This window comes from Catellatospora sp. TT07R-123, assembly GCF_018327705.1.
Taxonomy (GTDB): Bacteria; Actinomycetota; Actinomycetes; order Mycobacteriales; family Micromonosporaceae; genus Catellatospora.
This window is the reverse complement of the sequence record NZ_BNEM01000002.1, coordinates 1,776,000-1,833,670: the sequence shown is the minus strand read 5'-3', so window position 1 is coordinate 1,833,670 and position 57,671 is coordinate 1,776,000. Positions and strand designations below refer to the sequence as shown.

General features: G+C 70.9%; 46 protein-coding genes and 2 pseudogenes (2 of these 48 cut by a window edge). 24 read left to right on the top strand and 24 right to left on the bottom strand.

The features are described from left to right. From Cs7R123_RS28185 to Cs7R123_RS28160, 6 genes are all read left to right on the top strand, one after another. Positions 1-1,475, top strand: partial view of a glycerol-3-phosphate dehydrogenase/oxidase gene (locus Cs7R123_RS28185; protein ID WP_212830837.1) — the 3' portion only. The gene continues 226 nt to the left of window position 1, outside the view; 1,475 of the gene's 1,701 nt are visible here — the last part of the coding sequence; its start codon lies off the left edge, out of view; it ends in the stop codon at positions 1,473-1,475. A 625-nt stretch (positions 1,476-2,100) separates the two neighbouring features. Then, the gene (locus Cs7R123_RS28180; RefSeq protein ID WP_244872194.1) at positions 2,101-5,787 is read left to right on the top strand and encodes a LamG domain-containing protein; all 3,687 of its coding nucleotides are present in this window, start codon (positions 2,101-2,103) and stop codon (positions 5,785-5,787) included. A 187-nt stretch (positions 5,788-5,974) separates the two neighbouring features. Further along, entirely contained in the window at positions 5,975-12,346 is a 6,372-nt protein-coding gene (locus Cs7R123_RS28175) for an RHS repeat-associated core domain-containing protein (RefSeq protein ID WP_212830835.1), read from the top strand. A 42-nt stretch (positions 12,347-12,388) separates the two neighbouring features. Beyond that, positions 12,389-13,024, top strand: a complete 636-nt coding sequence (locus Cs7R123_RS28170; RefSeq protein WP_212830833.1) for a hypothetical protein — start codon at positions 12,389-12,391, stop codon at positions 13,022-13,024. 219 nt (positions 13,025-13,243) lie between these two features. Next, the gene (locus tag Cs7R123_RS28165) at positions 13,244-13,498 is read left to right on the top strand and encodes a hypothetical protein (protein ID WP_212830831.1); all 255 of its coding nucleotides are present in this window, start codon (positions 13,244-13,246) and stop codon (positions 13,496-13,498) included. Further along, entirely contained in the window at positions 13,495-14,010 is a 516-nt protein-coding gene (locus Cs7R123_RS28160) for a flavoprotein (protein WP_212830830.1), read from the top strand. Before Cs7R123_RS28165 ends, Cs7R123_RS28160 begins: the two co-directional genes overlap by 4 nt. A 294-nt stretch (positions 14,011-14,304) precedes the next feature. On the opposite strand, the gene Cs7R123_RS28155 is transcribed toward Cs7R123_RS28160, so the two are convergent. Both Cs7R123_RS28155 and Cs7R123_RS28150 read right to left on the bottom strand, forming a co-directional pair. Beyond that, entirely contained in the window at positions 14,305-14,790 is a 486-nt protein-coding gene (locus tag Cs7R123_RS28155) for a hypothetical protein (RefSeq protein ID WP_212830828.1), read from the bottom strand. A 101-nt stretch (positions 14,791-14,891) separates the two neighbouring features. After that, positions 14,892-15,443: a TIGR03086 family metal-binding protein gene (locus tag Cs7R123_RS28150; protein WP_212830827.1), complete on the bottom strand. Its 552-nt coding sequence runs from the start codon at positions 15,441-15,443 to the stop codon at positions 14,892-14,894. A 70-nt stretch (positions 15,444-15,513) separates the two neighbouring features. On the opposite strand from Cs7R123_RS28150, the gene Cs7R123_RS28145 reads away from it, so the two are divergent. Next, positions 15,514-16,119, top strand: coding sequence for a TetR/AcrR family transcriptional regulator (locus Cs7R123_RS28145; protein WP_212830825.1), 606 nt, complete (start codon positions 15,514-15,516; stop codon positions 16,117-16,119). A 165-nt stretch (positions 16,120-16,284) separates the two neighbouring features. On the opposite strand, the gene Cs7R123_RS28140 is transcribed toward Cs7R123_RS28145, so the two are convergent. The 7 genes and pseudogenes from Cs7R123_RS28140 to Cs7R123_RS28105 form a co-directional block, all read right to left on the bottom strand. Beyond that, on the bottom strand, positions 16,285-17,073 hold the full coding sequence (locus tag Cs7R123_RS28140; RefSeq protein ID WP_212830823.1) for a pentapeptide repeat-containing protein: 789 nt from the start codon (positions 17,071-17,073) through the stop codon (positions 16,285-16,287). Between the two features lie 175 nt (positions 17,074-17,248). Further along, positions 17,249-17,983, bottom strand: a pseudogene (locus Cs7R123_RS28135) (class I SAM-dependent methyltransferase); the annotation flags it as partial. Positions 17,984-18,172: 189 nt separating this feature from the next. Continuing rightward, positions 18,173-20,695 carry a malectin domain-containing carbohydrate-binding protein gene (locus tag Cs7R123_RS28130; RefSeq protein WP_212830819.1) on the bottom strand — a complete coding sequence of 841 codons (2,523 nt, stop codon included), beginning with the start codon at positions 20,693-20,695 and terminating at the stop codon, positions 18,173-18,175. 193 nt (positions 20,696-20,888) lie between these two features. After that, complete coding sequence (locus Cs7R123_RS28125) at positions 20,889-21,737, bottom strand: septum formation family protein (protein WP_212830817.1); 849 nt, start codon at positions 21,735-21,737, stop codon at positions 20,889-20,891. Between the two features lie 96 nt (positions 21,738-21,833). Then, positions 21,834-22,950: pseudogene (locus Cs7R123_RS28120) on the bottom strand (ROK family protein). A 202-nt stretch (positions 22,951-23,152) separates the two neighbouring features. Further along, positions 23,153-23,536: a VOC family protein gene (locus Cs7R123_RS28110; RefSeq protein WP_212830813.1), complete on the bottom strand. Its 384-nt coding sequence runs from the start codon at positions 23,534-23,536 to the stop codon at positions 23,153-23,155. Between the two features lie 23 nt (positions 23,537-23,559). Continuing rightward, positions 23,560-24,531, bottom strand: coding sequence for a YafY family protein (locus Cs7R123_RS28105; protein WP_212830811.1), 972 nt, complete (start codon positions 24,529-24,531; stop codon positions 23,560-23,562). Between the two features lie 131 nt (positions 24,532-24,662). Here Cs7R123_RS28105 and Cs7R123_RS28100 point away from each other — a divergent pair, with 131 nt between their 5' ends. From Cs7R123_RS28100 to Cs7R123_RS28090, 3 genes are all read left to right on the top strand, one after another. Beyond that, positions 24,663-25,346 (top strand): alpha/beta fold hydrolase, encoded by a 684-nt coding sequence (locus tag Cs7R123_RS28100; protein ID WP_212830809.1) that lies wholly within the window; start codon positions 24,663-24,665, stop codon positions 25,344-25,346. 7 nt (positions 25,347-25,353) lie between these two features. Beyond that, a complete protein-coding gene (locus tag Cs7R123_RS28095; RefSeq protein ID WP_212830807.1) occupies positions 25,354-25,920 on the top strand; it encodes a GNAT family N-acetyltransferase in 567 nt (188 codons plus the stop codon). A gap of 78 nt (positions 25,921-25,998) precedes the next feature. Further along, positions 25,999-27,030: a hypothetical protein gene (locus tag Cs7R123_RS28090; RefSeq protein ID WP_212830805.1), complete on the top strand. Its 1,032-nt coding sequence runs from the start codon at positions 25,999-26,001 to the stop codon at positions 27,028-27,030. A 9-nt stretch (positions 27,031-27,039) separates the two neighbouring features. On the opposite strand, the gene Cs7R123_RS28085 is transcribed toward Cs7R123_RS28090, so the two are convergent. Beyond that, complete coding sequence (locus Cs7R123_RS28085) at positions 27,040-27,906, bottom strand: hypothetical protein (protein WP_212830803.1); 867 nt, start codon at positions 27,904-27,906, stop codon at positions 27,040-27,042. 195 nt (positions 27,907-28,101) lie between these two features. Here Cs7R123_RS28085 and Cs7R123_RS28080 point away from each other — a divergent pair, with 195 nt between their 5' ends. Continuing rightward, entirely contained in the window at positions 28,102-29,001 is a 900-nt protein-coding gene (locus Cs7R123_RS28080) for a hypothetical protein (protein ID WP_212830801.1), read from the top strand. Positions 29,002-29,071: 70 nt separating this feature from the next. Here Cs7R123_RS28080 and Cs7R123_RS28075 read toward each other — a convergent pair whose 3' ends face one another. From Cs7R123_RS28075 to Cs7R123_RS28060, 4 genes are all read right to left on the bottom strand, one after another. Next, the gene (locus tag Cs7R123_RS28075) at positions 29,072-29,254 is read right to left on the bottom strand and encodes a hypothetical protein (protein ID WP_212830799.1); all 183 of its coding nucleotides are present in this window, start codon (positions 29,252-29,254) and stop codon (positions 29,072-29,074) included. A gap of 51 nt (positions 29,255-29,305) precedes the next feature. Further along, positions 29,306-31,129 (bottom strand): hypothetical protein, encoded by a 1,824-nt coding sequence (locus Cs7R123_RS28070; RefSeq protein WP_212830793.1) that lies wholly within the window; start codon positions 31,127-31,129, stop codon positions 29,306-29,308. A 113-nt stretch (positions 31,130-31,242) separates the two neighbouring features. Further along, positions 31,243-31,635: an MmcQ/YjbR family DNA-binding protein gene (locus Cs7R123_RS28065; RefSeq protein WP_212830792.1), complete on the bottom strand. Its 393-nt coding sequence runs from the start codon at positions 31,633-31,635 to the stop codon at positions 31,243-31,245. 69 nt (positions 31,636-31,704) lie between these two features. Continuing rightward, positions 31,705-32,331, bottom strand: coding sequence for an aspartate/glutamate racemase family protein (locus Cs7R123_RS28060; RefSeq protein WP_212830790.1), 627 nt, complete (start codon positions 32,329-32,331; stop codon positions 31,705-31,707). Between the two features lie 188 nt (positions 32,332-32,519). Here Cs7R123_RS28060 and Cs7R123_RS28055 point away from each other — a divergent pair, with 188 nt between their 5' ends. The 3 genes from Cs7R123_RS28055 to Cs7R123_RS28045 all read left to right on the top strand — a co-directional run bounded on the left by Cs7R123_RS28055 (position 32,520) and on the right by Cs7R123_RS28045 (position 37,626). Further along, complete coding sequence (locus tag Cs7R123_RS28055) at positions 32,520-34,295, top strand: DUF6541 family protein (protein WP_212830788.1); 1,776 nt, start codon at positions 32,520-32,522, stop codon at positions 34,293-34,295. Between the two features lie 210 nt (positions 34,296-34,505). After that, entirely contained in the window at positions 34,506-37,298 is a 2,793-nt protein-coding gene (locus tag Cs7R123_RS28050) for a BTAD domain-containing putative transcriptional regulator (protein ID WP_212830786.1), read from the top strand. A gap of 46 nt (positions 37,299-37,344) precedes the next feature. Beyond that, positions 37,345-37,626 (top strand): hypothetical protein, encoded by a 282-nt coding sequence (locus Cs7R123_RS28045; RefSeq protein ID WP_212830784.1) that lies wholly within the window; start codon positions 37,345-37,347, stop codon positions 37,624-37,626. 67 nt (positions 37,627-37,693) lie between these two features. Here the strand turns inward: Cs7R123_RS28045 and Cs7R123_RS28040 are convergent, their stop codons facing one another. The 3 genes from Cs7R123_RS28040 to Cs7R123_RS28030 form a co-directional block, all read right to left on the bottom strand. Continuing rightward, positions 37,694-38,278, bottom strand: coding sequence for a hypothetical protein (locus Cs7R123_RS28040; protein ID WP_212830782.1), 585 nt, complete (start codon positions 38,276-38,278; stop codon positions 37,694-37,696). Continuing rightward, positions 38,275-38,775 carry a SigE family RNA polymerase sigma factor gene (locus tag Cs7R123_RS28035; RefSeq protein ID WP_212830781.1) on the bottom strand — a complete coding sequence of 167 codons (501 nt, stop codon included), beginning with the start codon at positions 38,773-38,775 and terminating at the stop codon, positions 38,275-38,277. The genes Cs7R123_RS28040 and Cs7R123_RS28035 overlap by 4 nt, the downstream gene beginning before the upstream one ends. A 96-nt stretch (positions 38,776-38,871) precedes the next feature. Continuing rightward, the gene (locus Cs7R123_RS28030) at positions 38,872-39,474 is read right to left on the bottom strand and encodes a TetR/AcrR family transcriptional regulator (protein WP_212830779.1); all 603 of its coding nucleotides are present in this window, start codon (positions 39,472-39,474) and stop codon (positions 38,872-38,874) included. A gap of 45 nt (positions 39,475-39,519) precedes the next feature. On the opposite strand from Cs7R123_RS28030, the gene Cs7R123_RS28025 reads away from it, so the two are divergent. Beyond that, positions 39,520-39,939 carry an SRPBCC family protein gene (locus tag Cs7R123_RS28025; RefSeq protein ID WP_212830777.1) on the top strand — a complete coding sequence of 140 codons (420 nt, stop codon included), beginning with the start codon at positions 39,520-39,522 and terminating at the stop codon, positions 39,937-39,939. A 166-nt stretch (positions 39,940-40,105) separates the two neighbouring features. Continuing rightward, entirely contained in the window at positions 40,106-40,804 is a 699-nt protein-coding gene (locus Cs7R123_RS28020) for a DUF6348 family protein (RefSeq protein WP_212830775.1), read from the top strand. A gap of 29 nt (positions 40,805-40,833) precedes the next feature. Here Cs7R123_RS28020 and Cs7R123_RS28015 read toward each other — a convergent pair whose 3' ends face one another. Continuing rightward, entirely contained in the window at positions 40,834-41,247 is a 414-nt protein-coding gene (locus Cs7R123_RS28015; protein ID WP_212830773.1) for a YdeI family protein, read from the bottom strand. 183 nt (positions 41,248-41,430) lie between these two features. On the opposite strand from Cs7R123_RS28015, the gene Cs7R123_RS28010 reads away from it, so the two are divergent. The 4 genes from Cs7R123_RS28010 to Cs7R123_RS27995 all read left to right on the top strand — a co-directional run bounded on the left by Cs7R123_RS28010 (position 41,431) and on the right by Cs7R123_RS27995 (position 45,937). Next, the gene (locus tag Cs7R123_RS28010) at positions 41,431-41,835 is read left to right on the top strand and encodes a Fur family transcriptional regulator (RefSeq protein WP_280517361.1); all 405 of its coding nucleotides are present in this window, start codon (positions 41,431-41,433) and stop codon (positions 41,833-41,835) included. Between the two features lie 33 nt (positions 41,836-41,868). Further along, entirely contained in the window at positions 41,869-44,100 is a 2,232-nt protein-coding gene (gene katG / locus Cs7R123_RS28005; RefSeq protein ID WP_212830769.1) for a catalase/peroxidase HPI, read from the top strand. Between the two features lie 152 nt (positions 44,101-44,252). Then, positions 44,253-45,449, top strand: coding sequence for a serpin family protein (locus tag Cs7R123_RS28000; RefSeq protein ID WP_212830767.1), 1,197 nt, complete (start codon positions 44,253-44,255; stop codon positions 45,447-45,449). Between the two features lie 26 nt (positions 45,450-45,475). Further along, positions 45,476-45,937 carry a hypothetical protein gene (locus tag Cs7R123_RS27995; RefSeq protein WP_212830765.1) on the top strand — a complete coding sequence of 154 codons (462 nt, stop codon included), beginning with the start codon at positions 45,476-45,478 and terminating at the stop codon, positions 45,935-45,937. A gap of 73 nt (positions 45,938-46,010) precedes the next feature. On the opposite strand, the gene ligA is transcribed toward Cs7R123_RS27995, so the two are convergent. Further along, complete coding sequence (ligA, locus tag Cs7R123_RS27990) at positions 46,011-48,122, bottom strand: NAD-dependent DNA ligase LigA (RefSeq protein WP_212830763.1); 2,112 nt, start codon at positions 48,120-48,122, stop codon at positions 46,011-46,013. Between the two features lie 455 nt (positions 48,123-48,577). On the opposite strand from ligA, the gene Cs7R123_RS27985 reads away from it, so the two are divergent. Further along, entirely contained in the window at positions 48,578-49,900 is a 1,323-nt protein-coding gene (locus Cs7R123_RS27985) for a DUF1996 domain-containing protein (RefSeq protein ID WP_244872193.1), read from the top strand. 144 nt (positions 49,901-50,044) lie between these two features. Here Cs7R123_RS27985 and Cs7R123_RS27980 read toward each other — a convergent pair whose 3' ends face one another. The 4 genes from Cs7R123_RS27980 to Cs7R123_RS27965 form a co-directional block, all read right to left on the bottom strand. After that, positions 50,045-50,764, bottom strand: coding sequence for an FAD:protein FMN transferase (locus Cs7R123_RS27980; protein WP_212834573.1), 720 nt, complete (start codon positions 50,762-50,764; stop codon positions 50,045-50,047). A gap of 32 nt (positions 50,765-50,796) precedes the next feature. Next, complete coding sequence (locus Cs7R123_RS27975; protein WP_244872192.1) at positions 50,797-51,231, bottom strand: FMN-binding protein; 435 nt, start codon at positions 51,229-51,231, stop codon at positions 50,797-50,799. A 50-nt stretch (positions 51,232-51,281) separates the two neighbouring features. Then, positions 51,282-52,691 carry a ferric reductase-like transmembrane domain-containing protein gene (locus Cs7R123_RS27970; protein WP_244872191.1) on the bottom strand — a complete coding sequence of 470 codons (1,410 nt, stop codon included), beginning with the start codon at positions 52,689-52,691 and terminating at the stop codon, positions 51,282-51,284. A 128-nt stretch (positions 52,692-52,819) separates the two neighbouring features. Next, positions 52,820-54,694: a propionyl-CoA synthetase gene (locus Cs7R123_RS27965; protein WP_212830751.1), complete on the bottom strand. Its 1,875-nt coding sequence runs from the start codon at positions 54,692-54,694 to the stop codon at positions 52,820-52,822. Between the two features lie 186 nt (positions 54,695-54,880). Between Cs7R123_RS27965 and Cs7R123_RS27960 the strand changes: the two genes are divergently transcribed. The 3 genes from Cs7R123_RS27960 to Cs7R123_RS27950 all read left to right on the top strand — a co-directional run bounded on the left by Cs7R123_RS27960 (position 54,881) and on the right by Cs7R123_RS27950 (position 57,223). Continuing rightward, a complete protein-coding gene (locus Cs7R123_RS27960; protein WP_212830749.1) occupies positions 54,881-55,354 on the top strand; it encodes a carbohydrate-binding protein in 474 nt (157 codons plus the stop codon). A gap of 221 nt (positions 55,355-55,575) precedes the next feature. After that, a complete protein-coding gene (locus tag Cs7R123_RS27955) occupies positions 55,576-56,517 on the top strand; it encodes a universal stress protein (protein WP_212830747.1) in 942 nt (313 codons plus the stop codon). A 79-nt stretch (positions 56,518-56,596) separates the two neighbouring features. Further along, on the top strand, positions 56,597-57,223 hold the full coding sequence (locus Cs7R123_RS27950; protein WP_212830745.1) for a helix-turn-helix domain-containing protein: 627 nt from the start codon (positions 56,597-56,599) through the stop codon (positions 57,221-57,223). Positions 57,224-57,235: 12 nt separating this feature from the next. On the opposite strand, the gene Cs7R123_RS27945 is transcribed toward Cs7R123_RS27950, so the two are convergent. Beyond that, a protein-coding gene (locus Cs7R123_RS27945) for a MarR family winged helix-turn-helix transcriptional regulator (protein ID WP_212830743.1) crosses the window boundary here: on the bottom strand, positions 57,236-57,671 show its 3' portion. The gene runs 17 nt beyond the window's last position; 436 of the gene's 453 nt are visible here — the last part of the coding sequence; its start codon lies off the right edge, out of view — the gene reads right to left on this strand; the stop codon is at positions 57,236-57,238.

The following is a 57,671-nucleotide window of genomic DNA, read 5'->3' as shown; positions in this document are numbered from 1 at the left end:
AGATGCTCGACTTCCGGCTGGTCGCCGAGGCGTTGAAAGAGCGGGCGCTGCTGCTCACGCGGATCTGCCCGCACCTGGTCAAGCCGGTCAAGTTCCTGTACCCGCTGACGCACCGGGTGTGGGAGCGGCCGTATGTGGGCGCGGGCGTCACGCTGTACGACACCATGGGTCTGACCACCGGGACCGGGCGCGGCGTGCCGCACCACAAGCACCTGTCGCACCGGCGGGCGCTGCGCGAGGCACCGTGTCTGAAGAAGGCTTCGCTGGTCGGGGCGGTGCAGTACTGGGACGGGCAGGTCGACGACGCCCGGCACACCATGATGGTCGTGCGGACCGCGGCCTCCTATGGGGCGCATGTCGCCAACCGGGCGAAGGTCATCGAGTTCCTGCGCGAGGGCGAGCGCGTGGTGGGGGCGCGGGTGCGCGACCAGCTCACCGATGAGGTTTACGACGTCCGGGCGCAGCAGGTCATCAATGCCACGGGGGTATGGACCGACGAGACGCAGAAGATGGCCGACACCCGGGGGCAGTTCCATGTGCGGGCGTCGAAGGGGATTCATCTGCTCGTGCCGCGGGACCGGATCCAGTCGCGGACGGGGTTGATCCTGCGGACGGAGAAGAGCGTCCTGTTCGTCATACCGTGGGGGAGGCACTGGATCATCGGGACCACCGACACGGACTGGCATCTCGACCTCGCGCACCCGGCGGCCACGGCCGGCGACATCCGGTATCTCCTTGCGCACGTGAACTCCGTGCTGGTCACGAAGCTGACGCAGGAGGACGTGGAGGGGGTGTACGCGGGGCTGCGGCCGCTGCTGGCGGGGGAGTCGGAGGAGACGAGCAAGCTGTCGCGGGAGCATCTGGTGGGGCATCCGGTGCCTGGGCTGGTCGTGGTCGCCGGTGGGAAGTACACGACGTATCGGGTGATGGGGAAGGACGCGGTCGACGAGGCGGTGCGGGGGCTGGATCTGAAGGTGCCGGAGTCGATCACGCATGAGGTGCCGCTGGTGGGGGCGGACGGGTATCGCGGTCTGTGGAACCGGCGGCATCTGCTGGCGCAGGAGTCGGGGCTGCATGTGGTGCGGATCCAGCATCTGCTGAACCGGTACGGGTCGATGATCCATGAGCTGCTGGCGTTGATCGCCGCTGACCCTGAGCTGGCGGAGCCGTTGCCGGGGGCGGATGACTATCTGGGCGCTGAGGCGGTGTATGCGGCGTCGCATGAGGGGGCGCTGCATGTGGACGACGTGCTGGCTCGGCGTACGCGGGCGTCTATCGAGACGTGGTCGCGGGGGGTGCAGGCGTCGGAGACGGTGGCCCGGCTGATGGGCGGGGTGCTGGGGTGGTCGCCGGACGAGATCGCCGAGGAGATCGAGGTGTACGGGCGGCGGGTCCAGGCGGAACGGCAGTCGCAGCAGGAGCCGGATGACGAGTCGGCGGACAAGGTACGGCTCGCGGCGCCAGACCTAGGGTAGGTCGACCGACCTCTTCGTGGGTCGCAGGTGGTGAAACCGCAGGTCGGGAAGGGATAGGCTCCTAACTGCGGCTGGCCCGGCCACCACAGGCCGACCGGCAGCGGAGCTGGACGTGAGTCGTATTCCCGATCTCGATTCGCCCCAACGGCGTACTTCCGGAGACGGGCACGACAGTGCAGAACGCTGCTGTAGTACTAGTGCGGCCAAGGGCGCCGCTTATGATCTATGTGGCATCTTACCGTCAAGTTTCATTGATGGAGTGCGCCTAGGGTCACCCATGCCTGTCTATTTCAAGCGTTGGGGCGCCGTAGTTCTGATTCGCCTCATCGCTCGGCGGCTGACCGAGGGCGTGGAAGGCATGGTCGGCGACACGTGAGTCATGCTGACCAATACTGCCAAGCGAAGTCCTGGTAAAGGGGGAAGTTGCGGTCCCGAGGTTCGGGTGTGATATGGGCGGAGAAATCCGAGCTATTGAAATTATAAACTGTGACTGATGGAAATATTGCCAGTTCGTATTCTCGAATTTGTGTGCAGTCGGACGAGGGCGGCCGTGACTCTACGTGCCTTTACTGCTCCGCGACTGCACGGGTAGCTTGCCGCGTTGGTTCCGCGTTCCGCGGAGTCAATGTCGTGGCACCACCATTATTCGGGGATTTTTGTGAGATCTATGTTGCGGGCCCGGTTGGCCGCTCTGGTGGCGGCGGCGCTAGTCACGCCTGCCGCGTTGCTTACTTCTACGACGGCGGCAGCAGCCGCAGGCGCCTGTGTGTCATCAGCCCTTTCCCAAGCGGAGGCGATGGTAGCTGCCGCCGCCTGTGGGAAGCCCGTTCCGATCGACTCGTCCAGGACGGAGTTCTCACAGGTTTCAGCCACGCCCGAGGGCCTGCTTCGATTCGAGTCGTCCCCAGTGCCGCAGCGGGCGCGTCGTGGCGCCGGCTGGGCTGATGTCAACCTCGACCTGATCGAATCGGCCGACGGCATGGTCCGTCCAACGGTGTCCGTCACTGACGTCGCGTTTTCAGGCGGTGGAACGGGGCCGCTCACAGTCCTCAAGCGCGCGGGCAAGACCATGACAATGTCATGGCCAGGCGGTGTGCTGCCTGCCCCGTCGCTGTCGGGTGACGCGGCGACCTACACCGAAGTGCTACCGGACGTGGACCTGGTAGTCCGGGCCACGCCCGCGGGCTTCTCGCATGTGCTGGTGGTGAAGTCGGCGGCTGCCGCGGCGAACCCGGCGGTGCGTGAGGTCCGGTTCAAGCTTGGCGGGGACGCGCAGGTCGCGGCTGGTCCGGATGGTTCACTGGCTGCGGTCGCGGGTGGCATGCTGCTGGCGCGTGCGGAACCGGCGAGCATGTGGGATTCGGGCTCGGCGGCCAGCGGCGACCTGCTGTCGGGCCGGGGCGTCGTCGCGGTCGAGGGCGATGTGATGGTCAGGCAGACCGACCTCGACTCCAGTGCCGTCGGACCGGGTGGGTATGCATCGGTGGCCGACGTTGCTGCCGAGGTCACCGCTCAGCGGGAGCTGGTGCTGCGCCCCGACTCGGCGATGCTGGACAACCCGGCTGTGTCATTCCCGATTTTTGTGGATCCGGCGTGGTCGGTCTCCAAGCAGAAGTGGGCCTACGCGACCAACAACAACACCAGCAACACCGACTACACGTCGGCGCGGGTGGGCATCAACCCCGACACCGGCACGATCTTCCGATCGTTCTTCGAGTTCTCGACCACCGCGAACAGCGTGTCGCTGAAGGGCAAGTACATCTACTCGGCCCGGGTGGAGATGCTGCTGGACCACTCGTACTCGTGCGGCCCGACCGGCGCGTGGATGTACGCGACTCCGGCCATCGACGCGACGATGAAGGCGACCTGGTCGAAGATGACGCTGCAGACGTCGTTGGACTACGCGGCGGGCAACGCCAACGAGGACGGCGGCTGCGGTGCGCTCGATCCGGACATGGTCATGAACTTCCAGGGCGCGTCGGTCAAGACGCAGGTGCAGACGGCCGCCAACAGCAACTGGAATACGATCACGTTTGGGTTCAGTGCCCGTGCCAGTGACGGTACGGGGGAGTCGGACCAGCAGCGGTGGAAGCGGTTCGACCCGACCAAGGCAAAGCTGTACGTGGACTATGACAGCAAGCCCGGTGTGCCGGCGAACGTGCAGGTGGCCGGGGTGGCGTGCCCGGCGACGGGCGTGCTGACGATCGCGAAGCTGAACCCGGCGTTCACGGCCACCTTCCCCGACGCCGACACCTCCGACAGCCTGACCGGCACGTTCGAGTGGATCGAGGTCCCGGTCGGCGGCATCGGCACTGTCACCGACACCACGCCGACGCGATTGACCGCACCGCCCGCGCTGACTGGGGTGACGCCTAACAGCGCCGCGACGACCGCGGCGGTGACGGTGGTGACGGGCAAGACGTATGCGCTGCGGGCCAAGACGACCGACAAGGCTCCGTACTCGCAGGGGAGCGCGTGGTCGCCGTGGTGCCAGTTCACCGCCGACGTCACCAAACCGACGATCACCGTGACCCGCACGTCGACCAATGACAGCCCGGGCAAACCGGCGACGTTCCTACTGACGTCCAACCGCAACGCCTCGACGTTCAAGTGGGGCTGGGGCACCGCCTCCACCGCCCTGGCGCCGAGCCCGACCGACCCGAAGTCGGCGACCCTGACCGTGACCGTGCCGAGTTTTGGCCGCAACAAGCTGTACGTCGCGGTCCTGGACACCAACCTCGTGCAGGGCGACAACGCGATCGAGTTCATGGTCGACCGGGCCTCCACGCCGCCGGTCGCCCGCTGGAGCCTGGAGACCTACCCCGACCACACCACCGACGCGCTGGCAGACCAGCAGCCGGGCATCGGCGGGAACACGGCGCTGACGGCGACGAGCGTGACCTGGCCCAGCGACCTGCGGATGGTCGGCGGCCAGACCGCTACGTTCAATGGTTCCTCGTCGCAGGCGGTCACGACCGGGCCGGTCATCGACACCACGAACTCGTTCAGTGTCGCTGCCTGGGTGCGGCTGGCGGTCCTGCCCTCGGGCTCGGCTGACCTGAAGGTCGCCGGGCAGGATGGCACGGACGCGGGCGGGTTCGTCCTGGGGGTGCGTAACTCGGGCAGTCCGCTGGTGCCGTACTGGTCATTCAACATGAAGGACACCTCGGCGCAGTCGAGCAACACGGCGGTGGCGATCTCGCCGGTGCAGATCACCTCATCGGATGTGGGCAAGTGGGTCCACCTGGCCGGTGTCTACGACAAGAACTCGGCCAAGATCCGCCTGTACGTCAACGGGCAGAAGGTGGCCGAAGCCGACCGCACGGCTACCCCTTGGGCTGCGACGGGCAGGTTCACCGTCGGCCAGGCCATGTCCTCCGGCGCCGCCCACAACTTCTGGAACGGATCCATCGCCGACGTGCAGGTCTTCGACCGGGTCCTGGTCGACGACGACTTCACCGGCCAGACCAAGGCCGATCCCGACTCGGCGGGCTTCGCCGAGCCGGGCTTCCTGAGCCCGATCGAGGTCGGTAACTGGGACCTCGAGGCCGCCGTGGGCTGTTTCATGACCGACGCCGTCGACACTTGCGAAGCCCCGGACACCGTCACCGGTTGGGACAGGCGGCTTGCCCTGTCGTACGGGACCATGACCGGACCCGGCCACTCGGAGACGTCCGCTTACGGTCTGACCTTGGATTCCGAGTTTTTCGACGAGTCCACCGGCACGACGTACCAGACGACCGAGTACGGCCGCTCGGCGTACAAGACCGGCACGACCAGCGTCAACGGCTACGACCAGACGACCTGGCAGAACACCCCGGTCCTGCGCACCGACCAGTCGTACACGGTGGCCGGCTGGGTCACCCTCAGCGACACCAAACTCGACCAGTACCAGGTCCTCGCCTCCCAGGACGGCACGACCAACGGGGCGTTCGCCCTCTACTACGCCCCGGAGAACGGCGGCGTGTGGAAGATGAAGATGCGCCCCAGCGCCACCTCGACCGACGACACCAACGTGACCTGGATGAGCGTGCCCGCCGACAACCCGGACAAGTCGTGGCACCACCTGGCGCTCACCGTGGACGTGGCCAACCGCAAGGCGGCGCTCTACGTCGACGGCACCCAGGTCGCCACGACCGCGATGAATGCTGCCTGGCAGCCTTGGCAGGCCAACAGCTCGTTCGTGCTGGGTCGGCAGCTTCAAGCCGGCGTGACCGGTAGCTGGCTGACCGGCGGCATCGACGACATCCACACCTACCAGGGTGTGCTCAGCCCGGCCGCTGTCGAGCAGCTGTACCTCAACGAATCCTGATCCGCACTGACTGGTGGTGGCGAGCATGGCTCGCCACCACCAGCCTTCGTGCCCTCGATCGTGCCACGAAATGCGGCACTGGTTTCACCATAAGATCCACTCGTATGGGGAGGAATCCTTCATGTCATCAAGGTCGATCATCGGCCTTCGGCGACGGCGGCCACGAACCGGCCGTACAACGCTGGTCATGTCACTGACGGCCGTACTGGCCGGATCCCTGCTGCAGGGCATGCCGGCCGTGGCCGCGCCAAGCCCCCGCCTGCAGCCCAAGGCTGAAAAGCTCGACAACGTCGGTGGCCCGGTCGCGGGCAAGGGCTGGACGCAGAAACGCGTCAAGGACGCTCCGACGGCCCTGCCGGTATGGCCCAAGGCGGGCTCGACTCGCCTGGACCTGCACACTGCGGGAGGTGGCATCGGTGTTCGCGCTGGTGCGGCGCCGGTTTTCGTACAGCGTGCCACGAGCCCGGCCGGAGCACGGCTGGCCGAGGTCACCGTCGAGGTCATCGACCAGACCACGTTGCCCAAGGGCTGGCGCGACCGGGTCGCCCTGCGGGTCAGCGCCCCGACCGGGCAGCCTACGGGCACTGCGAAGGTGTCGATCGACTACAACTCGTTCAAGGCCGCGGCAGGCGGCGACTGGGCCACCCGGCTACGGCTGTGGCAGAGCCCCGCGTGCGCACTGACCACCCCGGATAAGCCTGCGTGCAAGTCGGTGCCACTGCGTACCGACAACGACCTCGGCACCGGCGTCGTTTCCGCCGACGTGCCAGTCGACGCCGCTCAGGCGCTGTCTGCGCCGCAGACCAAGGCGCAACTCGCCGGTGATGCACCTGTAGCCTCGGCACAGGGCGCGATTGTCATGCTCGCGGCTGCGGCCAGTGGCAGCGATGGGGATTTCGGGGCGACCAGCCTGGCCGCATCCTCGACTTGGAGCGCGGGCGGCTCGTCCGGCAACTTCTCCTGGAACTACCCGCTGCGTATGCCGCCAGCCACAGGGCCGACACCTACCATCGCGCTGTCCTACTCTTCGGCGAGCGTGGACGGTCGGTCGGAGGTGACCAACAACCAGCCGTCCTGGATCGGCGAGGGCTTCGAGTACGCCCCCGGTTACATCGAGCGCCGCTACGTGCCGTGTTTGGAGGACATGAAGAACGGTGCCAACAACACCGTCGCCAGCGGGGACGAATGCTGGCGTTCTGACAATGCAACGATGAGCCTCAACGGCGCCGGCGGCGAGCTGATCTACGAGACGGGCAAGGGCTGGCACTCCCGGTCTGAGGGCGGTTCGAAGATCGAGAAGTTGACCGGGGCGGGTAACGGCGACAATGACGGTGAGTACTGGAAGGTCACCACGACCGACGGTACGCAGTACTTCTTCGGCCTGCACAGCCTGCCCGGGCAGACGGCGAAGACGAACTCGACGCTGACGGTGCCGGTGTTCGGCAACCACACTGGTGAGCCCTGCCACCAGTCCACGTTCGCGGGTTCGGACTGTGTGCAGGCGTGGCGGTGGAACCTGGACTATGTCGTGGACGTGCGCGGCAACACCATGTCGTACTGGTACGGCAAGGAGACCAACAAGTACGCGCGCAACAACACCGACTCCGACGACGTCACCTACGACCGGGCCGGCTACCTGACCCGGATCGACTACGGCACCTACGACCGCAACACCACCGACCACGGCGTCACCGAGCGGTCGGTCACCCCGTACGCGCAGGTGCTGTTCGACACCGACATGCGGTGCTTCTCCAACTGCGGCACCGAGACCGCCCCGGTCACCGCGTCGTGGAAGGACACCCCCTGGGACCAGGAGTGCAAGGCCTCGGCCACGTCCTGCCCGCAGCAGTACGCGCCGACGTTCTGGACCGCCAAGCGGCTCAAGACGATCACCACGCAGGTGTGGGACACCACGAAGACCACCCCGGCCTGGCAGCCGGTCGAGTCGTGGACGCTGAACCAGACGTTCAACGCCACGGCCGACAGCACCCATACCGGCCTGTGGCTCGACAAGATCGACCACCAGGGCCTGGTCAGGCCGGCGTCGGTGCCGCCGGCGGAGTTCGTGCCGATCTCAATGCCGCCCGTCACCTTCGAGGCGATCTCGCTGCCCAACCGGGTTCTCGAAGAGCACGGCACCAGTGACAACTGGCTGCGGATCAACAGCATCATCACCGAGACCGGTGCCCGCATCAAGGTCGACTACTCCGAGCCGGAGTGCACCTCGAGCAACCTGCCGGCCGCGGCGCACACCAACACCATGCGCTGCTACCCGGTCCTGGTCGAGGACCCCATGGACTCGACGAAGCTGGTCGAGCAGTGGTGGCACAAGCACGTCGTCACCCACGTCGTCGAGGACGACGTGCAGCTGGCCGACAGCCACCAGTCGCCCTCCAAGCACACCTGGTACGAGTACGTCGGCACCCCGGCGTGGCACTACGCCGACGACGACGGCCTGAGCAAGCCGGATCACAAGACATGGTCGCAATGGCGCGGCTACGGCCAGGTCAAGACCCGCATCGGCAATACGACCGGTGCGCAGACCCTCACGGTGACCACGTTCATGCGGGGCATGAACGGCGACCGGGCCACGCCGACCGGCGGAACCCGGACCGTGCAGGTCAACGCGTCCCTGGGCGCCGAGACGGTCTACGACGAGGACCAGTTCGCCGACCAGGTGCGCGAGCAGGCCGTCTTCAACGGCGACGAATCAAAGCCCGTCTCGAAGACGGTGAACGTGCCGTGGCGGTCCAACCCGACCGCGTCGCGCACCATCAACGGCGACGTCGCCGAGGCCCGGTTCACGAACACATCCACGGCGTACACGGCCGCCGCGCTCGGCATCGACGGCAACCGGGGCTGGCGGGTATCGCGTGGTATGCGGACCTTCGACCAGACCTACGGCACCACCAACTGGTCACAGGACGACGGCGACATCGCAGTCACCGGTGACGAGAAGTGCACCACCAACACCTACAACCGCAGGGTCGACAAGAACATCGTCACCATGCTGCGGGAGGTGTTCGTCACCGCGCTGGCCTGCGGCCAGGCCCCGCAGAGCACCGACGATGTGATCTCCGACGTCCGCAACACCTACGACGGCGCCGCCAGCTACACCACCGCCCCCGTTTACGGCACGGTCACCAAGGCCGAGCGGCTCAAGGACTGGACGCTGGCCGGTGGCACGGTGTGGCAGACGGTGTCGCAGGCTACGGTCGACTCCATCGGGCGGCCGCTGACGCAGACCGACGTCAAGGGCAACGTCACGACCGTGACCTACACCCCGGCGGTGGGCGGACCAGTCACCAGCGTCAGCTCCAAGATCACTGCGGCGGGGGCGACCCCATACAACTGGGTCACCAGCACCGACACCAACCCGTTCTGGGGCTCGACCACCAAGACCGTCGACGCGAACAGCAAGGTCACGGCTGAGGTGGAATACGACGCGCTCGGCCGCACCACCAACGTGTGGAAGCTCGGCTGGGACAGAGCAGGTCACCTGACCACTCCTGGGGCCAGGTATTCCTACACCTTCGCGCCCAATCGGGACAGCTACCCATCGGTCAAGACCGAAACACTGAACCCGGACGGCAACTACATCACCTCCTACCAGATCCTCGACGGGATGCTTCGGCCACGGCAGACGCAGTCGATTGCGATGAACGGCAGCGGTGACCGAGTCGTATCAGACACGATCTATGACGAATACGGCAACGCGGCCATCTCATACCCGGCCCATGCCGAGCCGGGCGCGCCCGCCGGAACCTTCTGGTGGGAGCCGGAGTGGTCGGTGCCCACGATCAACAAGACTGAATACGACCTCGCTTCTCGGCCCACGGCGACTGTGTTCCTGGCGGGCGACGACATCTCCGTAGTGTCGGAGAAGTGGAGGACGGTCACGACCCATGAGGGCGATCTGACCATGACCACCCCGCCTGCCGGGGGCATCGCCACCACCACCGTCACCGACATCAAGGGCCGGACCGTGGCGCTGCGACAGCACACGACGGCTTCCGGCGTCGCGGGCGCCTACCAGGAGACCAAGTACGAGTTCAACAAGAAGGGCGAACCTGTCAAGACGACAGACCCCGCCGGCAACCAGTGGACGGCCAAGTTCGACGTCAAGGGCCGCCAGATTGAGTCCGTAGACCCGGACAAGGGCAAGACGCTCAGCGAGTACGACGACTACGACCAGCTGATCAAGGCGACCGACGCTCGTAACGAAGTGCTGTACTACGTCTACGACGGTCTCGGCCGCAAGACCCAGCTGCGTGACGACTCGGCCACCGGGCCACTGCGGGCGGAGTGGAAGTACGACTCGCTGTACTCCGGGCAGACCGGCTTCCGCGGTCAGCTGACCCAGTCGATCCGCTACGAGCCCGCTGGTGTGACCGCCAACGCCTACAAGTGGCAGGTCCGCGGGTTCACCACCCGCTATCAGCCCACCGGCGTGAACTATGTCATTCCCACGGTAGAGACCGGGCTGAACAACACCTACATCTACGGCTACACGTACGCCGGAGAGAACGGTGCGCCGCTCTCCATTTCCTACCCGGCCGGAGGATCGCTGGTCACTGAGCAGCTGACCACCGACTACGACGCTACGACAGGCATGGCGACCAGCATGGACACCAGCCTGACCGGATCAGTGGGCACGATGGCCACGGCCAGCTACACCGCCTACGGCCAACTGTCTAAGACGATCTACATGACACCAGGTGGCGGCCTGTACGTCGACAACCTGTTCGACTACTACACCGACACCCACCGGCTCAAGACCGACAGCGTCAAGCCACAGAACGCTGCTGGAACCGTGTCCAACCGTGCCTATACCTACGACAACACCGGCAACGTCACCAGTATCACCGACGCACCAGGCGTGGGCAGCGCCGACACACAGTGCTTCCGGTACGACAACCTCGCACGGCTCACCACCGCCTGGACTCCCACGTCCACCGTGCCGTGCAGCACGGACCCGACCGTCGCCAACCTCGGCGGGCCGGCACCCTACTGGCAGGACTGGACCTTCGACAGCACCACCTCGCTGAAGACCGAAACCAGCCACACCACTGGCGGCAACACCACACGCAGCTACACCGTACCCACGGGGGGCCAGAATGTCGTGCGCCCGCACGCGGTCACCCAGATGGCCGTCGGCGGCGTCACCACCAACTACACCTACGACAACACCGGCAACACGGTCTGCCGACCCACCGGCACCGCGGCCAACAACTGCGGCACCGGAACCAACAGCCAGACCCTCAACTGGGACGCCGAAGGGAAACTCGCCACCGTCTCTAGTGGCGGGTCCACCGTGGAGACCAACATCTACGACGCCAACGGCGTCCGGCTCATCCGCCGTGACTCCACCGGCACCACCCTCTACCTACCGAGCCAGGAGATCCGCCGCGAAGGAACCGTCAACACCGGCACTCGCTACTACAGCTTCGCCGGCCGTGTCTGCGCCAGCCGCAGGGCCGACACATCTGGAAACACCGATCTCACCTGGGTGTACGGCGATCAGCAGGGCACCCAACAGGTCAGCGTCAACGCCGGCACCCAGGCCACTTCTGTGCGTCGGCAGACCCCGTACGGGGCGCCCCGTGGCACCAACCCGGCCTGGATCAACAACAAGGGATTCGTTGGCGGCGACAACGACCCCACCGGCCTGACCAACATCGGCGCTCGCCAATATGACCTGGCTTTGAGCCGGTTCATCAGCGTAGACCCCAAGCTGGTCGTATCAGACCCATCTCAGTACAACGCCTATCAGTACGCCTCGCTCAACCCGATCACCATGAGCGACCCCAGCGGCACGGTCGTGACGGCGACGTCCGAGGGTGCTGGTGGTGGCGATGGCCCCAAATGCGACGCTGCCTGCCAGGACCGTCGTGCGCAGATACATCTCAAGGAGGTTATGGCCCGGCAGGCTGCCAGAGCCTATGATGCGCGCCTGCAGGCGCTGAAGGCCGCCATCCTGGCGGTATATTCGAATGGCGAACTGTCGAGAAATCGCTACCTCGCTGAGATGAAGTCTGCAGATGCCGAGTATCTAGAGGCTGCGAACGCTGAGCGGGATGCGATGATCTCCTACCTAACCGGCGAAGTCAAGGCTGGCCGAATTAGTATGACCTCGCTGAAGAGCGTGACCACCGTGACGGCGGCATGGAATCCAAAGACTGGAAGTGTCTATGTCGGCTGGCGGCTGAGTGGCTATCATCCAGCTGGTTTCTGCGCGGAAGACGATTGTGCTCAGCAGGCGGCCGCAGTGGGTGAAGACGTTGCTGACCTACAATTCACGGTAACGCTGCGCCCGCGAGACAGCAATCCAATCAACGTATGCGTATCTTGCCAAAAGGATTATCCGGAAAGCCAGTTCGCGGTGTCTGGCGCGAAGGGTGATGCGGGAGGTGCCTGGGGAGTGGTCGAGACGGAAGCCGAAGAGGCGGCAGAGGCTGAGATTGCGCTTCAGGCGGAGATGCAGGCTGTGGCGATTGCGGAGGAGCAGGCTGTGCTGAGAGCTGAAGAGATGGCAGCGGAAATGGTCGCCGAGGAGTGAACGGGCGTACGTCCGCCGGGATAGTGGAAGTAGGTGAGCCCGATGACAGATGCCGGTGTACAGAGCTGGCAGGTCATGCTCGATGCTATTGACTGGGACGACTGGTTCATCCCGGCCGAGTCCAGCCCGACAAAGCTTCGAAATAGTGTGTTGCTGCTAGCTAAGGCTAAATCCAAGGCGGAGGCGTCAGAGGCGGCGCACAGGGTGCGGCGCGATGCCGGGAACGACCACGGCGGCGTGATGTACAGCGTGGCAGTGCCACTAGTCGATGTTCTGTCGAACCTGGCACAACAGACTGAGGGTGAGCCTCGGCGCGCAGCACTGAATGTACTTGCGGATTGGATGGGTTTCACGGCTTACCCTTCCATCCAAGTACATCCCGGGTCTGATGCGTCGATTGCCATTGCCGAAGAGGTTTGGCATCGAATCTCGCTGGCTGAACCGTTCCTAAGGTCGGTGGCCGCCGATCAGTCGGACGTGGCATCGGAGGAGGCCGACGACATCATCGTGTGCCTGGGTGAGGGAGAGGGGCCGGCCAATGCCGGGTTCGATCCTATAGAAGTGATTCGACGTTTGGCCGAGGAAGGCGTAGCCCAATTCCTGCAGCAGTGGCCCGGCAGCTCGATGGCGCCTAGCCCGAACGGTAAGATTGTAGGAGTCCATATAGAGCGGTGTTAACGGCGCCGAGCCAAGGCCGAACGCGACGTTCGGCGTGGACGTATGACCGAGAGTGCCTTCCGGGCTGTAACGGATCAGATTTATCGAGGACCTGATCTGACCGGCTCGGAACGGCACTCTCGGTGCGAGGACGGCCTGTGGAGATCCGGCCGTGCACCCGACGCCGACGTACTCTGGCACCCGGCCGACGACCCGGCCAGCGCCTCCATCGCCTCGAAGATGACGGTCCCCGTCCAGCTGGCAGGCAGCGGCCTCGGAGTCGAACTGCTCGACAAGGCAGCCGGGCGCGTCTATTACACCGGGGTCCCCCGGTTGCGCCCGGACCACCACACAGACCCGCACGCCCACTACACCGCGCTCGGGTTCGAGCACGTCCGCACCGTCACCATCCGAGCCTCGGGCGTCTGCTTCCCGATGCTCAGCCCAGCCCTACCAGGGCACCTGGCTCAAAGAAGTGCGATAACAGACGTATGAGATCCCCACTCATCCTCGTTGCCTGCGCGGCACCGCCGACCATCCAGGCCGCAGAGCTTGTCGAGCACCTCGTACGCGACGGCTGGGACGTGTACGTGGTGCTCACCGAAGGCGCCGCCGCGTGGGCGGACGAGAAGTCCCTCGAAGCCGCGAGCGGCCATCCCGTCAAGACCAGGCTCCGGCGGCCCGACGAGGTCAAGACCGTGCCGGTACCGGCAGCCGTCGTCGTCGCCCCGGCGACGTTCAACACGATCAACCAGTGGGCGGCGGGCATCAACGACACCGCGGCGCTCGGCGTACTCAACGAGGCGCTCGGCGCCGGAGTGCCGATCGTCGTCGCGCCGCACACGAAGGACGAACTGGCCGCCCACCCTGCCTTCAGGCGCAATGTCGAGGTCCTGAGCACCGCTGGAGTGCGCTTCACGGCACTCGGCGCTCTGGACCCCGTCACCGCCGAGGGCCAGTACCAATGGCAGAGCGTTCTCGATCTTCTGCGTGACCACGCTCGATAGTCGGGGTCGGATGACCAGCAGGTGCGGCGCAAACGTATGACCTGCTCAGCTCCATTTGAGTATCTGCACTCAGGTGAAGCTCGACGAAGGCGACAACTATCGAGGCATGTCGCTGAATCGACCATCACGGACCCTCAGGCTGTCGAGTGTGCCTGCGACCTGTGGCAGCACCACGGCGAGCCTGCCCGCGAGGACACGGGCCTCACGGTGACCCGTGACGGGCACCGAGTCTGGCTCGACCAGCCGTCGAACGTGGTGTTCGCGCTGTAACCAAGCGGGAAGGCGATGCTGGTCTCAGTAGTGGGTGTGGACCTGCGTCACCGCATGCCCGAGGATCGCACCTGCCGTGGCGAGTTCCTCGTCGCTGAGATCCCAGGCGTGCCGGGTCCAGTTCATGGCCCTCACCTCGAACCGGGCGAATCCGATCGGCGCCTCGAAACGCAGCTCGGGCAGCATCAGCGGCGAGCCGCAGCACGGGACCGTCACATCCAGGTCGCCGATGGTCAGGCCGGTCAGCCACCTGCTGCTGTCCTCTCCGCCCAGCTTCCAGAACCAGTCCAGTCCGATCGCGGCGTCGCATCGGGGACAGAAAAGGTCCTCCATGTACTCGCCGCCGTCGATGAGCATGATGTGCTCGTAGAACACCGGCTTGACCGATTCGACGTCGTCGCCCGGCCCGGAGAAGAGCCCGGCGACGTACTCCGTCGCCCGGTCGGCGGCCTCGGCCGTGGGCTGCCACTGGGGATCGGTGGGGATCACCCGGATGTAGAGGTCGCTCATCCCGCTCCCTGCGTGACGCGTCGGCGGCACGGTGTGCCGGCGACCCAGCGTAGGTGACACCGCCCCGTACCGTCGGGCAGCCGTGGAACGTGGTCCGCGCGCTATAGCGCGCGCCCGAGATAGGCGAGCAGCTGTAGGTGCGCCGGGGCGTCAGGTGCGACCGCGACCTCCGCTCCGAAGACGCCTGGCACGCGGTATGCGTCGATCCCCGCGGACCGCATGAGGCGCAGCTGCTCGGCGCAGAGCTCCTCGGAGACAAGGGTTTCCTGCTCGGTGGCGACAGCCAGGTCGACCGCGTGGACCACGAGCTCCGTCAGGTGGACGCTGGCGGCGACGTGGCCGGGGAGCGCGCCGAGCGAGATGTGCACGGTGGCTGCCAGTGCGTCCGGCCGCTGCCAGGCCTGCCGGTCGAGCCGGGCGGCGGTCTCGAACGCGGCCTGCGGGTCGGCGCCGAGCCAGTCGGACTCGTGCTCGCCGACCGGGCCGGTGCCGGTGAGCTCGGCGGCGAAGATGCGCATGCCGCCGACGAGGTGGTTGAGCAGCGCCCGTACGTCCCATGCGGAGCAGGGAGTCGCTGCGTCGAGGTCTTCGGGCGTGACACCGGCGACGATGCGGTCGGCATGCGTGATGGCAGTGTCGATCTGGCTGATCATGATGGCTCACCTTCGATCGGTTTACAGCTGTTAAGTTACGGCCATAAGTTAACGGCTGTATAGTGAGATCGTGGCCACACAGCGCACCCCCAATCGCCGGGGCGAGGGCAGCAAGCTGCGCGACGATCTGATCGCCGCGGCGACGGCCCTGCTTGAAGAGGCGGGCAGCGAAGACGCGATCAGTCTGCGCGGCGTCGCCAGGCGGGCCGGGGTGACCGCGCCGTCGATCTACGCGCACTTCGCCAGTCGGGAGGAGATCCTGGTGGCGGTCATCGCCGAGGTGTACGAGGACATGACGGCCGCGATGACGGCGGCCTACGAGGAGCCCGATCCGCACGCCCGGCTGCGGGGGCTGTGCTGCGCCTACCTGGACTTCGCCCACGCGCACCCGCACCGGTACCGCGTCGTGTTCGGGAGATCGCGCACCGGCGAAGTGGGGCGGCTGGAGCTGGAGGAGCTGACCGGGGGCAAAGCCTTCGCCCAGTTCAGGGCGGCGGTGGCCGAGGTCGCCGGGCCGGCGGACGCGAACATGGCCGCGATCACGCTGTGGGTGGCCTTGCACGGGTACGCGACCCTGGCCGCCAGTGTCCCGGCATTCCCGTGGCCGCAGCGGGACGCCATGGTGGATTGGCTGATCCGAACTGCTTCTGAACCGTCGAGCGTTGAGCATCGATGACGATCGACATGGCCGCCCGCGCGGTAGCCGGCTCCTGAAGTCGGTGTGCCGACCGCAGGCAGGGCCGGTGGGCACCATCGGGCGAGGCCTGCGGAATCCCACGCATGCGGGACCCGCAGGCCTCGTCGGTCTAGCGGCCGCGGTCCAGGGGAACCGGCGGTCGGCTCAGGACAGCTTGCACGCGTCCTTCTCCGCGGAGCTCCAGGCGTGGTTGAGGGGTTCGGGTGCCCCGGCCGCACCGGGGAAGTTCACCTTGTCGGCACTCAGCACCACCTTGCCCGTACTGTCGACGACGACCGCGCCGGTGAGGTCGACTCCCGAGCCGCTGGCGCAGTTGAAGTTCGAGCCGGTGAGCTGGGCTCGGGTGAGCTTCGCCCGCTCCCATGAGGTGTATTCCAGGCGCGTGTAGCGGATGTCGGCACCGGTGAGGTCGGCGTCGTCGAACCTGGCGCTGCGCATGTCGGCGCTGTTCAGGACGGCATCCTCCAGATGCATGCCGTGCAGGTCCGCCCAGAGCAGGCAGGTGAAGGACAGGTTCACCCTGTCACCGGGCTTGGCCAGGGTCCGGATCGCCTCGATCGCGGCCCGGAAGTCGGCGAACTCGGGCTTGTCGACGAGCGGGACCGGGCTCTTGCACAGCCCGGTCTTCTCGTCGAGCTGGCTGAGGCTGCGCGAGCGAACGTGGGCGGCGAGCAGGCTAACGACCGCCGAATGGTACGAGGCGGCCGGGTCGCGGTCGACTCCCGCGCTTTCGTGTTCCACGCGGATGAGGGAGTAGACCGCGCCGACCTGCACGCTGGTCTGGTCGGAGGCGAGCTGTCCGACCGCCTCGGAGTAGATCTGCGCCAACTTCACCTGGTCGCTCTGGTCGAGCTGTTTGCGGTTGAGGTCGGCTGACTGGTCGAGCTGCCACCATGCCAGCAGCACGGTGGCAATGAGGCCGAAAATCGTCACGATCGAGGTGATCCAGGCGGGCCAGTCCCGCGCACGAGGCTCATTTGCCATGGCCTATATATATCCATGGAAGTGACGGTGTCCGCCAGCGCTTGCCACTTCGGGCTTTAGACTCCTGCAAGCGATGAGCCTCTGCGGCGCCCCATCGGCTTCGCCGTCGATCGGGGCGGCGGGTTCAGGCGATGAGTAGTCGCAGGCCGAGTTCGGCCGCGTCGAGGTCGAGCAGGTCGCGGTTGCGTTCGGCCCAGCGGCCCGAGTCGAGGTCGGCGCGCAGGCTGTCCACGGCCCGCCGCTCGGCGTCCGCCCCGACCCTGGCCCAGACCGACGTCCCGCGCCGGACCTCGTCGTCCAGGTATGCCTCCGGCCTGCGCCAGTACGCCTCGAAGAACCCGTCGACGCAGTCCCACGGCACGGGCACCGGCTCCGTACGGGCTCCGATCGCGTCGGCCAGCTCGTCCAGCGTCGGCCGCCCGGACACGAGACCGCCGACCTCCGGCAGGTAGTCGCGGGTGAGCCAGAACCGGTGCAGCCAAGCGGCATCGCTGGTGTCGCACGTGAACACCACCACCCGGCGGGCCACGCGCCGCAGCTCGCGCAGCCCCGCGACCGGGTCCTGCCAGTGGTGGATGGTCGCGAACGCCATCGCCGCGTCGAACGACCGGTCCTGAAACGGCAGGCTCTCCGCCGTCGCGGCGATGCACGGCGCCGCATCCGCCGGGCGCTGCGCCCGCATGGTCGCCGACGGTTCGACCGCGGTCACGTCCCGGTCGACCGGCTCGTACGAGCCGGTGCCCGCCCCGACGTTCAGCACCGTCCGGGCGTCGCCGAGCGCGGCCCAGAGCTGGGCGGCGATCCGCGGCTCCGTGCGCCTCGTCACCGTGTACGAGGCTCCGATGGTGTCGTACAGCTGCGGGTTCGCCATGCCGCCGAGCCTAGGCGACCGGCGCACCAGAGTGCAGTTTCGGGGAAACTGCACGAATCCGGGCCAAGATTCCTGCACTTTCCCCGAAACTGCACGCACCCACGGCCGACGGCGGCCGAAACGGCGTCCGGGCCGGCCCCGCGTGGGGTCGGCCCGGACGTCAGTGCTGGTCAGGGATTACGGGGCGACGAAGACGACCTTCGCACGCCAGTCGGTGCCGTCCAGCGACGGACCGCTGACCACCGTGTACGCCCCGGTCGGCGCGCCGCCCGCCCAGGCGGTCGACGACAGGGCGCCGGTGGTCCGGTTGACCTTGTAGAGGGTGCTGCCGGACAGGAACAGCCCGCCGGTGTCGCCCATGCCGCCGACCCCGGCGACGGTGAACCTGTCCGCGCCGACGATCCCGCTGTCCGGGGTGAACCAGCGCCAGTAGAGCTCGTTCGACCCGGACAGCGTGTAGTACACCCGCCCGGCCGTGTAGAACATGGCGGTCGTGTTCGGGATCTCGGCGTAGAAGTTCACGGTCGAGCCCGCGTACGTCTGGCCGGAGTCGGTGTCCACGGTGTCCCAGTAGGCGTCGTGGTACGGGTCGACCAGCGTCGGCGTGCCGAACGTGGTGCCGTTGAAGGTGCGCCGCCACAGCGCGCCGTTCATGCCGTAGAACAGGGTGCCGCCGACCCAGAAGCCGCCCTTGGCGGTCGACCAGGTGGTGCTGTCCGGGTTGGCGACCAGGCTCGTCGCGCCGACCGTGGTCGCGCCGTCGTACGAGCGGACCTGGACGTCGTCGGGGTTGCCCGACGGCGGCGGGCCGGTCTTGACGATCTCGATGCCGTTGATCAGCGGGTTCTCGACCACGTGCCCGAAGTCGATGTCGATCGAGCCGTCGCTGGTCACCGTGAACGAGCGCATGGTGGCGACGTTGTGCCCGACCGAGCCGGACAGGTCCAGGTTGGCGAGCACGGTCGTGCCCTCCAGCGCCACGTTGAAGACGCGGGAGCCGGTGGAGGCGGTGCCGTCGTACCGGTTGGCCAGGTACAGCCGGACCTCGACCTCGGTGCCGGACGTGACCGGGAAGTGCCAGCCCATCTCCGGGTCGCCGCCGGAGTCCCACCGCTCGGACGAGAAGATCGCGACGGGCGTGGTGGCCGGGACGGTGGCGTCCACGGTGCCGACGGTGCCGAACCCGGCGGTGTTGTTCTCGGGGTTGTGGTAGGGGCTCGGGCTGCCGCCGTCGTCACCGGCCCAGTCCGGGCCGTTGTCGGTCGCGGCGACCGCCGAGCCGCCCGCGTTGACGCGGTAGAGCACGTTGGTCGGCACCGGGACACCGGCGCGGTACACCTTGCCGGGCAGCGTGGCCGTGTTGGTCGGGTGCGGCGCGTTGCCGCCGGTCAGCGGGAAGAACGCGATCCGCTCGCGACGGTACTGGTAGTTGCCGATGAAGGCGGTGTCCGAGCCGACCCACAGGCCGGACGGGGTGACCAGCATCTCGGAGGCGCCGATGCCGCGCGGGTGGCGGCCCGGGTTCCAGGCCAGCGGCAGGCCGTTGACCGGGTCGAGGGCGGCGATGCTGGGCCGGCCGACCGCACCGACGTTCGCGCTGTCGCCGCCGAAGCTGTTGTTGAGCCAGCGGAAGTGGCCGCCGACGTAGACGGCCTGCTCGCTGATGTCGACCGACAGGTACGTGTCGCCGCCGGTGTAGTCGACCCAGGTCGGCTGGACGTCGGTGCCGGTGGCGGAGGCCTCCCAGCGGGCTGCGGCGTCGCACAGGGTGCCGCCGTTCGGGGCACCGGTGGAGACCACGACGAAGTAGCTGCTGTCCGGCGCGAAGGCCAGGTCGCGCATGTACGAGTCGAACGCCCACCAGGCGCAGCGCGGGGTGTAGCGGCTGGTGTTCCAGTCGGCGATGACCGCCGAGGTGCCCAGGTCCAGCTTCACGATCTGGTCGTGCAGCACCCCGTCGGCCTTCTTGAAGTTGCCGATGACCACGAGCTGCTGGCCGTTGGGGGCCAGGGCGAGCTTGCTGGCGCCCACTCCGGCGCTGGCACCGCTGACGCCGTCGTAGTTGTGGTTCTCGGTCAGCGTAGTGGTCAGGTAGCTGTCCAGGGCACCGGTGGTGGCGTTCACCGAGGCGAGGCCGCCGCGCGGGCTGGTGTTGCCCGCGGTGGTGAAGATGCCGCCGACCAGCAGCCTGCTCCCGGCCAGGGCGATGTCCTTGACCGCGCCGTTGAAGGCGGGCCCGGCGAAGCTGGTGACCACGGTGCCGTTGCTGACGTTGAGCAGGGCCACCTTGCGCCGGGTCGTCCCGTTGACGGTGTTGAACTTGCCGGCGATGAAGACCGTGCCCGCGGTGGGTCCGGCGATCACCGCGGCGACCTCGCTGTCGACGGTCGGCGCGAAGGCCGTGTCCACCGTGCCGGTGGCCTTGTCGAAGGCGAGGACGTAGTTGCGGGTGATGTCCACTTCGGTGCCGCGGTTGCGTACGGTGGTGAAGTCACCGGCCGCGATGATCTTCGACCCGGCGTCGTAGATGGCGTTGACGGTGCCGTTCTTGATGTCCGGCGTGGCGGAGGACGGCACCGCCTTCACCACTGTGGTGTGGTTGGGCGCGGCGGCCGCGGGCGCGGCACCGAAGCCGGCTGCGGTCAGGGCCACTGCGGCCAGTGCCGCGACGGCGCGGCGGGACAGGGTCGAACGGGGCATGGGCAGACTCCGAAGGGGCGCGGACGATCCGGCGGGTATAGCGCAATCCACACCCTGCGGCACCTGCGACCGGCCGTCCAGGGCCAGCCCCGCTTTCTGCCCGTCTACCCGCAGTGACCGCCCGACCACACCGGACCGGTCGGCGGGAAGGCCGACCGGTCCGTACGAAAGGGTGCCCGCGAAGGTGGTTCGGCTACCAGGGCACGCCCTTACCGTGGGTGCCCTTGGCCGAGCCGGTCATCTTCTTCGGCCACAGGTAGATGAAGCAGCGCACGTCGCGCCGCTTCGCCCAGTCGTCCCTGGTGCGCAGCGGCTCGCTATAGATGTCCATGTCGGGGTAGGACTTCGACACCCCGACGTACGCGGCGACCACGGCCCGGCAGCGGGTGTGGATGGACTTCCAGCTGGCGGCGTCGGTCGGGTACTTGGTGCCGACCGGCATGACGATCGCACCGGTGTACTCAGCCTGGTGCGGGGTGGAGCAGGCGACGTCGTGGATGTCGGCGAGCTTGCCGTTGACCTCGTTCAAGGTCTGGCAGCCGTACCGCAGCTTCGCCGGGATGCCGCCGGACAGGTCCTGGTCGGTGGAGTTCGGAGAGTCGTACGCGTAGTACGGGATCAGGGCGCATTCCCACCAGCGGACGCCGTCGGACCTGCTCGCGGACTTCGTGTGGAAGACGCCAATCTCCAGCTTTCCGTTGCGCCAGTCCTCGTGGAGGAACCTGCGCGCCATCCCGTCGCAGTCCTGGTATGCCTTGTCCATCGCGTCGGTGGTCGGGCCCTGGTCAAGGGTACCGGCGCCGACGATCTGCAGGTCGTGGGACTCGGTGCAGGAGACGACCTTGTCGGCCTGCCGGTCCTGGGCGGGCTTGTCGAGGTCGCCGAGCACCTTCAGGCAGCTGCCCGCCTTCGGCTCGTAGGTCTCGGCGGCTGCCGAGGCGGACGGCGTGGCCGGTCCTGCGTCGCTCGACGGGGCCGACGAGCAGCCGGCCGCAAGCAGGATGGTGGCGCTGGCGAGCAGCGCGAGACGTCTGGCTGACATGGTTCTCCCCGTTTCGGACCTGGCGACCCTATGGGGAAAGCCGCAGATGAAGATCGTCCAACCGGGCACATCTCAGCTGGCCGACAGGCCCGCTGCTCAGCCCGATCGCTCGCGGCGGGCGAGCACGCCCAGCGGGTTGGCCAGCAGGTCAGCGAAGGTCAGCTCGGCCGCGCCGAGCAGGGGCGTGTCGTCGCCGAGCCCCGCGACCGACAACCGCACCCGCTCCCGCGACACCGGCAGCACGTGCCGGGCGATCCGGGCGCGCACCTGCGCCTGCGACCCGAGGAACACCTTGCGCATCATCCCGCCGAAGACCAGCAGCGCCGGGTTGAACAGGTTGATCAGGTTCGCCACGCCGATGCCGAGCCAGTCGCCGATCCGCGCCAGCGCCTGCTGCGCGGCCAGGTCGCCGCGCCCGGCGGCCGCGACGACCTCACGCACCGCGTCGCGGCCGATGGCGTCGGCCGGGCGGCCCGCGGCGTCCAGCAGGGCCCGCTCGCCGACCTCGGCCTCCAGGCAGCCGTGGCCGCCGCAGGAGCACAGGCGGCCGCCGGTCGGGTTGACCAGCATGTGGCCGAGTTCGCAGCCGTAGCCCGCGTCGCCGTCGAGGACCTCGCCGCCGACGATGACGGCGCCGCCCACGCCGACGTCGCCGTGCAGGTAGATGAGGTTCTGCACGCCGGTGCCCGCGCCGCGCTGGTGCTCGGCCAGGGCGCCCAGGTGCGCCTCGTTGCCGACTGCGACGGCCATGCCCAGGCCGAGGCGTTCGCCCAGCTCGGCGCCGAACGCCTGGTCGACCCAGCCTAGGTACGGTCCATACCGGACCATGCCGTCGCCGGGTCGGATCATGCCGCAGTACGACGCGCCGACGCCCACGCAGACGGCGCCGGGCGGGGCGCCCCGGTACAGATCGCGGCCGTCAGCCGGTCGACGGCCACGTCGAAGGCGAGCACCCAGGCCCGGTCGGCGGCGGGGCTGACCAGCAGGGACGGGCGTCCGGAGCGGCCTTCGCCGGGCTGCTGCCGCTCGCGTACGAGGTTGGCGGTCTGCAGCAGCCGGGTCAGCGTCAGGATGGTGCTGCGGTTGACGTTCATGCGGTCGGCCAGTGCGGCCCGCGACAGGGGCCGGACAGGTGCACCTGCCGCAGCAGGGCGCCGAGGCTGGCGCGGGCGGGTTCGTCGGGCACGCCGGTGACGGCGGCCGTCGGCGCCATTGCGCGTGTCGGCATCTGCCCAGACCTCGATGACCGGGAATATGTTGGGATCAACCATACTGGGCGGTGGCCGAACGGGCCAGCGGTAGCGGCGTCCGTACCGCTTCCTGGTGGGCGTCTTGACCGGGTAATGTCAGCCTCGTCGACGCCCAGCGGATGAACGGCGGCAGGCAGTGCACCCTGTGGGTCTACCGGTTCTGGATCAGCCGTCGTCGCGGCACAGGCAGAACGGGTGCCCGGCCGGGTCGAACAGGACGCGGACGTTCTCGCGCGGCTGGGCTGCGGCCACGGTCGCGCCCAGCGCCACCGCCTCGGCCACCGCGTCGTCGAGGTCGCCGACCTGGAAGTCCAGGTGCATCATCGGCCGCTGGTCGCCTGGACCGGGCGGCCACGTCGGCGCCTGGTAGCCGTCGGCCTGCTGGAACACCAGGAAACTCACCCCGCCCGGCGTGCCGAGCACGGCGGTGCCGGGCTCGGTGTGCACGATCGGCCAGCCGAGCAGGTCGGCGTAGAACTGGGCCAGCGCGGCCGGGTCGGGCGCCTCGATGGCCGCACCCCACCACATCCCGGACATCCGTGATCGCATGCCGGGATCGTGGCGCACCGGACTCAGTGCTGTCCAGCCGGGCCGTCCAGTGCGGCGGTGAACCGGGCGGCGAGCTCGGCGACCGCGGCGCGCAGCTGCGGGCCGCCCTCGACGCGGAACGGCAGCGGGATGACCGACAGCCACTCCTGGGCGTACATGGCGGGGTTGCGGGTGCTGCCGACCAGCACGCACCCGTCGCCGAGCGGCTCCAGCCGACCCATCGGCGGCCGGATCCACGGGGCGACCCGCTCCGGCGGGGCGTCGAACACGACGCGGGTGGGGAACTGCCAGCCGACGCCCAGGTGCTGCTCCAACGTGGCGACCGGGTCCAGGCCCTCGGGCGGGGTGAAGCCGTACGGCGTCGGCTCCACCGCCCGGATCCGGTCGATCCGGTACGTGCGCACCGCGTCGGCCCGGTACGAGTGGCACAGCAGGTACCAGCGCGCGTGCCGCACCACCACCGCCCACGGGTCGACCTCGGCCTCCCACTGGCTGCCCGACTCGCCGCGGTAGGCCACCAGCACCCGGCGCCGGGCCGCCACGGCGGTGACCAGCGCGCTGGCCGTGGCCGGGTCGGGGCGCGCGGAATACCGGTCGGGCACCGCGGCGGCGTGCTCGCGCAGCGCGGCGGCCTGCCGCCCGACGCCGTCGGGCAGTGCCTGGATGACCTTGGTCAGGGCGGTGCCGACCAGGTCGTCGGAGTCGGCGGCGGCAGGGTGGCCGTCCAGCACCGCCATGACCAGTGAGAGCGCCTCGGCCTGGGTGAACACGACCGGTGGCAGCCGGGTGCCGCGCCGCAGCCGGTAGCCGCCGTGCGGGCCCCGGGCCGAGTCGACGGGGATGCCCGCCTCCCGCAGGATCGCGATGTAGCGGCGGGCGGCGCGCTCGGTGACCCCGAGCCGCTCGGCGAGCTGGTCGGCGGTGGTGCCGGGGCGGGTCTGCAGGATCTCCAGGGTGCGCAGCGCCCGCGCGGTGGGACTGGTCTCAGCCTGCATCCGAGCAGAGTACGCGTTTCGGGCTGGCGATCCGGAAGCCGATCGTCCGGAACTGCCTCTAGCGTGGGGCGGGTGAGGAGTTCCGGCCCGCCGGACCCGACTTCGACCGTACGACCGGGAGATAAAAGATCATGGATATCCTGCTCATCGCCGGCCTGTGGCTCGACGGCTCCGCCTGGGACGACGTCGTGCCCGCCCTGACCGGCCTCGGCCACCGGCCCGTGCCGGTCACGCTGCCCGGCCAGGGCGACGGCACCAGCTCGGCGACGCTCGGCGACCAGGTCGCGGCGGTGGTGGCCGCCGTGGACGCCGCGTCGGGCCCGTGCCTGGTCGTCGGGCACTCGGCCGCCTGCTCCCTGGCGTGGCTGGCCGCCGACGCCCGGCCGGAGCGGGTCGCGAAGGCGGCGCTCATCGGCGGCTTCCCGAACGGCGACGGGCAGCCGTACGCCCCGTTCTTCGAGGTGGTCGACGGGGTGATGCCGTTCCCGGGCTGGGAGCCGTTCGAGGGGCCCGACGCCGTCGACCTCGACGCGCAGACCCGTGCCGCGATCGCCGCCGCCGCGGTCCCGGTGCCCGAGGGCGTGGCCAAGGGCCTGGTGCGGCTGGCCGACCCGCGCCGGTTCGACGTGCCCGTCGTGGTGATCTGCCCGGAGTTCACCCCCGCGCAGGCGCAGGAGTGGATCGCCGCCGGGGACGTGCCCGAGCTGGCGCAGGCCAAGCACGTCGAGTTCGTCGACATCGACTCCGGGCACTGGCCCATGTTCACCCGCCCGGCGGAGCTGGCCGCGATGCTGGCCGCGGCCGCCGAGGGCTGAACCGGCGATGGCGTACACGATCCGGACCCTGGACGCCGAGACCTGGGACGCGTTCGCCGAGCTGGTCGAGCGCAACAACGGGATCTTCGGCGGCTGCTGGTGCATGGGCTTCCATCCCGAGTACGGCCAGCGCCTGATCGGCAACCGCGAGGCCAAGCAGGACCTGGTCCGGGCCGGTCGCGCCCACGCGGCGCTGGTGCTCGACGAGTCCGGCGCCGCCCAGGGCTGGTGCCAGTGGGGCAGCCCGGAGGAGCTGACCAACATCAAGCACAAGCGGGCGTACGTCAGCGGCCACCCGCCGCGCCCGGACTGGCGGATCACCTGCGTCTACGTCGACAAGCGGCATCGCGGCCAGGGCGTCGCGCGGGCGGCGGTGGCCGGCGCCCTGGACCAGATCGCGCGGGCGGGCGGGGGCATGGTCGAGGCGATCTCGGAGGCGACCGCCGGACGTGAGGCGCAGTCGCGGTTCCTGTTCAGCGCGACCGTCGAGTTGTTCGAGGACTTCGCGTTCACCCGGGCCCGGCAGCTGGGCAAGCACGCCTGGCTGCTGCGGCGCACCGTCGATCCGGCGTGAGCCGCTGTGGCGGACCTGTAGTCCCGGTGTAGGCCGCATATAGATGATGTTCCGTACATCCGTCGCGGAAGGATCATCATGCTGGTCAGGGCCAAGCGCCTTCGTAACCTGGCGGTCGCGGCCGCCGTCGCCGCCTCGGTGGCGGCGGTGCCGCCCGCCGTGGCGCACTCGGCGCCGCCCGCGGCCCAGGCGGCCGCCGCCGCGGACCGGGTGCTGCGCGTCTACGACAACAACATCGAGAATCTGGTCGTCAACAACTCCGACGGGTCCTGCACCCGCGTCTCGGGCCCCGACCACCTGACCTCGATGCTCGTCGACGACGCCGGGCACACCGGCACCAGCGGGGTCAAGGCGCCCGACGTCCTGATCGTGCAGCAGGTGCGCGGCACCGGGCAGGCCTCCGCCTACGCCGACCAGCTGTCGGCGAAGTTCGGGCTGGCGGCGGGGACGTACAAGGCGATCGTGGTGTGGGACGACCCGGAGCCGTGGGGCAGCACCCACCGCTGCGACGACCAGTCGCTGGGCGACCTGAAGAAGAAGCAGACCAACGCGATCGTCTACCACTCCGGGCGGCTGGCCCTGACCGACGTGTCGAAGTACTGGAGCGCGGGCTGGCTCAAGCCGGGCACGTCCTACGCCGACGGGGCCGGGTGCACGCTGTACAAGCCGCCGAACGCCGACCCGGACAGCACCGACCAGTACAAGTGGAAGCGCACCAGCGCGATCGCGGCCCGGTTCACCCTCAAGGACACCGGCACCAGCGTGTTCGTCGCGACCATGCACCTGCCGCAGGAGAACCGCGACAACGCGTGCGCCGGGGACGGCGACAAGGGCATCGGCGGCACCGGCATCCACCTGGGCGCCGATGCGACGGCCCTGCTGAACGCGTCCACGATCCGCATCGTCGGCATCGACGCCAACCGCACCGGCATCCCCGCGAGCACGCTGGGCGGCTACGGGATGACCGGCTACGGCACCGCGGCGACCAGCGGCTCCAGCAAGATCGACTACCTGTTCGTGCGGGGCGCGGTGCAGGCGTCGCCGGTCGGGTACACCGTCGCCTCGACGAAGTCCAACCACCGGGCGCTGTACGGCTTCATCACGTACTGACCCGGTGGTCTACTTCGGGCGGCGGGCTCCGATCAGCAGGCCGAGCACGCCGCCCACCACGAGCACGATCACGGTGTACCGGATCTTCGTGGCGTCGGTGAGCAGGGCCTGCCCGGCGGCGCCGTCGGGCGTGGCCGCCAGCGCCCGGCCCGCGACGTGCCCGAGGCCCTCGGTGGCCAGCAGGTAGACGCCGGGCAGTGCGGCGGTCAGCGGGTACCAGGCCAGCGCCGGGTCGGCCGAGCGGAGCCAGCGGACGGCGTGCATGGCGGCCAGCAGCCCGGCGACGGCGGGTTGCAGGTACATGAACCGGGTCTCGGCGGTGGCCTGGGCCATCGCGTCGGCGGCGGGTCCGCCGCCGAGGACGGTCAGCAGGCTCGGCTTGAGCACGTTGAGGATCAGCCCGGCGAACAGCACCCAGGTCATGGCCCAGAGGCTGGAGTCGACCACCTCGCCCGGCAGCATGGCGACGGCGCCGCCGAGCACGCACGCCGCCGCGACGGCGACGCACAGCGTGGTCACCGAGGTGCCGGACCCGTACGCCAGCCGCACGCCGAACGCGGTGACCAGGCCGAACCCGGCCCCGGCGAGCAGGCCGACGAGCAGGCGGCCCAGCGCGGTGGCGCGGCGGGAGGCGGCTGCCGCGGCGATCGCGGCCGCGGTGATCAGCGAGGTGCTGACGACGTCAGGCATGGCCTGGATCGCGGCGTCCAGCGGTCCCGTCGCGCCCGGCGTCCCGTGCAGCGAGGAGTACGCCGTGAAGACGGTGATGGCCAGCCAGAGCAGCCCGAGGTAGACCTCCTGCTTGGTGCCCGTGCTCTCCGCCGGTTCCGCCGGTTCGGCGATGGCGTCGTCTACGGCGAGGGTGTCGTCGGCCACGGTGTACGTCCAATGAGGTCGGGGCTCGGGGCGAGCGCGATCCTACGCCGCGCCCGGTGCCCGCCCGTACGGCCCCGGCGCCTGCGGCCGTCCGGCCCGTGACCTCGGAAAATCTACAAAAAATCCGTTTCATCCTGTTTATCGGTGATTTGTCCTGGGTAGTGCTGTGCTGCGTCGAACTCGATGGAGGTACGCATGCAACGTCTCACGCAGAGACCCGCCCGGTCGCAGCCGCGACCGTTCACCGCCTACGGGGTGGCGGTGCTGACCTTCGGAGCCGCCCTGGTGGCGGCCACTGCCGGACTCGGGCAGCAGCCTGCCCGGGCGGAGGCCAAAGCGACGATCAGCGTCGACCCGACCAGCCTCGGCTTCACCGCCGAGGCGTTCCCGCGCCACGACTGCCACCTGGACTTCGGCGGCGGGCCGTTCGCCGACCAGGACGTGTGGGTCTTCAAGCTGCCCGGCGACGAGACCGAGACGGGCACGTTCGTCAACGTCACCGCGGAGTTCGCCGACCCGGACGGCGACACGACCACCGTGGTCATCCCCGGTGAGGGTGGCGGCACCATGGTCAAGGCCCACACCGACAAGGCGTGGGTGGCGCTGCCGCAGGGCCTGACCCTGGTCGGTGCCACGGCCGAGGTCACCGGCACGGCGACGAGCTTCATCCTGGGCCGGACCTGCCCCGCCGGCACGGAGGAGCCGCCGCCCGCCGGTTCGCCCGCGCCGCTGCCGTCGCCGTCGCTGTCGGCACCGCCCGTCGGCGCGGCCCTGCCGTCGCCGAGCGCCTCGGCTTCGCCCAGCGGCTCCGCTTCGCCCAGCGCGTCGGCTTCGCCCAGTGGATCGGCCTCGCCGCGGCCGCGGCCGAGCCGTTCGGCGTCGCCGCAGCCCAGCGCGCCGGTGCTGCCGTCGGTGGCGCCCAGCGTGTCGCCGTCGACTGCCCCGATCGTGCTGCCGCCGGTCGAGCCGGTCCCGTCGGCCTCGCCGCCGCCCCCGCCGCCGCCCGGCGGCCACGCCCACACCGCGTCGGCCGGGACGCAGCAGGCGCCTGAGCTCGCCGGGCTGTGGGAGCGGATCCTGGAGATCTTCCACTGAGATGAGCCGGGCCGTGGCGGCGTATCCACCAGAGCCGCCGCCACGGCCCGGTGCCGCGCCCGCGGACCGCTCAGAAGTTGAAGATCGAGTTGCGGTCGTAGAAGTGCAGGATGTACCGGCAGTTCACGCAGACCATCAGGGTCAGCACGTGCGAGGTGAATCCCCACTCGCTGCCGAGGCGGCCCACTTCCTCCTGGAAGTCGGTGCAGGCGCACAGCGGGCAGGTGAGCTGGGGAGCATCGGAGGTCGTCATACCTGCGCACGGTAGAAGGCCGCCGCCACCACGGGCGGCGGCCGCGCGCGTCTACTTGTCGGTACGGGCCAGTGCCCGGGTGAGCGCCGGCAGCACCGCGATGGACAGCGCGAACCCGAAGCCCTGCAACGCCATCGCGACGACGTACAGGACCCCGGTCAGGTGGGCCTCGTCGCGCAGTCCGAACGGCGACGTCGGGATGATCGAGTCGAGCGCCAGCAGCACCGCGTTCGTGCCGTTGTCGGCGGTCGGGGTGCCCGGCTTCGCCGCCGACAGCGCCCAGGCGCCGGCGGTGATCGCCGCCAGCAGCCAGGCGAAGGCGCGGCCGGGCAGGTAGCCGTACCCGGCGAGCGCGTCGATGATCAGGCCGGGAATGGGGCGCAGCACCGAGACGAGCCGCCGCGCGGGCGCGATCAGGTCGGGGCGGCGGCTGGCGTGGGCGCGCTGGGCACGGCGCTTGGCCAGCAGCACCAGCCGAGCCTCGCGGTCGTTGCCGTTGGCGCGGTAGTAGGCGGCCAGCTGCTCGTACGGCTGCGGGTGGTAGCCGCCCGGATCGCGCCGCAGCCAGGCCAGCCGCCGCTTGACCGGCGGATCGGGATCAGGGTCGAGATCGGTGTAGGTCAGGCCGGTCAGCCGCATCGTGGCGCCCAGCACCTCGGGCGGGACGGCGAGCGTGCCGACGGTGGCCTGGCGCAGGTCGGCCACGCCGGGCAGCGCCGCGGGCAGCGTCATCCTGCCCGTCGTCAGGGACTCGCAGTTCAGCGTGGTGTGGCTGGTGCCGTCGGCCCCGGCGGGCAGCCGCAGCTCGGCCCGCTCGAAGCTGATGCTGCTGAGTCTCGCGTCCTTCAGGGTGATCAGGCCCTCGGCGGTGAACCCGAAGTCGCAGTACATCCCCTGCTCGACGATCAGGCTGGGCGCGTGCAACGCCCGGCCCTGCGGACTGGTCAGGGTGGCGCTGGTCAGCTCCAGCGTGCTGTTGATCCGTGCGCCGTGCAGATCGACGGTCCCGGTGACGGTGAACCCCTTGGTGCAGAACATGTCCCCGTCGACGACGACGTTCACGGCGCAGAGGGCGTCGCCGCCGGGATTGGCCAGCGTGGCGCCGGTCAGGACCAGGCCACCGCCGATCTTCGCCCCGTATATGTTGACCTCGCCCTTGGCGGTGAAGCCGTCGGCGCAGGTCATGCCCTGGCCGACGGTCATGCTCGCCGCCATGAGCGCCTTCTCGCCCGCGCCGTCCAGGGCGGCGCCGTCCAGGTCCAGCACCCCGCCGATCTTCGCCCCGTACAGCGACACGGTGCCGATGGCGGTGAACCCCTGGCGGCAGAACACGTCGTGCTCGACCGTCAGGTTGACGGCGTTCAGCGACGTGCCGCCCTGGTTGAAGAGCTTGACGCCGGGCATGCTCAGCACGCCGCCGATCCTCGCGCCGTACAGCGAGATGCCGCCGTCGAACCTGCTGCCGGCGAAGCGGACCGTGCCGCTCGGCTGCCACCCGTACGCCATCAGGCCGGGAAGCCGGCAGTCGGCGAGGGTGAAGCCGCGGGTGACGGCGTTGCCGATGTCGGGCTCGCCGTCCAGCCAGCATCGGTCGAGGCGCAGCTCATGCTGCACGGTGCCGCCGTTGAGCAGCAGCTCGCCGGAGATCCGGGCGCCGGCCAGCACGAGCTTGCCGATGCTGCCGGGCTCCTCCTGCCGCACACCCAGCAGGAGCTTGGCGATCACCTGCGCGCGAACGGTCCGGTCCGGACCCCACGTCTGCGGGTCGAACCCGTCCTCGGCGGGGTCACCGGGCCCCAGGTCCACCCGGGCGCCGCGCCCGAAGGCGTCCCATACGCGGCGCTCGGCGTCGTTGACCAGGTCTTTTCTGTCCACAACGGCCTCCCGGACCTAAGTGGACACAGCCTCGCATCCGCGGCCGGGCCCGGCCATTGCCTGATCCGGCCCATCCGGGCGCCGTTCGACCGGCCCCGCACCTGGCCGGGCCGTCAGCCCGCCCCTGGCAGCGGGAGGTCGGACTCGTCGAAGTCGGCGGTCAGCTCCGCCGGAGCGCGCATGCGCCAGGCGTCGACCACCAGTTCGGTCAGGCGGGCCGCGTCGACCCGGGCCAGCCGCAGCATGACCAGCGGCAGCCCGTCGTATCCGGGCGTGGTGAAGAACCGGTCGGGCTCGCCGAGCAGCAGCGCCTGCTTCTCCGCCTCGTCGCCGACGTACAGCACGGCGACGTCGGTGCGGATGACACGCGGCAGGCCGGGCGTCCGCTCCGGATACGACCAGACGAAACCCTTGCCGCCGACCCGGAAGTCGAAGCCCTCGCTGTCGATCTCGACCACGTCCGGCAGTGACAGCGCCAGGCGGCGCACGTCGTCGGCGTCAGCCATCGATCCACCGCCCGCATCCCCGCTCCCGCATGCGCCCCAGCCTAGCGGCGGGGACCGACGGTTCCGGGATCAGAGCGCGATGGCGGCGCGCAGCCCCAGGCGCGGCGAGGCCAGCACCGGGATCGCCGTGGCGCCGCGCTTGGCCAGCGGCGCCATCGAGGCCTGCGCCAGCACGATCACGTCGGCGTCGGTGATCTCGGCCAGGGCCTCGGCGACCAGGTCGAGGTAGCCGTCGAAATCGTCGGCCTCGAACAGTTCCCAGGCCCCGACCGCGATCCGCGTCGACACCGACACGGTACGGCCCGCCCGCGCGGCCTCCTGCTCGATCAGCTCCGTGGTCGGGGCGAGCGTGGCGGCCAGCGCCGCCAGCACCGTGATCCGCGTGCCTGCGGCCACCGCCGCGGCGGCCATGGGCCGGTCGACCCGCAGCACCGGGATGCCGGCCTGCGCGGCGGCCGCCTCGGCGACCTCGCCGATGGTGGAGCAGGTGCACAGCACGGCCCGCGCGCCCGCCTCGGCGGCGCGCTCGACCTCGCGCGCGACCTGGTCGGCGACCGAGGGCGCACCGTGGCGCCGGGCCTCGTCGAGCAGGTGCCCGGCGACGATGTGGTAGAGCGTGACCGTCGGCGCCTCTTCGTTGCGGAGCCGGTCGAAGGTCGGCACATGAACCTGTGAGGTGTGCAGCAGAGCCAGCATCGTCGATCGTTCCCGGTACGGGCGGAATGTCAGGGCCCGTCACCGTAGCACCGCCGCCCGCACCCCCGCCGCCCCGCGAGATCGCAGTCACACCCACCCGCCCTCCCCGATCTTGAGGGCGGGTTCCGTCGAGTTTGGGGGGTTTTAGGGTAGGCTGTCGGCTCGTGACAGCCGTCCGGGGGAACCATGTGTCCAGGACCGGAGGCTCGGCGGCGGGCGGGCACCGCCGCCGGTGGGACCTGGCGGCGGCGGTGCTCATGGTGGCCGGTGCGCTGGCCGTCACCTGGAACCTGGTACGCGACGTGCCCGGCACCATGAACGTCAACTTCGGTGACCAGAACCAGTTCGAGTTCTTCCTCGCCCACGGCGCCGCCGTCCTCCGCGACGGCCGGAACCCGCTGTTCACCACCGCGATGAACTTCCCCGACGGCGTCAACGCGATGGGCAACACCTCCGTGCTCGGCCTGTCGCTGCCGCTGTCCCCGCTGACGATCGCGATCGGTCCGCACGCGACGTTCCTGGTCCTGCTCGGGCTCATGTTCGCCCTCACCGGACTCGCCTGGTACGCCCTGCTGTCGCGCGCCGTCGTCGCCTCCCCGGCCGCGGCGCTGACCGGCGCCGCCTGGTGCGCGTTCGCCCCCGGCATGGTGTCGCACGGCAACGCCCACCCGAACATCGTCGGCCAGTTCCTCGTACCCCTGATCGTGTGGCAGGTGCTGCGTGCCGCCGCGCGCCGGCGGCCGTGGCGCGACGGTGCCGTCCTGGCCGCGCTGGTGGTCTGGCAGGCGTTCATCAACGAGGAGATCCTGCTGTTCACAGCGGTGGCGCTCGGCCTGTTCACCGGGACGGCGGCGCTGGTGCGGCCCGACCTGCGCCGAAGGGTGCGGCCGCTGCTGGCCGCGCTCGCGGTGGCCGCGCCGCTGGCCGCCGCCGTGCTGGCGTACCCGCTGTGGTGGCAGTTCACCGGGCCGCAGTCCTACCACGGGCTCGGCGAGCACATCCCGACCTACGGCAACGACCTCGGGTCGCTGCTCACGTACTCGACGCAGTCGCTGGCCAGCGCGGTGCTGCCGGACGCGCTGGCCGGTCCGGCGCCCGCGCCTAACCAGACCGAGGAGACGGTGTACTTCGGGCTGCCGCTGATGCTGCTGCTGGTCTGGCTCGGGTGGCGGCTGCGCCGCGACCGCACGGTCGTGGTGCTGGCCGCCGTCGGGACCGTGTTCGCGGTGCTGTCGCTGGGCACCGCGGTCAGCTGGTGGGACCGGCCGCTGCTGGCCGGGCCGTGGCAGACCCTGGCCCGGCTGCCGATCCTGGATTCGGTGGTGCCCGCCCGCCTGGCGCTGGTGACGGTCGCGGTGGTGGGCGTGCTGCTGGCGCTCGGCGCGGACCGGGCGGCCCGCGGCGGGCTGCGGCGTCCGGCGGCGGTCGCGCTGGTCATGGCGTACGCGGCCGCGCTGCTGCCCGCCCTGCCGACCCCGCTGGAGGTCGCGCCCCGGGTGCCGGCGCCCGCGGTGCTGACCAACGGCGTGCTCGGCGCGTACGTCGGGCCGGGACACGGGATCATGTTCATCCCGCCGACCCGGGTGACCGTGCCCGAGCCGATGGGCTGGCTGGCCGAGAGCGGCCTGCGCTACCACATGACCAGCGGATACTTCCTGGGTCCAGGCGGCACCGACGGCCGGGGCGCCTCGACCCCGCCCGCCCGGTTCTTCGACACCTGGCTGTACGAGATCCGCCGCACCGGCTACGTGCCGCCGATCACCGCGCAGCAGCGGGCGCAGGCAGTGGCCGACCTGCGGTACTGGCAGGTCGACGCGCTGGTGCTGGGGCAGACGAAGCGGCCGGGACGGCTGCGCTGGGCGGTGACCAGGCTGCTGGGCGTCACGCCGCAGTACAGCGGGGGAGCGGACTGGGTCTGGGACGTCCGCGAGCTGGTCTGGGGTCGCGTGCCCGATCTAGGCTGACCGCGGTTCGGTCAGTCGATCGACGGGCACCGCCTGACCACCCGCGGTCGATACCGGAAAGCGGGCGGGCAGCGGTACCTCATCGACCGCCCCCGTTACTGCATGGTGTTTCCAGAGGTCGAGTCTGCCAGCCTCCCCTTGCCCCAACCTTGCCCCTCACTCAGAGCGTCACTACTATCGCGAACTGTTATAAATCCCTGCGGAGGTCGCGTGCTGGAAATCCGGCTTCTCGGAACGGTGGCGATCGCGCACGACGGCGTGGACGTCGTGCTGGGCAAGCGGCACGAGCGGTGCCTGTTCGGGATCCTGGCGCTGGAGGCGGGCCGCTCGATCGGCACCGAGAGGCTGCTGCGCCTGCTGTGGCCCGACGAGGCGCCCGCCTCGGCCCGCGCGACGCTGCACACGTACGTCGCGCGGCTGCGCGGCCGCCTGGCCGGGTGCGGGGTGTCCATCGTGACCCGGGACTCCGGCTACCTGATGCAGGTCGCGCCGTCGGATGTCGACGTGCACCGCTTCACCGACCTGCTGGGCCAGGCCATCGACGAGCCCGCCCCGGACAGGCGGTTCGCGCTGCTGACCGACGCCCTACGGGTGTGGGGCGGCGACCTGATGGAGGGCACCGCCGACGACCGGCTGCGCGACAGCCTCGACGCCAGCCTGGACCAGCGGTTCCTGCTGGCGCACGAACTGCTGGCCGAGACCGGGCTCGAACTCGGCCACGTCGAGCACACGCTGTCCTACCTGCCGGAACTCGTCCGCCGCCATCCGGCCCGGGAACGGCTGGCGGCGGCGTTGATCCGCGCGTACCACCAGTGCGGCGACGTGGCGAGTGCGCTGTCGGCGTACGAGACCGTCCGGCGGCACCTGGCCGACGAGCTCGGACTCGACCCCGGCGCGAACCTGTCCAACCTGTACCTGTCCCTGCTGCACCGGCGCGGCCCCGGCGACCCGCCCGCGCTGCCCGCGCCGCTGGTCGTGCCCGCGCAGCTGCCGCCCGCGACCAGGGTCTTCGCCGCCCGCGACGCCGAACTGGCCGAACTCGACCTGCTGGTGGTCGAGCACGCCAGCGCCGTGGTGATCTCCGCGATCGCGGGCAGCCCCGGCATCGGCAAGACCACGCTGGCGGTGCACTGGGCCCACACGCTGTCCGACCAGTACCCCGACGGCTCCCTGTACGTGAACCTGCGCGGCTTCGACCCCAACGGGCGGGCCGTCAACCCCGACGAGGCGGTGCGCGGGTTCCTGGAGGCGCTCAACGTCGCGCCGGGGCAGATGCCCACGACGCTGGAGGCCAAGACCGGGCTGTACCGCAGCCTGCTGGCCAACCGGCGGATGCTGATCCTGCTGGACAACGCGCGCGACGCCGCGCAGGTGCGGCCGCTGCTGCCGGGCACCCGGGGCTGCCTGGTGATCATCACCAGCCGCAGCCAGCTGGGCAGCCTCGTCACCGCCGAGGGGGCCGTGCCGCTGACGCTGGGCCTGCTCACGGCCACGGACGCGATCAAGCTGCTCAGCCGCCGGATCGGCGGCGAGCGTATCGCGGCCGAGCCCGAGGCCGCGATGGAGATCGTGCACCGCTGCGCCGGGCTGCCGCTGGCCCTGGCGCTGGTCGCGGCGCGCGCGGTGGCCCGGCCGCAGGCCGGCCTGAGCAGGCTCGCCGAGGAGCTGGCCGCCTCGCCGAGTCCGCTGGACGTGCTGTCCAGCGACGACCGCGCCACCGACATGCGGGCGGTGTTCTCCTGGTCCTACCAGGCCCTGTCGGCCCCGGCGGCCGAGCTGTTCCGGCTGCTCGGGCTGCATCCCGGCCCGGTGCGGACGACCCAGGCCGCGGCGGCGCTGGCGGCCGTCAGCCCGGCGGCGGCCCGCGTGCTGCTCGGCGAGCTGGAACGCGCCCACCTGGTCACCGAGGACGCCGAGGACCAGTTCTCCCTGCACGACCTGCTCCAGGCGTACGCCGCGGACCTGGCCGCCGGTTCCGCCGCGACGCCGTCCGGGGCGGCCGCCAACGCGCGGGCCGTCGAGCGGCTGCTCGACCACTTCCTGATCTCGGCGTACGAGGGCGACCTGCTGCTCGACCCGCACCGCGACCGGGTGGCGCCGCCCGACGGCTCGCCGCACGCGCACCCGTTCCTGCCGCGCGACCACGAGGAGGCGCTGGCCTGGTTCACCGCCAACCACGCCACCGCGCTGGCCGTGACCAGGCTCTGCGACACCGGCGGCTACGACCGGCACCTGTGGGAGCTGGCCTGGTGCCTGGGCAACTACTTCGAGCGGCAGGGGCACTGGCACCAGTGGATCGAGAGCCAGGCGCTGGCCCTGGCCGCGGCGGTCCGGCTCGGCGACGCGCACGCGCAGGCCCGCTGCCACCGCGCGCTGTCGCGGGCCCACCAGCGGCTCGACGACCGCCCGGCGGCGTTCAGCCACCTCACCGAGGCGCTGCGGATCTACCAGGAGCACCAGGACCCGATCGGGCAGGCGTACACGCACCTCAACCTGAACGTGTGGCACGAGAGCGAGGGCCGCTACGAGCTGGCGCTGGGCCATGCGCAGACCGCGTTCGACCTGTTCGAGCAGGCCGGTAACGTCGCGGGGCAGGCGCTGTCGCGCAACGCGATCGGCTGGGGCCACGCCAAGCTCGGCGCCCACGAGACGGCGCTGCGCTACTGCCAGCAGGCGCTGACCCAGTTGCGTGAGATCGGCCACCAGGCCGGGGCCGCCGACACCCTCGACAGCATCGGCTTCGTCTACCTGGGACTGGACGACCCGGTCCGGGCCGCCGAGGCGTACGAGGCGGCACGGGACCTGTTCGAGCAGCTCGGCGACCGGTACAACCAGGCGACGTCGCACCTGCGGATCGGCGACATCCTCGCCGGGCAGGACCAGCCCGGCCCGGCCCGGCAGCAGTGGGAGACGGCCTGGCGGATCCTGCGGGACCTGGGCCACCCCGACGCCGTGGCGGTGGGCCGCCGCCTGCACGACCCGTCCGCCGCTCCGCACGGCTGACAGAACCTGCCCGGCCCGCGGCGGGCGGCCGTCTACCATCGGACATGTGCCACGATCGTTCGACCGGCCGGTGCTGCGGCTGCGTGCGGGCATCGGGCTGGTGATCGTGTCCTGGCTGCCGATCGCCCAGGTCGTCATCTGGGCCGCCGGTCTGAGCGGCGACACGGCCGAGCAGACCCGCCTGGGGATCTGGGCCGCCCAGTTCCTGATCGGCTTCGTCGGGCTGGCCCTGGCCGGGGTCGCCGCGAAGGCGGCCGTGAAGGCTGCCGGATGGCGCGGGCTGCCCCGCACCCTGTGGCACATGTTCTGGACCGGCCGTACACCCTGACCTGCCAAGACGGCCCGCCGGCGCCTGGCGGGACGTCTCGCGACCGCGCCCTGGGGCGCGGCAGCCCTTACCGCGCGGCGAGGTCCGGCTGGTCGGACGGCGCCGGACCGGCCGGGGCCACCGGCGGCGAGCCCAGCGCGACCCACGCCGCGCACAGCGCGTCGGCGACCTTCGCGGCGTCGGCCGTCTCCAGCGCGGCCGCGCTCGCCGTGCACGTGCCGCCCGCGACGGCGACGGTCAGCTCGCCGCCCGCGGCCAGCGGCAGCCGCACCGAGCCGTCGGCCTGCCAGCTCAGATCCATCGGCAGCTCGGCCAGCGCGACGCCCGCGGGCAGCGCGCCGGCGACGGCGTCGACCGCGCTGCCCAGCGGGAATCCGGTGGCCAGCTGCGTGCCGGCGTTCGGGTCCACGAACTGGGTGGGCGAGGCCGCCGGGGGCTGGGCCAGCGGCTGCGGCTGCGGGGTCGGCCACGCCGCCACCGCGACCACGCCGACCAGCAGCGGGGTCGCGACCAGCGCACCGATCGCGGCGAAGCGGCGGTTGCGGCGGCGCACGCCGCGCCGCTCGATGTCGGCGGTGCCGCCGGGCAGGTCGGGTTCGTCGGCGACGAGCGCGGCCAGCGCGGCGCGCACCTCGTCCTCGTTCTCGGTCATACGGTTTCTCCCTCCAGGGCGCCGGTGCGTGCCAGCGCCGTACGCAGGTGCGCCAGGCCGCGGGCGGCCTGGCTCTTGACGTTGCCGGTGCTGCATCCCAGCACCGCGGCGGTCTGCTCGACCGACAGGTCGTCCCAGTAGCGCAGCACGACGACCGCGCGCTGGGACGGGTGCAGTTCGGACAGCGCCCGCAGCAGGACGTCGCGGGTGCCGTCGTCGGCGGGCCCGGCCACGGCGGTCTCCGGCAGCTCGGCGACGGCGACCTCGCGCCGCCAGCCGCGCCGGTGCGTGGCCAGGTACCCGTTGACGAGCATGCGCCGCACGTACGGGTCGACCTCGCCGCCGGCGCGAACCTTGCGCCAGCGGACGAACAGCCCCGCCAGCGCGTCCTGCACCAGGTCGTCAGCCAGGTGCCAGTCGCCGCACAGCAGGTACGCGGTGCGCCGCAGCGCGGCCCGCCGGGCGGCGGCGTACTCGCGGAATCCGGTGTCGGTCATGCGGGCTCCCGCCGGGACGGCCGGACCTGCTCGCTGCACATGCTCATGCCTGTTCCATGCAACCGACCCCCGCGCGGGTTGCACGGCCCGCCAGGCTCATTCCGGCCGGGGCCCGGACCCGGCCCAGTGCACCCACATCCGCAGGAACAACCGGTACGACGCGTCGGTGGCGGCCTGGTCGGCTCCGGCCAGCAGCTCCAGCAGCAGGCCCCGGCTGGTGGCGATCCCGAGCAGCAGCGCGTCGCGGTCCAGCGGCAGGCCGAGCTGCCGCACCGTGGCCTCGGCCTGCTCCAGCCACGGCCGGGTGAGCCCGTCGAGGAAGGACCCGGTGCCGGGTGCGCCGTGCACGGCCACGCCGACGACCTCGAAGAACAGGCGCACGAACGGGCGCAGGGCCGGGTCGGACACCTGCTGCCACAGGGCGAGCATGAGCGCGGCGGCCGCCTCGGGCCCGGTGTCGCGTCCGGGCGGCAGCCGGTCGGGCAGCCGGGCGAGCAGATCGCGCTGCTGCTGCTCGATGCGGGCGACGATCGCGGCCAGCAGGCCCTCGCGCGAGCCGAAGTGGTAGATGAGCATCCGGTGGCTGGTGCCGACCCCGGCGGCGATCTCGCGCAGGCTCCGGCCGGTCACGCCTTCTGCCGCGGCGTACGCGATGACGCGGTCGAGCATGTCACGGGTGCTGGGGTTGTCCGCTGGCATGTACCGGATGGTACCTGGCGTGTACCAGATGGTACATTGACTGGCATGCGATGGGAGAACGCGATCGTCATCGACGCCCCGGTCGACGTCGTCTGGGCAATGACCCTCGACGTCGAGCGCTGGCCCGACACCACCCCCACCATGACCAGCGTCGTCCGGCTCGACGACGGCCCGCTGCGCGTCGGCGGCCAGGCCCGCGTCAAGCAGCCCGGCCAGTCCGAGGCCGTCTGGACCGTCACCCGGCTGGCCGAGGGCCGCGAGTTCACCTGGCAGACCGTCCGGATGGGCCTGGTCATGACCGGCTCGCACCTGCTCGAACCCGTCGGCGGCGGCTGCCGCAACACCCTGGCGATCGAGGTCGCCGGGCGCGGCGCGCTGCTGTTCGGGCTGCTGTTCGGCGGCCTCATCCGCCGCGCGATCACCACCGAGAACCTGGGCTTCCAGGCTGCCGCCGTAGGTGGATGATCCGAAATCGTGGACGCCTGGTGCTGCCCTGGCAGCTCCCATCGTCCACGATTTCAGATCTTGGCAGAGGCCGCCGCGGTGGCGGGGTGCGGCGGTAAAGCGGCGGAGGCAGGTTTGCCGCCGGTGCTACGGTGCGGGTTCCCTTTCGACGTCGAGGAAGCAGCCCATGACCTACGACCGCAACCGCGAGGTCCTGACCATCGTCGCCGAGCGGCTGAGCCGGTTCGGCCCCGCCTGGTCGGCCGACGACATCGACGGCCCGCTGCTGCGGGGCCCGGGCACCGTCGGCGTGCTGCTGCAGGACAACCACACCGACCACGACAACCACCTCGACCTGGTGCTGCTGCTCAACGTCGACCGGCCCGCCGACACCTCGATCGTCGACTGCACCTCGGGGTTGGGTGCCGACCTGCGCGACCAGTGGCGCCAGGCCGTCGACAGCTGGGCCGAGCTGACCGCGGCCACCGCGATCGAGCTCATGCAGCCGGCGAACAAGTGGGCCGACCACCTGCACGGCGACAACCCCAACGGCGTGCTCGGCTGGCATGCGATCCTGCCCGGCTACTACGGCTTCGGCGTCGGTCCGGTCGGCGAGCTGCCCCAGTGGGCCGCCGACACGCCGCTGCTGCCACTGCTGGCCCCGCACCTCGAAGCCGAGGCCGACCGCGAGTTCCTCAACGGCGTGAAGATCCTGTTCGGCGGCCCGGCGGGCCGGGAGACCGCCGAGGTGCGGGTCAACGGCCGCGTGGCGGAAGCCGCGAGCGAGGCGCTGCTCGCCCTGCCCTGGCCGCGCCCGCAGCGGCCCGCGTACACCAAGACGTTCGTCCTGATGGTGCACCGCGAGACCACCGCCTGCGGCGGCTGATCTCCGATGGAGCGGGCGCAGCGGCCGGGTCAGCGGCCGCCGCCTGACCGCAGGACGAGGCCGGCCTGCTCCCAGCGGCCGTCGGCCTGGGCGCTGTGCACCTCGGCCCAGCCCGGCGGACGCATCCGGCCCTCGGCGGCGAGCTTCGCGACCAGGTCGACGTTGACCCTCGACCATGGGCTGCGCGGGCGGCGCCGGGTGTAGCGCTGGAGGAAGAAGTCCCGGTCCAGCGGCCGGCGCAGGCTGCTGATCCAGCCGTAGCACAGGCCGACCTCGACCGCTTCGAACCCGGTCACGGTCGTGTGCGCCGCACCCGCCTTGGCGATCTTCAGCCAGATCCCGCCGTCCTGGGCGTGGTGCTCCTCCAGCCAGGCGGCGAAGTCGTCCGGGCGGGTGAAGACGTACGCCTGGCCGTCGAGGACGGCGTGACCGTGGTTGTTCATACCGCCACGCTACGACCCCATGCGGAACGTTTCGTTCCTCATTGATCCCGGAATTCGGGGCGGGCAGGCAGTGGTATCGGCGGTTTCGTGCTCGACTGACCGATCGTTCGGGCCCCTTTCTTGACTCATTCCAGAAAAGGGGTAAGACTGCGAGGCGTGGCCACGACCCTGGACTTCGAGCAGATGCTCCGCGGGGCCGCGCTACGGGTGACCCGGCCGAGGCTGGCGGTGCTGAGCGCGGTGCACGCGCATCCGCACGCCGACACCGACGCGATCATCACCGCGGCCCGCACGGGCCTGCCCGAGGTGTCCCACCAGGCCGTGTACGACTCGCTGCACGCGCTGACGGCCGCGGGCCTGGTGCGGCGCATCCAGCCGTCCGGTTCCCCGGCCCGCTACGAGTCGCGGGTCGGGGACAACCACCACCACATGGTGTGCCGGTCCTGCGGGCTCATCGCCGACGTCGACTGCGCCGTCGGTGGTGCGCCCTGCCTGACCGCGTCCGATGACCACGGCTTCTCGATCGACGAGGCCGAGGTCGTCTACTGGGGCCTGTGCCCCGGCTGCTCCACCGCCGGCGATTCCTGATCGCCCGATCCGTTAAGTCACGGAAGGAATTCGATGTCCGAGAACCACGATGCCGTCGTCCACGACGCGACCGCCGGGGCCGAATCCAAGTGCCCCGTCGCGCACGGGCGCGCCCCGCACCCGACCCAGGGCGGAGGCAACCGCGGCTGGTGGCCGAACCAGCTCAATCTGAAGATCCTCGCCAAGAATCCCGCCGTGGCCAACCCCCTCGGCGAGCAGTTCGATTACGCCGAGGCGTTCCAGGGCCTCGACCTTCCGGCGGTCAAGCGCGACATCGCCGAGGTGCTCACGTCCTCGCAGGACTGGTGGCCCGCCGACTACGGCCACTACGGCCCGTTCATGGTCCGGATGGCGTGGCACAGCGCGGGCACGTACCGCATCAGCGACGGCCGCGGTGGCGGCGGTGCCGGGCAGCAGCGCTTCGCGCCGCTGAACAGCTGGCCGGACAACGGCAACCTGGACAAGGCCCGCCGCCTGCTGTGGCCGGTCAAGAAGAAGTACGGCCAGAGCCTGTCCTGGGCCGACCTCATGATCCTCGCGGGCAACGTGGCGCTGGAGTCGATGGGCTTCCAGACCTTCGGCTTCGCCGGCGGCCGCCCCGACGTGTGGGAGCCGGACCAGGACGTGTACTGGGGCCCGGAGACCACCTGGCTCGGCGACTCGCGCTACACCGGCGACCGCGACCTGGAGAACCCGCTGGCCGCGGTCCAGATGGGCCTGATCTACGTCAACCCGGAGGGCCCCAACGGCAACCCGGACCCGCTGGCGGCCGCGCGTGACATCCGCGAGACCTTCGGCCGCATGGCCATGAACGACGAGGAGACCGTCGCGCTGATCGCGGGCGGCCACACCTTCGGCAAGACCCACGGCGCGGGCACGACCGACCACGTCGGCCCCGAGCCCGAGGGCGCGCCGCTGGAGGCGCAGGGCCTGGGCTGGACCAGCACCTTCGGCACCGGCAAGGGCGGCGACGCGATCACCAGCGGCCTGGAGGGCGCCTGGACGAACACCCCGATCGCGTGGGACAACAGCTTCTTCCAGATCCTTTTCGGGTACGAGTGGGAGCTCAGCAAGAGCCCCGCCGGTGCGCACCAGTGGAAGCCGAAGGACGGCGCGGGCGCCGGCACCGTCCCCGACGCGCACGACGCGTCGAAGAGCCACGCCCCGACGATGCTGACCACCGACCTGTCGCTGCGCTTCGACCCGGTGTACGAGCAGATCTCGCGCCGGTTCCTGGCGGACCAGGACGCGTTCGCCGACGCGTTCGCCCGCGCCTGGTTCAAGCTGACCCACCGCGACATGGGCCCGATCGCCCGCTACCTGGGCCCCGAGGTCCCGGCCGAGGTGCTGATCTGGCAGGACCCGGTGCCCGCCGTCGACCACGCGCTCATCGACGCCGCCGACGCGGCCGCGCTCAAGGCGCAGCTGCTGGCCACCGGCCTGTCCGTGTCCGAGCTGGTCTCGGTCGCGTGGGCGTCGGCCTCGACGTTCCGCGGCAGCGACAAGCGCGGCGGCGCCAACGGCGCCCGCATCCGGCTGGAGCCGCAGAGCGGCTGGGAGGTCAACAGCCCCGACGAGCTGCCCCGGGTGCTGCACGCCCTGGAGGGTGTCCAGCAGGCGTTCAACGCCGCCCAGACCGGCGGCAAGAAGGTGTCGCTGGCCGACGTCATCGTGCTCGCCGGTGCCGCCGGGGTCGAGCAGGCCGCCGAGGCCGCCGGGCACGCCGTCGAGGTGCCGTTCACGCCGGGCCGCACCGACGCGTCGCAGGCGCAGACCGACGTCGAGTCGTTCGCGCCGCTGGAGCCGACCGCTGACGGCTTCCGCAACCATCTGGGCAAGGGCCACCGCCTGCCGGCCGAGTTCCTGCTGGTGGACAAGGCGAACCTGCTCAACCTGAGCGCGCCGGAGATGACCGTGCTCGTCGGCGGTCTGCGGGTGCTGGGCGCCAACGCCAAGCAGTCCACGGTCGGTGTGCTCACCGACCGGCCGGGCACGCTGAGCAACGACTTCTTCGTCAACCTGCTCGACCTCGGCACCACCTGGCGGTCGGCCACGGCCGACGGCGAGTCGTTCGAGGGCGTCGACGCCGGTGGCGCGGTCAAGTGGACCGGCAGCCGGGTCGACCTGCTGTTCGGCTCCAACTCGGAGCTGCGGGCGCTGGCCGAGGTCTACGCCAGCGACGACGCGACCGGGAAGTTCGTGAGCGACTTCGTGGCCGCCTGGGCGAAGGTCATGGACCTCGACCGGTACGACGTCAAGAAGTGATCCTCGACCGGCCCTGCCGGTGACGGTGGCCGCCGCCGACCTCAGGTCGGTGGCGGCCACCGCCGTCACAGCCTGCGCGGTCCCAGCCGCGCCGCACGTGCGGCCATAGTGGACGGACACGAATCCGGCCGCCTCGGCGTAGGGTCCATCGCATGATCGAGAAGGCGGTGGCCGGGGCGAACACGCTGACGGCGCGATGGGCGGAGACGTTTTCGGCAGACGCGTCGGCGGCGGTTTCCGGGGCGGGTGTCTGGCCGCTGCTGGCATACCTCGCGTCGGCTGCCGACGGCGACGGCCGGGCCGAGCTCGCGGCAGCGGTGGGGCTGCCCGCCGAAGACGCGCCGGAGGCGGCGACCGCGCTGCTCGGCCTGCTGCGGGCAGCACCCGCGCTCCGGGCCGCGCTGGGCGTGTGGTTCCACCCTGACGTGCCCGTTCGCGAGCAGTGGCTGCGTACGGTCCCGGCGGGGTCGATCGGGGTGCTGACCGACGGCGCCCTCGCCGCATGGACCCGGGAACAGGTCGGTGACCTGCTGGAATGCCCTCCCGCCCCGGACGGACCGGAGGAGCTGCTGGTCCTGGCGACCGTGCTGACGGTGCGAACCACCTGGAAGGAACCGTTCGAACACGATGTGATCTCCGGTCAGCAAGGACCCTGGGCACGACGCCGGCTGGCGGGTTTGAAGCGCGCCTCAGCCGATCGGGACCAGCTCGCCGTCTACGACACCGCGGCAGGCCGGATCTCGGTGCTGTCGGTGGAGGGCTCGGACGACATCACCGTCGACATCCTGCTCGGCGCCGAGGACGCCCCCGCCGGGGCGGTGCTGGCGGCCGGGATCAGCGCACCGGCGACGCTCACCCCGGTCCGGCTCGGTTCCCAGCTCACCGCCCAGGACCAGGCGCCGGGCGTGAGCATCGGGCACTACCACCGCACCGCCGAACCGCAGCTGTTCTCCTACCTGCCCCGCTTCGACGTCGACAGCGCACCTGACCTGCTGGCGTTCGCGGATCTGTTCGGGCTGCGTACGGTGTCCGACCGGTCCCGGCAACGGTTCCCCGGCATGAGCGAGTCGCCCCTGGCGGTCGGCGCGGCCAAGCAGAGTCTGACCGCGTCCTTCACCGCGCTCGGGTTCGAAGCCGCGGTGGCGACCCGGGTGTCCCTGGCAGGCGGCAGCTTTTCGCCGACGGTGCCGCCGAACGTCTGCTTCACGGTCGAGCGCCCGTTCGGGTTCGCCGCCAGGCACCGCCCGACCGGCCTGGTGCTCGTCGCGGGCTGGGTGGCCGACGGGGTGGACTACGTGACCCCGCCCGAGGACCTGGTCGACATGTCCTTCCTGGAGCTCCGCACCTAGTTGATCGGTCCCGCTAACCTCCAGGCATGGAGATAGACGGCGGCCTGTTCGCGCTGGGCGGCGTCGCGCTGGCCGCGGCGTTCACCGAGATCCGGGCCTGGCGCGAGGACCGGTCGCGGCGGGCGCACGACCTCCACGTGCAGCGCCGTGAGGTGTATGCGGCCGCGCTGCGTGAGGTCGAGTCGGTCACCAGCGAGCTCGCCAAGCTGATCAACTATGGTGCGGGGGACCGCGAGGAGCAGCGGCGCGCGGTGTGGAGCGCCCTCGTCCGGGCGTACGAGGTCCTGAACCAGGTGCGGCTGCTCGCCGAGAACATGAACACCGCCGGTGCCATGAGCGCCGTCCTGCGGGTCTACCGGGACGCGCTGGAACAGGGCGCGACGGAGCTGCCGGACCCGCGGGAACTGCGCCGCGCCATGGTGGGCGGGTTCCGCGAGGACCTGGGCATCGACGGCCTGCGGCGGCGCTGGCGCAAGACCGGACCATAGCCGGGCACGGGCGGAGCCCGGGTCGTCGTGGACCCGGGCTCCGCCCGTCGCCGTCATCGCAGACGGCGGCCGGTCACCGCAGGACGGTGCGAAGGATCTGTCGGACCTGCTTCTGCTTTCCGGCGCGGTGGGCCGCCACCAGCTGCGCGAACTGCTCGCCCGCGAGCACCGGCACCCTCAGCTGCGCCGCGCGGTCGGCTTTGGACCCGGCGCCCTCACCCACGACGACGAGGTCGGTCTTCGCCGACACCGACCCGGACGACCTGCCGCCCAGGACCTCGACGGCCTCGTTGCCCTCGGTACGGCTGAAGCCCGGCACCGAACCCGTCACCACCACCGTCAGCGGCGACCCGTCGCGGCGCTGCAACGGCAGCACCGCCGTGCCCGGCTCGGCCGCGTCGGGCTCCAGCGCCGGGCTGCCCGGCTCGACCATCGTCACCCCGTACGCGGTGAGGCGGTCGATGACCGGGGCCAGTTCGGCGAGCTCGGCGACGATGACCTGGGCCCGGCCGGAGCCGATCCCGTCGACGAGTTCCCAGTCGGCGGCCGTCGCGGCCTGGATCGCGGCCATGGTGCCGAAATGGCGGGCGATGCGCCGCGACAGCGACCGGCCGGTCATCCGGACGCCGAGCGCGGTGAACACCCGCGACAGCGGCTTGAGCTTGGACGCCTCGATGTTGGCGACCAGGTTGGCGGCCGACAGCGTCCCCATCCGGTCCAGGCGGGCCAGGGTCGCGACGTCCAGTCCGTACAGGTCGGCGGGGTCGGTGACCAGGCCCGCCGCGAGGAGGCTGTCGACGACCTTGTCGCCGAGTCCCTCGATGTCCATCGCGTCGCGGCCGGCGTAGTACAGCAGCGCCTCCCGGGCGCCGCAGGCCCGCCCGCGCAGGCAGCGCCACCGCTTCTGGGACTGGTCGATCTCCCCCTGGCAGCGCGGGCACACGGCGGGGGGCTCGAACGGCAGCGCCGTCTCGGGCCGCTCGTCGAGCTTGGCGCCCGTGATCTCCGGGATCACCTCGCCCGCGCGGCGCACGAACACCGTGTCGCCGACCCGGACGTCGCGCAGCACCAGGTCGGCGAAGTTGTGCAGGGTCGCCGTCGTCACGATCACACCGCCGACCTGGACGGGCTCCAGCACCGCGACCGGCGTGATCAGCCCGGTCCGCCCGACCTGCACCTCGATGCGCAGCAGCGTGGTGGTGCGGGTGTCGGCCGGGAACTTGTAGGCCACGCTCCAGCGCGGCGCCCGGCTCGAATATCCGGCCGCCTCCTGGTCGGCGGTGAAGTTCGCCTTGACGACCACGCCGTCCACGGCGAAACCGAGCTCCCCGCGCCGGGCGCCGAGCGCGACGACATTGTCGACCACCTCGTCGATGCTGGTCCCGACGACCATCCCGGCCGACGACTGCGCGGTGGTGGCCACCCCGAGCCCGGCCAGGTATTCGATCGCCGCCGAGTGGGTCGACGCGTGCTCGTCCGGGACGCCGATCGCCGCGTACGCCAGGAACGACAGCGGGACGTCGTAGCCGCGGTCGATCGCCCGCACCGTCCCGGCCGCAGCCGACCTCGGGTGGGCGAACCTCGGCTCGCCGTGGGCGACCCGGATCTCGTTCGCGGCCGCGAAGTCGGCGTCGGTCATGAAGACCTCGCCGCGCACCTCGACGTCGACCGGCGCCGACAGCCGCTGCGGCAGGCCCGCGACCAGCCGGGCCTGCGCGGTGACGTCCTCGCCGGTGCGCCCGTCGCCGCGCGTGGCGACCAGCACCAGCCGCCCGCCGCGGTAGCGGGCGGCCACGGCCAGGCCGTCGACCTTGGGCTCGACGGTGTACTGCGCGACCCGCTGCCCCACCGCCTTGTGCAGCCGGGCGGCCCAGCCGCGCAGCCCGTCCTCGTCGAAGACGTTGTCGAGGCTGAGCATCGGGGCGCTGTGCTCGACGTCGCCGCCGGTCCCGGCGACGGTCCTGGTGGGGGAGGCGGTGCTCTGCCACGCGGGGTGGTGGTCCTCGGTCGCGGCGATGCGTGCCACGAGCGCGTCGTAGGTGGCGTCGTCGACGGTGACGTCTCCGGCGTGGTACGCCGTGGCGCAGCGCAGGGCGCGCTCGACGCCGTCGAGGTATTCGTCGTGGGTGTAGAACGGCTGGGCGTGGGTCGGGTCGACTACCGGTGCGGTGGCGATGGCTGGCAAGAGGGTTCCCCTTCGTCCGTACCCGCTGGCGGATCCAGTCCGCTACAACATATCCGCAGGGTGTGACAGGAATCGGGCTCCGAAAACCGCCTCCGAGAAAACATGCGGGTGTACCGCGCACCTTCTGGAGAGCGCTCCCTGGCGGCCGCCTCCGCGGGAGGCTCGCGACCAGGTCTGCCTTACTTCTGATGTCCAATTTATGCAGAAGGTGATTCTTGGCAGGCACATTGTCATCGATTCCTACCTATTGACACCGGTCGGCGATGAGTTCACCATGCAGGTATAGAGAGCGCTCTCTGGCAAGATCCCTCCTCGTGCCCCCGAGGAGGACCTGTGCACCAGTGGAACCCCGTCGCGACCGTCCCCGCAGAACCGGAGGATCCGTCATGCTCAACCGTGCCCTCACGGGCAGAAACCGGCCGCGCACATTAGTGCTCGGTGTCACCGTCACCGCGATGATCGCCGCGTTGCTCACCAACCAGGCCATGCGCGCCTCCGCCGCCGAGACCCCGCTGTCGCAGGGGCGCCCGGCGACGGCGTCGTCCACCGAGAACGCCGGCACGCCCGCGTCCGCCGCGGTCGACGGCAACCCGGCCACCCGCTGGTCGAGCGCGTTCAGCGACCCGCAATGGCTCCAGGTCGACCTGGGCGCCACCGCCACCATCAACCGCGTGGTCATCACCTGGGAGACCGCCTACGCGCGCGACTTCACCATCCAGACGTCCCCCAACGGCACCACCTGGACGACGATCAACACCACCGTCGACGGCACCGGCGGAGTCCAGACGCTCAACGTCACCGGCTCCGGCCAGTACGTGCGGCTGAACACCACCCGCCGCGCCACGCAGTACGGCGCGTCGCTGTGGGAGTTCCAGGTCTTCGGCACGGGCGGCGCCCAGCCCAGCCCCAGCACGTCGTCCGGCAGCGGCTGGGTCAACATGGACCAGGCCGCGTGGAACGCCCAGCTCGCCGAGTTCAACGCGATGGTCATGAACCCGGCGCCCCCCAACGCGGTGCGGGTCTCGGAGTTCAACGCCGCGTGCGTCTACAGCCACTCCCTGAAGGACGACCCGATCGTCTTCCCGGGGCTGCCCGGCGCGTCGCACATGCACAGCTTCTTCGGCAACCGTGCCGCGAACGCGGCGACCACCACCGCGTCACTTCGCAACAACACCGCGTCGAGCTGCGGCCCGGTGGGCGACCCCTCCGCGTACTGGATCCCCACCCTGTACGAGCGGGGCGTGGCGGTCGAGCCGCGCGGCATGACCGTGTACTACAGCTCGCGGCTGCCCGACCCGACCAAGACGCTGCCCTTCCCGCAGGGCTTCCGGATGATCGCCGGCGACGCCAAGAAGCAGTCGCCGACCCCGGCCGGTGTGCCCAACCAGTTCTGGTGCGCGGGCCCCGGCGGCGAGATCGGCCGCAGCGCCGACGGCAACTGGCCGATCTGCGCCCCGACCGCCAACCTCACCTTCCAGCTGGTGTTCCAGGACTGCTGGGACGGTGTCCACCTGGACAGCCCCGACCACAAGTCGCACGTCTCCTACAACACCGTCGACGGCAAGTGCGTCGCGCCGTTCCCGATCGCCATCCCGAACGTCTCGTTCGTGATCGACTACCCCACCCACGGCAGCGCCGACGGCTTCACGCTGTCCTCGGGCATGGCCTCGTCGATCCACGGCGACTCGTTCCTCGTCTGGGACAACGCGGCCCTGGGCCACCGGGTGAAGGACTGCATCGTCCAGAAGGCCAAGTGCAACACCGCCGGTACGTTCTGACCGGCGTTCCGGCCACCGCCTGAGGACGTGGCCCGGCCCAGCGCCGGGCCACGTCCTCAGGAGCACGGCCACGTCCCTCCGAGCACGGCCACGTCCCGCCGCGACCGCGGCCGGGACGGCGGGATCAGGGGCCGGGACGGGGGATCAGGGCTCGGCGGACGGCAGGGCGCGAGACTGCGACGACCGCCCGTCGGCGGTGAGCACCGCCCACTCGTGACCGTCGAGCCGTTCGAGCCAGGCGGTCGCGCGGTGGCCCATGGCCATCGCGGCGGTCGCGTAGGCGTCGGCGGTGCGCAGATCGGGGCCGACGACCGTGACGGAGGCCAGGTCCCGGGCCGGGCGGCCGGTGCGCGGGTCGGTGATGTGCGCGCCGCGCTCGTAGCCGCCCGAGGTCGCGACCGCGGCGTCGGTCAGTTCCAGGACCCAGGACAGGCTGTCGCGGTGCCACGGGTCGAGCACGCCGATGCGCCACAGCCGGTCCGGGGCCGGGCGGCCGCGTACGCAGATGTCGCCGCCCGCGTTGAGGCAGTGGTCGGCGGCCCCGGCCGCGGCCAGCCGGTCGGAGGCGACCTGGACCGACCAGCCCTTGACGTATCCCGAGGGGTCGAAGCGGCCGTCGGCGAACGCGTCGAAGTACCCGTCGGTCGCCTCCCACAGCCTGGCGCACTCGTCCAGCACGTGACGCAGGTCCGGCGAGCAGTCCTCGCGCCGCAGCGCCCCGGCCCGCAGCGCGCTGACCTCGCTGTCGGACCGGTACGTGCTGAACCTGAGGTCGACCTCGCGCAGCCACGCGAACGCCTCGTCGGCGAGCCGGTCGGCGTGCGGCAGGTCGCCGGCGATGTCGAGGCTGATCGCCGTACCCATGATCTGCTCGACGCGGCGCAGCCCGGGGCGGGTCACGCGCTGAAGTGGGCGGCGTCGAGGGCGGCCTGGAGCGACTCGACGTAGCCGTCGGTGGTGACGGTGGCGCCGCTGACCCCGTCGATGCGGGCGCTCTGGGCCGCGATGACCTGGGCGCGCAGCTGCGGCAGCGCGCGGTCGTTGATCTCCTCGTCGCGGTGGTTGCCGTCCGGCTTGGCCAGTACCACGACGTCGGTGATCCGCCCGGACGCGATCTTCACCTGGACCTGCACGGGCCCCCAGCGGGTCTGCGCGACCGACCCGTTGACGGTCACCGCGCCGTCGCCCTGGCCCTGGCCGGTGGCCGTACCGGTGCCGGGGTCGCCGACGACCCCGGGTGCCGCGCCCGTGACCGCCGACGTCGTCGTGCGGGGCCCGGACAGGCTGGTGCGGTAGCTCAGCATGAGTACGACGGCCGCGATCGTGCCCATGACCGCCATCGTGATTCTGCGCATCGCTGTCTTTCCGTTCGGAGGGGTCGTCACCAGGCGAACTGCTCGGCGTGGATGCGATCGGCGGGGGTGCCCGCGGCGGCCAGGGCCCGGCGGGCGGCGTGCATCCACTGCTGCGGCCCGCACAGGTAGACGTCGCAGTCGCGCACGTGCGGGACCATCCGGCGCAGCACGTCGGCGTCGGCGTCGGCGCCGGTGGCCAGGTGGGCGGGCAGGAACGAGGGGTGCCGCGGCCGTGGTCCCGGCAGCGTGGCGACGTACAGCGGCCGCCGTGCCGCCAGGTCGGCCAGTTCGGCGGCGAACACGGCCTCGCCGGGGGTGCGGACGCGGTGCAGCAGGGTGACGTGGCGGCCCGCGAGGTCGGGGTCGTCGAGCAGCGCCCGCATGACGGTGACGCCGATCCCGGCGGCCAGCATCAGCACCGGCCGGGCCGGGTCGGCGGTGCCGGTCATGACACCGTACGGCCCCTCGACGGCCACGCGGGTGCCCGGTCGCAGCCGGGCCAGGCGGGCGCTGCCGTCGCCGAGGTCCTTGACGGTGATCCGCAGCCGGTCAGGCAGCGGACCGGCCGACAGCGAGTATGGATTCGCCCTGGTCCAGCCGGGGCCGTCGAGGAACCGCCACAGGAGGAACTGTCCGGGGCGGGCCGGGAGCCGGTGCAGGTCGCGCCCGCGCAGGTGCACCGACACGACGCCGGGGGACTCGGGCACGACCGCGTCCACGACGAGCCGGTGCCGCATGGTGCGCCACAGCGGCAGCCCGACCCGGAACAGCAGCACCGCTGCGGCGGCGACCAGGTAGAGGGTCCACCAGTACGCGCGGGCCCACGGGGTGGCCACGAAGTCGGCGCCGGTCCACAGCTGGTGCGGCAGCGCGAGGGCCAGGCCGAGGTAGGCGTACAGGTGGAGCAGGTGCCACGACTCGTACCGCATCGCCCGCCGCGCGGCCCGCACCGACGTGACCACCACCAGCACGATCGCCGCGGTGCCGCCCGCCGCCAGCAGCATGCCGGGGTAGTCGGCGACCAGGTCCCAGAGCTGACCGACGATGCCCAGGCCGCCGGTGGCCGCGTACCCGGCGGTGGTCGCGACCAGGTGGAACACGAGCAGCCAGAACGACGCGAAGCCGAACCAGCGGTGGCGGCGGGCCAGCGCGTCCTGGCCGTAGCTGCGCTCGACCCAGGGGATGCGCGCCATCATCAGCACCTGGAGCAGCATCAGGTCGGCCGACAGCAGCCCGGCCAGGCGGCCCAGCGAGGTCAGCCCGCCGTCGGTGGCGTCGAGCTGCTGGATCCCGCCGTGCGCGGTCCACAGCGCGGTGACGACGAGCACCGACGCGATCGCGGCCGAGCCGGCCGCGTCGGCCCACCAGCGCCGCGCCCGCCACGGCGCGGCCGGCGCCAGGGCAGCCCGCGGTATCGCGGTGACGGGAGCGCCCACGGCGTCCTCCTCCGGCTCGGGATCGGTCGCCGCCCAGCGTGCAACGTGAATCTCGGAGCCTCCTGGGAGGTCCGTGGGAGTATCGACCGGGCTCCCACCGGCCCGCCCGCGTGGGCGGGAGCGGCCGCTCAGGGTTCGAGCAGCGGGCGCAGCGCGTCCAGTACCGCCGGGTCCTCGATGGTGGAGGGCGGCGCCTCGTCGCGCCCGGCGGCCAGGCCCCGCATCGTCTTGCGCAGGATCTTGCCGGAGCGGGTCTTGGGCAGCGCGGCCACCACGTCGACGGCCGACAGCGTCGCGATCGGGCCGATCTGGTCCCGGACCAGCTGGACCACGTCGCGGGCCAGCGCCTCCGCGGTGACCTCGGCACCGGATTTGAGCACGACGAACGCCCTCGGCACCTGGCCTTTGAGCTGGTCGTCCACCCCGATGACCGCGCACTCGGCCACGGCCGGGTGGCTCGCGACGACCTGTTCCATGGCGCCGGTCGACAGCCGGTGCCCGGCGACGTTGATGACGTCGTCGATCCGGCCCATGACGTAGAGGTAGCCGTCGGCGTCGAAGTGCCCGCCGTCGCCGGTCAGGTAGCAGCCGATGTGCGCGGACAGGTACGAGTCGACGAACCGGGCGTCGTCGCGCCACAGCGTCGGCAGCGTCCCGGGCGGCAGCGGCAGCCGGATGACGATCTCTCCTTCGTCACCCGCGGGCACAGGCTGCCCGAGGGAGTCGACGACGCGCACGTCGAAGCCCGGCACCGGCACGGTCGCCGAGCCGGGCCGGGGTTCGCGCGGTTGCAGGCCCATCAGGTTCGCGGCCACGGGCCAGCCCGTCTCGGTCTGCCACCAGTGGTCGACGACGGGTATGCCCAGCAGGTGCCGCGCCCACTCGTAGGTCTCCGGGTCCAGGCGTTCCCCGGCGAGGAACAGGTATCGCAGGCCGGACAGGTCCGCCGCCTTCAGCCGCAGGCCGTCGGGGTCGTCGCGGCGGATCGCCCGCAGCGCCGTCGGTGCCGTGAACATGGCCTTGACCCCGTGCTCGGCCACGACCCGCCAGAACGCGCCGGAATCGGGGGTGCCGACCGGTTTGCCCTCGTAGAGGACCGTGGTGCAGCCGGTGATCAGCGGGCCGTACACGATGTAGGAGTGGCCGACCACCCAGCCGATGTCGGAGGCGGCCCAGAACACCTCGCCCGGATGGGTGTCGTAGACGTACTCCATGCTCCACCGCAGCGCCACCGCGTGCCCGCCGTTGTCGCGGACCACGCCCTTCGGCCGGGCGGTGGTGCCCGAGGTGTACAGGATGTAGAGCGGATCGGTCGACGCGACCGGCACGCAGCCGACGGGCTCGGCCTCGGCCATGGCGGCCGACCACTCGATGTCACGGCCCGGGGTCAACTCGGCGGGGGCCTGCGGCCGCTGCACGATCACGCAGGCGCGAGGGGTGTGCGCGGATGTCGCGAGCGCCCTGTCCAGGATCGGCTTGTATTCGATCACCCGGTCGACCTCGATGCCGCAGGACGCCGACACGATCACCGCGGGCTGGGCGTCGTCGATCCGCAGCGCGAGCTCGTTGGCGGCGAACCCGCCGAACACCACGGAGTGCACGGCGCCGATCCGGGCGCAGGCGAGCATCGCGACCACCGCCTGCGGCACCATCGGCATGTAGATCACCACGCGGACGCCGGGCCCGACGCCCAGGCCGCGCAGGACGCCGGCGAACCGGGCGACCTGGTCGAGCAGCTCGGCGTAGGTCAGGGTCTGGCCGGTGCCGGTGACCGGGCTGTCGTACACCAGTGCCGCCTGGTCGCCCCGGCCGTCACGTACGTGCCGGTCGAGGGCGTTGAAGCACGTGTTCATCGTGCCGTCGGGGAACCACCGGTAGAACGGCGGCCGGGTGTCGTCCAGCACGATCGTGGGGGCGCGATACCACTCGATCGCGGTCGCGGCGTCGCCCCAGAACCCGGTCGGATGCTCGATGCTGCGGCGGTATTCCTCCTGGTAGCCCATGCCCACCACCTCCCGGACTGCTCATCCCCATTGTGCCTTTTCAGGGCCTCGGGCAGGACGCTGACCGCCGGTGCCGGACCCGGCACCGGCGTCTGGCGGCCGGTCGGCAGGTCACGGCGATGGTCCCGCCGTCGGTGCGGGGAGCAACTCCTTGACATGATGTTCATCGATGTATTACATGGGTTCATGAGGCGATTGTCACTCGTGCTAGCTGTCCCCGCCGCGTTCGTGCTGCTTTCGGTCACCGGTGCGGCGGGCGCCCCGATCGCCTTCCAGGCCGAGAACGCCACCATCCACCGGGGGATCGTGGCGTCGGACCACAGCGGATACACCGGGACGGGATTCGTCGACTACGACGCGATCTCCGGCTCATACGTGCAGTTCACGACGAGCACGTCGCTGCCCGGCTCGATGTACCTCGGCTTCCGCTACGCCAACGGCGCCGCGGCGAACCGGCCGATGGACATCACCGTCAACGGGGTGCTGGTCGCGCACAACGTCCCCTTCGCCAGCACCGGCAGCTGGGACGTCTGGCAGGTCACGGCGTTCACGGTCCCGGTCTCCGCCGGTCCGATCGCCGTCCGGGCCACCGCCACCACAGCCGCGGGCGGCCCGAACCTGGATTCGCTGACCTTCGAGGTTCGGCCGGTCGCGCCCTGATCGCACCAGCCACGTCGCGCCGACGGCCCTGATGTACGCCGCGTGAGACCTGGCCACTGCGTTGACGCGGGACCAAAGTCCCTGCCGGTCGGCACCTGGGGCGCGGGAGGACGGGACCGCCGACCCTGCCGCGCGGACCACCGCCGGGCGGACAGTCGGAGTATGGCCGCCAGGGCACAAGGCCCGAGACGGCACCGACCCGACCTGAACAGGAGCACGCCGTGACCACCGCCAGGCCGGTCATCGCCGGAGTGGACGGCTCGCCGTCCAGCATCGCCGCCGCCTCGTTCGCCGCCGACCTCGCCGTACGGCGCGGCGCCGCGCTACACCTCGTCTACGGCCATCTGAGCCCCCTGTTCGGCTACGGCACCGCCGGGCTGGCCGTGCCGTACTACGACGACGCCGACACCCGGGACGCGATCGACCGCAGCCTCGCCGACGTCGCCGAGACGCTGCGCAAGGAGCACCCCGACCTCGTCGAGGTGACCACCCGGCAGATCGGCGGCGGCCCGACCAGCGTGCTGATCGAGCAGTCCCGTACCGCGTCGGTGACCGTGGTCGGCTGCCGGGGTGCGGGCGGCTTCGCCGAGCTGCTGCTCGGCTCGGTGGCGGCGCAGGTCGCCATGCACGCCCACAGCCCGGTGGTCGTGGTCCGCCCGCCCGTGCCCGACCACGGCGGGGAGCCGTGCCCCGAGCAGCCGCCTGCCGCCCTGGACCGGCCGGTGCTGGTGGGGATCGATGGTTCTGCCGCCGCGCGGGCCGCGCTCGTGTTCGCCGCCGACGAGGCGCTCGGCCGTGCGGTGCCGCTGGTTATCGTGCACGTCTACTGGCCCGAGCCGTGGTTCATGGCCGACGCCGGCACCACGAGCGACCAGATGCAGGCCGCGGCCGAGCACACGGCCGCCGAGCTGGCGCAGCGGCTGCTCGGCGACGCGCTGTGCGACCTGGCCGCCACGCATCCGGACCTGGAGGTGCGGACCCGTGCGGTGCGCGGGCTGAACACCGAGCACGAGCTGGTCGAGGCGTCGCGCGACGCGGTGCTGTCCGTGGTGGGCTGCCGCGGCCGGGGCGGTTTCGCCGGGCTGCTGCTCGGCTCGGTCAGCGGCGCGCTGGTCCACCACGGCCACAGCCCGGTCGCCGTGATGCACCCGACGGAGCAGTGAACGAGGGCTGAGACCAGGCCGCTCCAGGCGTGGCTCCGCAGGGCTCCTGCGGAGCCACCCGATTGCGTAGCATCCGGCCATGGACGTCATCGGCCGTACGCTGGAGCCCGCCGTCTTGAATGCCTTGAACTACTGGCCGCAATACCTGGACGTCGAGCGTCGGCAGGAGGTCGATCTCACGGTCCTGCCGCCCTTCTTCGACGGCCTGCTGCGCGAACTGCCCTGGTGGAACCCGGCCTGGCGGGTCACCCAGGTAGAACCTGCCGTTCCGCGCGAGTTCCCCAGTGAACACGTTCGGCAGCGGAACAGGTTCACCGAGGTTTCGGTGCCCGGCACGGTCGGCACCGACGACGGCACGGCTACGGCGTTCGTCGGCCAGGTGCGCTTCGAAGGTGATCGGCTGCTGCGCTTCCAGGCCAAGGTCGGAGGCGTCGTGATCGGACCGGCACTGGCCGAGGCGGGCAGCCCGGAGCGGCACCCCTTCGGGGCACTGCTCCACCGATTCATGGACAACCGGGGCCTGTCCGTCAAGGACCTGGCTCATGCGACCGGCCGTGCGATGTCCACCATCGCCGGGCTCCGCAGCGGATGGCGCAACCCGCACCCGGTCATCGTCCAGGAGGTAGCCGAAGCGCTGGACCTGCCTGCCGCGGACCTGGCCGCGATAGCCGGAGTCGAGGGCGTCGAGGACCTGAGCGCGTCTTGATCGCCCGTGCGGTCACTCCGGCAGAGTGCGTACGGTGGCGAAGACCTTCGTCAGCAGGGCGTGGAACCGGGTCCGCTCGGCGGTGGTCAGCCCGGCCAGCAGCTGCCGGTCGACCTCGGCGGCTTCGCTGGCCAGCTCGGCGAGCAGGTCACGGCCGGTGCCGGACAGGTCGATGAGGACGCGGCGGCGGTCGGCGCTGTCGCGGGTGCGCTCGATGTGGCCGCCGTCGGCGAGCTGCTCGATGACCTTCGCCATGTCGCTGGGGTCGACGTCGAGCCGGACGCACAGGTCCCGCTGGGCGTGGGGGCCGAAGTCGGCGAGCGCGGCGAGCACCGCCATGTGCCACAGCCGCAGTCCGCGCGTGCCGAGCCGGTCGGCGATGCGGCCGCGTCCGGCCTTGCCGGTCAGTGACAGCAGGTAGCTGTCGATCGACGTGAGTGTGGGCGGC

Excerpts from the sequence above, each read along its gene's own strand:
- Cs7R123_RS28080 (WP_212830801.1), top strand. The coding sequence starts at position 28,102 with ATGCAACGTCTCACGCAGAGACCCGCCCGGTCGCAGCCGCGACCGTTC.
- Cs7R123_RS28035 (WP_212830781.1), bottom strand. The coding sequence starts at position 38,775 with ATGACCGACACCGGATTCCGCGAGTACGCCGCCGCCCGGCGGGCCGCG.
- Cs7R123_RS28105 (WP_212830811.1), bottom strand. The coding sequence starts at position 24,531 with ATGCAGGCTGAGACCAGTCCCACCGCGCGGGCGCTGCGCACCCTGGAG.
- Cs7R123_RS28175 (WP_212830835.1), top strand. The coding sequence starts at position 5,975 with ATGTCACTGACGGCCGTACTGGCCGGATCCCTGCTGCAGGGCATGCCG.
- Cs7R123_RS27975 (WP_244872192.1), bottom strand. The coding sequence starts at position 51,231 with ATGGGCACGATCGCGGCCGTCGTACTCATGCTGAGCTACCGCACCAGC.
- Cs7R123_RS28065 (WP_212830792.1), bottom strand. The coding sequence starts at position 31,635 with ATGGCTGACGCCGACGACGTGCGCCGCCTGGCGCTGTCACTGCCGGAC.
- Cs7R123_RS27985 (WP_244872193.1), top strand. The coding sequence starts at position 48,578 with ATGATCGCCGCGTTGCTCACCAACCAGGCCATGCGCGCCTCCGCCGCC.
- Cs7R123_RS28150 (WP_212830827.1), bottom strand. The coding sequence starts at position 15,443 with ATGATCAGCCAGATCGACACTGCCATCACGCATGCCGACCGCATCGTC.
- Cs7R123_RS28040 (WP_212830782.1), bottom strand. The coding sequence starts at position 38,278 with ATGACCGAGAACGAGGACGAGGTGCGCGCCGCGCTGGCCGCGCTCGTC.
- Cs7R123_RS28015 (WP_212830773.1), bottom strand. The coding sequence starts at position 41,247 with ATGAACAACCACGGTCACGCCGTCCTCGACGGCCAGGCGTACGTCTTC.
- Cs7R123_RS28170 (WP_212830833.1), top strand. The coding sequence starts at position 12,389 with ATGACAGATGCCGGTGTACAGAGCTGGCAGGTCATGCTCGATGCTATT.
- Cs7R123_RS28025 (WP_212830777.1), top strand. The coding sequence starts at position 39,520 with ATGCGATGGGAGAACGCGATCGTCATCGACGCCCCGGTCGACGTCGTC.
- Cs7R123_RS27965 (WP_212830751.1), bottom strand. The coding sequence starts at position 54,694 with ATGGGCTACCAGGAGGAATACCGCCGCAGCATCGAGCATCCGACCGGG.
- Cs7R123_RS28020 (WP_212830775.1), top strand. The coding sequence starts at position 40,106 with ATGACCTACGACCGCAACCGCGAGGTCCTGACCATCGTCGCCGAGCGG.
- Cs7R123_RS28060 (WP_212830790.1), bottom strand. The coding sequence starts at position 32,331 with ATGCTGGCTCTGCTGCACACCTCACAGGTTCATGTGCCGACCTTCGAC.
- katG (WP_212830769.1), top strand. The coding sequence starts at position 41,869 with ATGTCCGAGAACCACGATGCCGTCGTCCACGACGCGACCGCCGGGGCC.
- Cs7R123_RS28130 (WP_212830819.1), bottom strand. The coding sequence starts at position 20,695 with ATGCCCCGTTCGACCCTGTCCCGCCGCGCCGTCGCGGCACTGGCCGCA.
- Cs7R123_RS28095 (WP_212830807.1), top strand. The coding sequence starts at position 25,354 with ATGGCGTACACGATCCGGACCCTGGACGCCGAGACCTGGGACGCGTTC.
- Cs7R123_RS28010 (WP_280517361.1), top strand. The coding sequence starts at position 41,431 with ATGCTCCGCGGGGCCGCGCTACGGGTGACCCGGCCGAGGCTGGCGGTG.
- Cs7R123_RS28075 (WP_212830799.1), bottom strand. The coding sequence starts at position 29,254 with ATGACGACCTCCGATGCTCCCCAGCTCACCTGCCCGCTGTGCGCCTGC.
- Cs7R123_RS28160 (WP_212830830.1), top strand. The coding sequence starts at position 13,495 with ATGAGATCCCCACTCATCCTCGTTGCCTGCGCGGCACCGCCGACCATC.
- Cs7R123_RS27995 (WP_212830765.1), top strand. The coding sequence starts at position 45,476 with ATGGAGATAGACGGCGGCCTGTTCGCGCTGGGCGGCGTCGCGCTGGCC.
- Cs7R123_RS28110 (WP_212830813.1), bottom strand. The coding sequence starts at position 23,536 with ATGCGATCACGGATGTCCGGGATGTGGTGGGGTGCGGCCATCGAGGCG.
- Cs7R123_RS28100 (WP_212830809.1), top strand. The coding sequence starts at position 24,663 with ATGGATATCCTGCTCATCGCCGGCCTGTGGCTCGACGGCTCCGCCTGG.
- Cs7R123_RS27980 (WP_212834573.1), bottom strand. The coding sequence starts at position 50,764 with ATGGGTACGGCGATCAGCCTCGACATCGCCGGCGACCTGCCGCACGCC.
- Cs7R123_RS27960 (WP_212830749.1), top strand. The coding sequence starts at position 54,881 with ATGAGGCGATTGTCACTCGTGCTAGCTGTCCCCGCCGCGTTCGTGCTG.
- Cs7R123_RS28000 (WP_212830767.1), top strand. The coding sequence starts at position 44,253 with ATGATCGAGAAGGCGGTGGCCGGGGCGAACACGCTGACGGCGCGATGG.
- Cs7R123_RS27950 (WP_212830745.1), top strand. The coding sequence starts at position 56,597 with ATGGACGTCATCGGCCGTACGCTGGAGCCCGCCGTCTTGAATGCCTTG.
- Cs7R123_RS28165 (WP_212830831.1), top strand. The coding sequence starts at position 13,244 with ATGACGGTCCCCGTCCAGCTGGCAGGCAGCGGCCTCGGAGTCGAACTG.
- Cs7R123_RS28180 (WP_244872194.1), top strand. The coding sequence starts at position 2,101 with ATGTCGTGGCACCACCATTATTCGGGGATTTTTGTGAGATCTATGTTG.
- Cs7R123_RS28090 (WP_212830805.1), top strand. The coding sequence starts at position 25,999 with ATGCTGGTCAGGGCCAAGCGCCTTCGTAACCTGGCGGTCGCGGCCGCC.
- Cs7R123_RS28125 (WP_212830817.1), bottom strand. The coding sequence starts at position 21,737 with ATGTCAGCCAGACGTCTCGCGCTGCTCGCCAGCGCCACCATCCTGCTT.
- Cs7R123_RS28155 (WP_212830828.1), bottom strand. The coding sequence starts at position 14,790 with ATGAGCGACCTCTACATCCGGGTGATCCCCACCGATCCCCAGTGGCAG.
- Cs7R123_RS28030 (WP_212830779.1), bottom strand. The coding sequence starts at position 39,474 with ATGCCAGCGGACAACCCCAGCACCCGTGACATGCTCGACCGCGTCATC.